The sequence below is a fragment of the Magnetospirillum sp. UT-4 genome, from assembly GCF_902729435.1.
GTDB lineage: Bacteria > Pseudomonadota > Alphaproteobacteria > Rhodospirillales > Magnetospirillaceae > Magnetospirillum.
The window spans coordinates 1-56,436 of the sequence record NZ_CACVCG010000041.1; the positions used below are offsets into that span (position 1 = coordinate 1).

Below are 56,436 nucleotides of genomic sequence, written 5' to 3' on the forward strand. Positions count from 1 at the left end.
TAGGACGGGTTAGTCCAGAAGCGTGTTCTCAGCCTGATCAACGGCTTTGAAGATGCGGAATGGCGCTACCCCAAATTCCAAAGCTATCTGTGGGATAACATCGCCCAGACCGCGCTGTCGGAGAGAGAGCGAGCAGCACTTGTCGACCAGAACCACAGCAGTCTCATTGCGGCGGCTCAAAACCTCAGGCTCACGGATAAAGATGAAATCGGCCAGGGCAGTGAGATCGCCGAGGTCTTTCTCTACGGCTTGATGCGACATCATTTCGGCGCACTTCCAGTCGTTCCAAAGATTTTCTACAAGCAGAATGTCCAAGACAACGCCAAGGGCGCGGACAGCGTTCATATTGTCGCCGATGGCGAAGACTTTACGCTGTGGTTCGGTGAAGCCAAATTCTACAACTCCATTGCCGATGCTCGTCTCGATGCCGTCGTGACCTCGGTGATAAATTCACTATCGACAGACAAACTCAAAAAGGAAAACGCCATCATTACAAGCGTTTCCGATCTTGATGATTTGCCCATCGCAACGGAGCTCCGCACCAAGATCAAGGCCGCCTTGGACAACAGGGAATCCATCGACAATCTGAAACCCAAGATTCACATACCCATTCTAATCTTGCATGAGTGCGCCACCACATCGGGGACGAAGGATCTCACTGACGCATATAAGGCCGAGATAATCGCCTTTCACAAGGAGCGCGCCGAAGCCTATTATCTAAAACAGATCGCCAAATCTGGCGGCATACACAAATACAGCGACATAACTTTTCACATCATTCTCTTTCCTGTGCCCAGCAAGACCAAGATTGTTGATGCCTTTGTACAGGTCGTCGCTTTCTACAAGGGTCAGCTGTGATGGATGTATTTGAGACGTGCCACGAAATCAATCATTTTCTTTCGGTCAAGAACGAGGTGGCGGCTAGAAATCTGCTGATCCGCCTCCTTGCTGATCTCGACAGCACAAAGACAGCCTATCCGCAGGTTGTGAATCAGATGATCCGCGCCACCGGGTTATTTCCTTACCTGCAACTCTCGAATGCATCGTGGGATCAGAAGTTTGTGCATTACGCATTCGAGGTCGATGTCGGTCGGCGTATCGCGACCTTGCACCGTGAACAGTCGAGCGTTCTCTCCAAACTACTGGACGGGAAAAGCATCGCGGTGAGCGCCCCGACCAGCTTCGGGAAGAGCTTCATCATCGACGCCTTCATCGCCGCCAAGCAACCGGACAATGTGGTGATCATCGTCCCGACGATCGCGCTGATGGATGAAACGCGGCGTCGGTTGTTCAAGAAATTCTCCGATCAGTACACCATCGTTACCGCGCCAGACACGCGTCTCGGCCCGAAGAATATCCTCATCTTCCCGCAGGAGCGGGCGTTCGGATACCTCGCCGCGCTAGAAACTATCGATCTATTGGTGGTCGATGAATTCTATAAGGCGAGCCAGACGCACGACCGCGCTCGCGCTCCATCGCTCATCAAGGCGATCTTGAAGCTTTCTAAGAAAGCAAAACAGCGGTACTACCTAGCTCCAAACATCAAAAAGCTCAATGACAACGCCTTTACACGCGACATGGAGTTCTTAGAGCTCCTTGACTTCAACACCGTATACCTGGATATCAAGGAGATCTACAAGGAAATCGGCAACGATGAGATAAAGAAGGGACAGAAACTTATTGAGCTAATCTCGCCGGGCGGCCAGAAGTCCCTAATATATGCGGGCACCTACTCCGAAATCACGAAGATCGCCGAGCTCGCGATTGCTGCAATTCCTCCCGTCGACCGCATCTACACCACATCATTCTCTAAATGGCTGCGGCAAAACTACAAGTCAGACTGGGTATTGGCCGACTTGGTCGACCGTGCCATCGGCGTCCACAACGGCAGCATGCACAGATGCCTCAGCCAGCTTCAGATACGCCTTTTCGAGTATACAGATGGATTTGACAGCATCGTCTCCACCTCCTCAATTATCGAGGGGGTGAACACGTCCGCGCAGAACGTAATCGTATGGAAAAGTAAGTTAGGAAGCGCCAGCCTAAAAGACTTTACATACAAGAACATCATCGGACGCGGCGGCAGAATGTTCAAATATTTCGTGGGCAACATATTTTTGCTCGACGCCCCTCCGAAATCTGAAGACACCCAGCTGGTGATCGAGTTCCCTGAAAAAATCCTGGGCACGCTGGATGAAGACCAGGACGCGGATTCGCTCACGGATCGGCAGGTCGAGCGCATCATCGAATATAGAACCCAGATGTCATCGATCATCGGTGTAGAGAACTTTGAGCGCGTAAGGCGGGAGAATCTGCTCCAAGATAGCGACGCGGATTTCTTGCTTCGCCTTGCGATAGACATGAAAGACAACCCTAACGAATGGCGCGGATTTGGGTATCTGAATGCGAACAATCCCGATCAATGGGATACGATGCTTTACAAGATCCTTCGCCTTAAGCCGGGAAACTGGGAGACCCAGCACCGCAAGGTAGTGGTGACCACAAAGGCAATCGCGTACAATTGGGATCGGGATCTACCTACTCTCCTTTCATCGCTCAAAAGGGATGGGATTGATATCGAAGAATTTTTTAAGCTCGAGCGGACAATCACGTTCAAATTTTCAGCTCTTCTAAGTGACGCGAACGAACTCCACAGGATGATCGTCAACTCGTCAGTCGATATTTCGGCCTTCATCGGGCGCATGAGTCGGGCGTTCTTGCCGAGCGCAGTCTACCACCTCGAAGAGTACGGGCTTCCGCGCATGATATCGAAAAAAATTCACGCGTCTGGCCTCATCAACTTTCTCGACCCAGAAATGGACCTATTGGCAGCACTCGAGCGGTTTAATTCCCTCGGACTAGAGACGGTGCTAGCTATCAGGTCGCTCGGGCCGTTCGACCGTTACGTCGTCAAGTTCTTCTTCGACGGGATCACACCCGATGACGCCATTGAGATCAAGGACGTAGAATAAGTGTTCAATTTAGAATTACGGTGCCAGTGCACTTAACTTCCCAGCGAGCCTTCCCGCCCCCAGGCGGATGTCCTCACAACCCGGGCAAGTCCGGTACATCCATCTGCGTTCATCTGTGTTGCATGAATCGCCACCAGCCACCCGGCCCGCCGGGTGGTGCGCATGGCTGCCATGGATCGCCGGGTCGAGCCCGGCGATGACGTATGGGGGGAATTGCCCTTGGCCGCTCGCGGGGAGGGTGAGGGCCGGGGCGCCGGCCATGGGACCCCCAACCGGCCGGCACATGCAGACGCAGGCCCTCTCCCGCTCGGCTGCGCCTCGCACCCTCGCCCGCTTGCGGGAGCTTTGCGAAATTGCCTTTCTGGGCTCCCTCCCCCCCTGTGGGGGAGGGCTGGGGTGGGGGGTGCGCGCGTCAGCGCGCTACATGAAGTGTTTGATGACGTTAAATATTTTTCCGCGCTCGCCGCGCGTAAGCCCCCCTACCCGGCGGCTGCGCCGCCACCCTCCCCCACCAGTGGGGAGGGTTTCGCAAAGGTCCCGCAAGCGGGCGAGGGTGGGGGAGGCGTGTCCCCGCCGATCCGCCATCCGCCAAACAAAAAGGGCCGCGTCGCCGCGGCCCTTTCCGGTTTTCACAAGGACGAAAACCTAGTCCTCGTCGCGGTGCTTGCGCTTGTCCTTGCGCTCGGCCTCGACCTGGGCGGTGATGTCCTCACCGGTTTCCTGGTCGACGCACTTCATGGACAGCTTGACCTTGCCGCGGTCGTCGAAGCCCAGGACCTTGACCTTGACCTGCTGGCCCACCTGCAGCACGTCCGAGGTCTTGGCGACCCGCTCGCGGCTGATTTCCGAGATGTGGACCAGGCCGTCGCGGGAGCCGAGGAGTTACGGTGCCAGTGCACTTAACTTCCGGATCTGCTGTTATGCACCGGAGCCGACCCTCGGGACGGGCGCCATGGGCGCCGATCCGTCAATCCGGCGACCCTTCCCGCCCCCTGCCGGATGTCCTCACGATCCGGGCACGTGCGGTACATCCATCTGCGTTCATCTGTGTCTATCTGCGTTCATCCGTGTTGCCTGACCCCGCGCCCGCCGCCCGGCCCGCCGGGTGGTGCGCATGGCTGCTATGGATCGCCGGGTCGGGCCCGGCGATGACGTATGGGGGGAACGGGCCTTGCCCGTTTGCCGGGAGGGGGAGGGCCGGGGCGCCGGCCATGGGACCCCACGGGCGGGCACATGCGGACGCAGGCCCTCTCCCGCAAGCGGGGCCTTTGCGCAACCCTCCCCGCAGGCGGGCGAGGGTGGGCGGGGCGTGTCCCCGCCGTTCCTTCATCCGCCAAACAAAAAGGGCCGCGTTGCCGCGGCCCTTTCCGGTTTTCACAAGGACGAAAGTCTAGTCCTCGTCGCGGTGCTTGCGCTTGTCCTTGCGCTCGGCCTCGACCTGGGCGGTGATGTCCTCACCGGTTTCCTGGTCGACGCACTTCATGGACAGCTTGACCTTGCCGCGGTCGTCGAAGCCCAGGACCTTGACCTTGACCTGCTGGCCCACCTGCAGCACGTCCGAGGTCTTGGCGACCCGCTCGCGGCTGATTTCCGAGATGTGGACCAGGCCGTCGCGGGAGCCCAGGAGTTACGGTGCCAGTGCACTTAACTTCCGGATCTGCTGTTATGCACCGGAGCCGACCCTCGGGACGGGCGCCATGGGCGCCGATCCGTCAATCCGGCGACCCTTCCCGCCCCCTGCCGGATGTCCTCACGATCCGGGCACGTGCGGTACATCCATCTGCGTTCATCTGTGTCTATCTGCGTTCATCCGTGTTGCCTGACCCCGCGCCCGCCGCCCGGCCCGCCGGGTGGTGCGCATGGCTGCTATGGATCGCCGGGTCGGGCCCGGCGATGACGTATGGGGGGAACGGGCCTTGCCCGTTTGCCGGGAGGGGGAGGGCCGGGGCGCCGGCCATGGGACCCCACGGGCGGGCACATGCGGACGCAGGCCCTCTCCCGCTCGGCTGCGCCTCGCACCCTCTCCCGCAGGCGGGCGAGGGTGGGCGGGGCGTGTCCCCGCCGTTCCTTCATCCGCCAAACAAAAAGGGCCGCGTTGCCGCGGCCCTTTCCGGTTTTCACAAGGACGAAAGTCTAGTCCTCGTCGCGGTGCTTGCGCTTGTCCTTGCGCTCGGCCTCGACCTGGGCGGTGATGTCCTCACCGGTTTCCTGGTCGACGCACTTCATGGACAGCTTGACCTTGCCGCGGTCGTCGAAGCCCAGGACCTTGACCTTGACCTGCTGGCCCACCTGCAGCACGTCCGAGGTCTTGGCGACCCGCTCGCGGCTGATTTCCGAGATGTGGACCAGGCCGTCGCGGGAGCCCAGGAAGTTCACGAAGGCGCCGAAATCGACCACCTTCACCACCTTGCCCACGTAGATGACGCCCAGCTCGGGCTCGGCGACGATGCCGCGGATCCAGTCGATGGCCTGCTGCGCCTTGTCGATGTCGGTCGAGGCGACCTTGATGGTGCCGTCGTCCTCGATGTCGACCTTGGCGCCGGTGACCTCGCAGATTTCGCGGATGACCTTGCCGCCGGTGCCGATGACTTCGCGGATCTTTTCCTTCGGGATGTTGAAGGTGGTGATGCGCGGAGCGTTGCCCGACACTTCGTTGCGGGCATGGTCGATGCCCTTGGCCATCTCGCCCAGGATGTGCAGGCGGCCGTCCTTGGCCTGGGCCAGGGCGATCTTCATGATCTCCTCGGTGATCGAGGTGATCTTGATGTCCATCTGCAGGGCGGTGACGCCCTTCTCGGTGCCGGCGACCTTGAAGTCCATGTCGCCCAGGTGATCCTCGTCACCCAGGATGTCGGTCAGCACCGCGAAATCGGCGCCTTCCTTGATCAGGCCCATGGCGATGCCGGCCACCGGGCGCGGCATCGGCACGCCGGCATCCATCAGCGCCAGCGAGCTGCCGCAGACGGTGGCCATGGAGGAGGAGCCGTTGGACTCGGTGATTTCCGAGACCACGCGCAGGGTGTAGGGGAAGGCCTCCTTGGCCGGCAGGCACGGGCGCACGGCGCGCCAGGCCAGCTTGCCGTGGCCGATCTCGCGACGACCGGGCGAGCCCATGCGGCCGCACTCGCCCACCGAATAGGGCGGGAAGTTGTAGTGCAGCATGAAGTGCTCGCGATACTCTCCGGACAGGGCGTCGATGATCTGCTCGTCCTGGCCGGTGCCCAGGGTGGCGACCACCAGGCCCTGGGTTTCGCCGCGGGTGAACAGCGCCGAGCCGTGGGCGCGGGGCAGCACGCCGACCTCGACCTCGATGGGGCGCACGGTCTTGGTGTCGCGGCCGTCGATGCGAACGCCGGTCTTCAGGATGTTGCCGCGCACCACCTCGGATTCGAGATCCTTGAGGATGCCGTAGGCCACCGCCTTCTCGGAATCGACGTCGAGGGAGGCCATGGCCTTGTCCTTGACGGCGCCGACGGCGGCGTAGCGGTCCTGCTTCTTGACGATCTTGTAGGCCTCGGCCAGCTCGGCGACGATGCCGGCGGCCTCGAACTTGGCGCGCACGGCGGCCACTTCCGGNGGGCGAGCCCATGCGACCGCACTCGCCCACCGAATAGGGCGGGAAGTTGTAGTGCAGCATGAAGTGCTCGCGATACTCTCCGGACAGGGCGTCGATGATCTGCTCGTCCTGGCCGGTGCCCAGGGTGGCGACCACCAGGCCCTGGGTTTCGCCGCGGGTGAACAGCGCCGAGCCGTGGGCGCGGGGCAGCACGCCGACCTCGACCTCGATGGGGCGCACGGTCTTGGTGTCGCGGCCGTCGATGCGAACGCCGGTCTTCAGGATGTTGCCGCGCACCACCTCGGATTCGAGATCCTTGAGGATGCCGTAGGCCACCGCCTTCTCGGAATCGACGTCGAGGGAGGCCATGGCCTTGTCCTTGACGGCGCCGACGGCGGCGTAGCGGTCCTGCTTCTTGACGATCTTGTAGGCCTCGGCCAGCTCGGCGACGATGCCGGCGGCCTCGAACTTGGCGCGCACGGCAGCCACTTCCGGCACCGGCGGCGCCATGTCCCACGGCTCCTTGGCGCAGGATTCGGCCATCTCGACGATGGCCTGGATCACCGGCTGGAACGCCTTGTGGCCGAAGGTGACGGCACCCAGCATGACCTCTTCGGACAGCTCCTTGGCTTCCGATTCGACCATCAGCACGCCTTCGGTGGTGCCGGCCAGAACCAGCTCCAGCTCGGAGGTTTTGATCTGGTCGGCGGTCGGGTTCAGCACGTACTGGCCGTCGATGTAGGCGACGCGGGCGGCGCCCACCGGGCCCATGAAGGGAACGCCGGAAATGGTCAGGGCGGCGGAGGTGCCGACCATGGCGACGATGTCGGGATCGTTTTCCAGGTCATGGGACAGCACGGTGCAGACCACCTGCACCTCGTTGCGGAAGCCATCGACGAACAGCGGCCGGATGGGGCGGTCGATCAGGCGGGAAACCAGGGTTTCCTTCTCGCTCGGGCGGCCTTCACGCTTGAAGAAGCCGCCGGGGATCTTGCCCGCGGCGAAGGCCTTCTCCTGGTAGTGCACGGTCAGCGGGAAGAAATCCACGCCCGGCTTGGGCGTCTTCATGGCGACCACGGTGCACAGAACGGTGGTGTCGCCATAGGTGGCGAGCACGGCGCCGTCGGCCTGGCGGGCGATCTTGCCGGTTTCCAGCACCAGCTTGCGCCCACCCCACATGATCTCCTTGCGGGTGACATTGAACATCGACATTAGGTGTCATTCCTTATCCATGCACGGCGCCGCCGGATTGCGGCCCCGCGGGGCGTCCCGTTCCGTACAAACACGGCCGCCCGCGCGAGGACCACCCCCACGCGGGCACCTTCCGACGCGACGCCCGAAACGTCGATCGAAACGAAAAACAATTACTTACGCAGACCCAGGCGACCGATCAACGACTCGTAGCGAGACGTGTCGACGCTCTTCAGGTAATCCAGCATGCGGCGGCGCTGGCCGACCATGATCAGCAGGCCGCGGCGGGAATGGAAATCCTTCTTGTGTTCCTTGAGGTGCTCGGTCAGGTTGCGGATGCGCTCCGACAGAATGGCCACCTGGACTTCCGGCGAACCGGTATCGCCTTCCTTGGTGGCGTATTCCTGAACCAGCTCCTGCTTACGCACGGGCGTAATCGACATCGTCTTCTCCTGATGAAGAGGGTTGGAGAATCACGCGCACCGGGCGAAGGGTTCCGCCGTCGATGCGCGCCAGCGCCACCAGCCTTGCCCCCTGCATGGCCCGTACATTCGTGCCGGGCGGCGGGGTTGGGGCCTCGCGTCCGGCCAGTCCCGCCAGGGGAAGGGCCTGCCCGCTCATGAGGCGCCGGGCCTCCGCTTCCGTCAGGGCCAGGGCCGGGATGTCGTCCAGCGCGGTCTCGATCGGAAGCAGATGGGTCCGAAGCGCGGGACCTTGCCCGAGCTCCTGCAACTTGTCCAGGGAAATCGCCGACGACTCGTCGAACGGGCCGCAGGCGGTGCGGCGCAGGGCCGCCACATGGCCGACCGTGCCCAAGGCGACGGCGAGGTCGCGGGCCAGCGAGCGGATATAGGTGCCCTTGCCGCATTCCACCTCGAACTCGGCATGGTCGGCATCGGGCATGGCCAGCAAGGCGATGCGGTCGATGCGCACCAAGCGCGGCGCCAGCTCCACCGCCGCGCCGGCGCGGGCCAGGTCGTAGGCCCGCTCGCCCGCCACCTTGATGGCCGAGAAGGCCGGCGGCACCTGCAGGATGTCGCCGGTGAAGGCGGGCAACGCGGCCGATATGGCGTCGCGGTCGGGGCGCACCGGACTGGTGGCGATGACCTCGCCCTCGCGGTCCTCGGTGCTGCGGGCTTCGCCCCAGGCCACCACCACGCGGTAGGTCTTGGCCCCGTCCATGACGTAGGACACCGTCTTGGTCGCCTCGCCCAGGGCGATGGGCAGGATGCCCGAGGCCAGCGGGTCGAGCGTGCCGCCATGGCCGATCTTGGCGGCGTTGGTCAGGCGGCGGAGGATGGAGACCACGGTGGTCGAGCCGATCCCCACCGGCTTGTCCACCGCCAGCCAGCCGTCGATGGGGATGCCTTTGCGCTTACGGGGCATGGGGAAGCGTCCGGCGGTGGAAAAACCACAGAGACACAGAGACACAGAGAAGGCACAGAGAAATCGTTTTTCCTCTGTGTTTCCTCTGTGTCTCTGTGTCTCTGTGGTTCATATACCGCGTCCGCAAACGGCTGTTCGCCGCTTTGCGCTATTCCCCGTCATCTTCGCCGTCGATGGAGTCGGGGTCGAAGCGGCGGCCGAATTCGGAATCGCCGCTCCCGGGGACCGACAGGTCGCGGCGGACCTGGGGGCTGTTCAGCAGGGCCTCGATGCGGCCGGCCTCGTCGAAGCTGGTGTCGGGTTCGAAGCTGAGATTGGGGACGCTGCGCAGATCGACCATGCGGGCGATCTCGTGGCGCAGGAACGGGCGCGCCCGCTTCAGCCCGGCCAGCAGCGGGGCGACGTCGCCGCCGCCCAGCGGCACCACGAACACGGTGGCGTTCCTGAGATCGGGACTGACGCGGACCTCGGTGACGGTGATGGCGCGCCCGGCCAGGTCGGGATCGCGGATGTCGCCGCGCTCGATGATGGTGGCGATGACGTGGCGCAATTCCTCGCCGACGCGCAATTGGCGTTGCGATGGGGGCTTGTGTCCGCGCGGCATGGGCGCCCTCGGCTCAGCTCGGACGGGCGGCGGCTACAGGGTAGCCGCCACCTCCTCGACCTCGAAGCACTCGATCACGTCGCCCTGGCGGATATCCTCGTAATTGGTGAAGGACATGCCGCATTCGTACCCCTCGCGCACTTCCTTGACGTCGTCCTTGAAGCGCTTGAGCTGGCCCAGCTCGCCCTGGTGGATGACCACGTTGTCGCGCAGCAGGCGCACGCCGGCGCCGCGCTTGACGATGCCTTCGGTGATCATGCAGCCGGCGACCTTGCCGACCTTGGTGATGTTGAACACCTCGCGGATCGAGGCGTAGCCGATCAGGTGTTCCTTCAGGGTCGGCGCCAGCATGCCCGACAGCATGGTCTTCATGTCGTCGGTGACGTCGTAGATGATGGAATAGTAGCGGATGTCGACGCCGTCGCGCCGCGCCATGTCGCGCGCCTGCGGGTTGGCGCGGACGTTGAAGCCGATGATGATGCCGCCGCTGGCCTTGGCCAGGGTGATGTCGGATTCGTTGACCGGGCCGACGGCGGCGTGCAGCACGCGCATCTTGACGTTCTCGTTGCCGATCTTTTCCAGGGTGCCGGTGATGGCTTCCACCGAGCCCTGCACGTCGCCCTTGATGACCACCGGCAGTTCCTTGGCCTCGCCGGCCTTGATGGCCGAGAACATCTGCTCGAGGGTGCCGCGGGCGGCCAGCTTGGCCTTGGCCTCGCGGTCCTGGCGCTGGCGGTAGCCGGCGATCTCGCGGGCCCGGGCCTCGTCCTCGACGGCGATGAAGTCGTCGCCGGCGGCGGGAACGCCGTCCAGGCCCAGCACCTCGACCGGCGTGGACGGGCCGGCCGATTCGACGCGGTTGCCCTTGTCGTCGACCAGCGCCCGCACCTTGCCCCATTCGGAGCCGACGACGAAGACGTCGCCGACCTTCAGGGTGCCCTTCTGCACCAGCACCGTGGCCACCGGGCCGCGACCCTTTTCCATCTTGGCCTCGACCACCGTTCCCTGGGCGGCGCGCTCGGGATTGGCCTTGAGGTCGAGAATCTCGGATTGCAGCAGGATGGTTTCCTCCAGCCGCTCCAGGTTCATGCGCTTCTTGGCCGAGACTTCGACGGTCAGCACGTCGCCGCCCAGATCCTCGGTCACCAGGTCGTGCTGGAGCAGTTCCTGGCGGACCCGGCCGGGATTGGCGTCGGGCTTGTCGATCTTGTTGATGGCGACGATGATCGGCACGCCGGCCGCCTTGGCGTGGCGGATGGCTTCCACGGTCTGCGGCATGATGCCGTCATCGGCGGCGACCACCAGCACCACGATGTCGGTGACCTTGGCGCCGCGGGCACGCATGGCGGTGAAGGCCTCGTGGCCGGGGGTGTCGATGAAGGTGATCCTGCCGCCCGAGCTCAGGGTCACCTGGTAGGCGCCGATGTGCTGGGTGATGCCGCCGGCTTCGCCCGAGACCACGTCGGTCTCGCGCAGGGCGTCAAGCAGCGAGGTCTTGCCGTGATCGACGTGGCCCATGATGGTGACCACCGGCGGCCGCGGCAGCAGCTCGCCCTCGGCATCCTGCGCGCCTTCCAGGCCGACCAGGACGTCGGCGTCGGACACGCGGGTGAAGCGGTGGCCGAACTCCGCCACCACCAGCTCGGCGGTGTCGGCGTCGATGGACTGGTTGATGGTGGCCATGACGCCCATGCGCATCAGGGTCTTGATGACGTCGCCGCCGCGCTCGGCCATGCGGTTGGCGAGATCCTGGACGGTCAGCGATTCGGGAACCACGACGTCGCGGATGACCTTCTCCGATCCCTTCTGGAGGTGCTTCAGGCGCTCGCGTTCGCGGGCCCGCTTGACGGCGGCCAGCGAGCGGCCGCGCTCGCCGCGGTCGTCGTCGGTCAGCGCGTCGGTGATGGTCAGCTTGCCGGTGCGCCGGCGCGGCTCGGTGCGCTTGACCGGAGCCGGCTTGTGGGCGGCGGCCTTCTTGCGCGCGCGCTCCTCCTCGTCCTCTTCCTCCTCGCCGGGGCGGCGCACGCCGGGCACCGCCGGGGCGCCGGGCGGGCGCGGCGGCGGCGGTGCGGTCATGCGCGGGCCGGGGCGGGCTTCGGCCGGCGGCTGCGCCGGAGCAGCAGCAGCGCCAGCGCCAGCGGCGGCGGCGGGCTCGGCGGCGGCGGGCTGGGCCTCGGCCACCGGCTCGGGTGCCGGGGCGGCTTCCTCGGCGGCGACCGGAGCGGCCTCCTCAAGCTCTTCGGGTGGCGGTTCGAGGGCGAGGCGCTCGGCCTCCTCGGCCCGCAGGCGGGCCTCCTCCTCGGCGCGGATGCGCGCCTCCTCGGCGGCCTTCATGGCGGCTTCCAGCGCCCGGGCGCGAGCCACCTTCTCGTGATTGGTGAGATCGTGGGCGGCGACCGCCTGCTGCAGCGCCTCGACATTGGCGACCGCCTTGGCCAGTTCGGCCTCGGCGCCGGAATGATCCTCGCGGATCACATGCATGGCACCGCCGGCGCCGGGGGCGAAACGGCGGGTCTGCTTCTTCTCGACGGTCACCACCTTGGAGCGCCCGTGCGAGAAGCTTTGGCGGACCTGGCCGGACTCCACGGTCTTCTTCAGCTCCAGCTTGCCCGGCGAGGACAGCTTCAGCGGGGTCTTGCGCTCTTGGTTTTCCGAATCGCTCATGTAATCACTTGCTCTTTCAGGCTAGATACGGCCCGGCGGCCGTCCGTCAACCAACATCGCCGGCAATCGGGGAGCGAAAGCCGGCCAGCGGCGCGGCTTCCGCCAGCAGCCGTCGGGCCAGGCCCCCCGGCGCCACACCCACATGCACCGCGTGGTCGCGGCCGAACACCGCTCCCAGTTCGGCGGCGCCGAACACTTCCACCACCGGCAGGCCGGTCGCCAGCGTCTTCATCCGTTCGCTTCCCGAGGCGGCCTCGGCCGCCTCGACCAGCACCGCCACCCGGCCGGCCTTCAACTCGGCGCGGACTTTCTCGTACCCGCACACCGCCTCGCCGGCGCGACGCGCCAGGCCCAGGGTGGCGAGACAGCGCCGGACCAGCAGATGCTCCACCAGGTCGGCCAGCCCCTCGGGCACCGTCACCGCCTGGCGGGCGGCCCTGGCGAACAGCCGCTTGGTCACGGCCGTATTTACCATATCCCGGCGGGGGCTCAACCAGATTCCCCGGCCGGGAAGCCGCTGCTCGACGTCGGGCACCACCGTGCCGTCGGGCGAGACCACGAAGCGCAGCAGCTCCACCTTGGGCCGGCGCTCGCCGCTGGCGATGCAGCGCCGCTCCGGCCCGCTGTCCTCGTCCTCTTCGGCGGCCGCCACCGGGCCACTCTCCCTAGGCGGCGCCGCCGTCTTCGAACCAATGGGCACGGGCGGCCATGATCACCGCGTTGGCCTGATCCTCGCCCATGTCGTCCTTGCCGACCACGTCGATCAGCTCATCCGAGGCGAGGTCGCCCAAATCGTCCAGGGTCTTGATCCCCTTGTGCCCCAATTTCACCAGCATCAGCGGGGACAGCCCGTCGATGGCAGCCAGATCGTCGGAAACCCCCAGGTCGCGGCGCATGGCGTCGTAGCGCTCGTCCTGCTCGGCCAGGAAGGCCTTGGCGCGGTTCTGCAGCTCGGCGGCCACGTCCTCGTCGAACCCCTCGATGCCGGTCAGGTCCTCGGGCGGCACGAACGCCACCTCCTCGACGGTGGAGAAACCCTCGGTGACCAGCAGATGGGCAATGACGTCGTCGACGTCCAGGGCGTCGATGAACATTTTCGAGCGGGTCCGGAACTCCTCGTTGCGGCGCTCGGATTCCTCGGCCTCGGTCATGATGTCGATGGACCAGCCGGTGAGCTGGCTGGCCAGACGCACGTTCTGGCCGCGCCGGCCGATGGCGAGGCTCAGCTGATCGTCGGGGACCACCACTTCCATGGCGTGGTTCTCGTCGTCCAGCACCACCTTGGTCACCTCGGCCGGAGCCAGGGCGTTGACCACGAAGGTGGCGTATTCGCCCGACCACGGGATGATGTCGATCTTCTCGCCCTGCAGCTCGGCCACCACCGCCTGCACGCGCGAGCCGCGCATGCCGACGCAGGCGCCGACCGGGTCGATGGAGGAATCGTGGCTGATCACCGCGATCTTGGCGCGGCTGCCGGGATCGCGGGCGACCGCCCGGATCTCGATGATGCCGTCGTAGATCTCCGGCACTTCCTGGGCGAACAGCTTGGACATGAAGGTGGGGTGGGTGCGCGACAGGAAGATCTGCGGTCCCCGGGGCTCCTGGCGGACGTCGTAGATGTAGGCGCGCACGCGGTCGCCGGTGCGGAAGGTCTCGCGCGGGATCAGCTCGTCGCGGCGCAGCAGCGCCTCGGCGCGGCCCAGATCGACGATGACGTTGCCGAACTCGACGCGCTTGACCAGGCCGTTGCTGATCTCGCCGACGCGGTCCTTGTACTCGTTGTACTGGCGGGTGCGCTCGGCGTCGCGCACCTTCTGCACGATCACCTGCTTGGCGGTCTGGGCGGCGATGCGGCCGAAATCGATGGGCGGCAGCGGATCGACCAGGAAGTCGCCGACCTTGGCCTCGGGCGACTTCTTCAGGGCGCGCGACAGGGCGACCTGGGTGGCCTCGTTCTCGACCGTCTCCACCACCTCGATGTAGCGGGCCAGCTGGATCTCGCCCGACTTGCGGTCGATGTGGGCGCGGATGTCGTGCTCGTGCCCGTACTTGGAGCGGCCGGCCTTCTGGATGGCCTGCTCCATCGCCTCCAGCACCTCGTCGCGGTCGATGCCCTTGTCGCGGGCGACGGCGTCGGCCACCTGCAGCAGTTCGGGGCGGGGAAGCGCAGCGATTCGTTCCATGGTCCTCTTATCCCTGTCCGTCCTGTCCCTTGGTCACGGCGGCGATCAGCTCGTCGGTGAGCACCAGCTTGGCGCTCTTGAGATCGGCCAGCGGCACATGTGCCGGACCGGTCTCGGTCTCGATGGCGACCGCCCCGCCGGCTTCGTCGAAGCCCAGCAGGCGGCCGCGGAAGCGCTTGCGTCCATCGACGGCCACCAGCGATTCCAGCTTGGCCTCGAACCCCGCCCAGACCGAGAAGTCCTTGGGCCGGGTCAGCGGCCGGTCGATGCCCGGCGAGCTGACCTCCAGCACGTAACCGCCCTGGATGGGGTCCTCGACGTCGAGGAGGGCCGAGAGCGACCGGCTGATTTCGGCGCAATCGTCCACCGTCATCGCCCGGCCGTCCTTGCGCTCGGCCATCACCTGGAGCGTCGGGCGGCTCCGGCCCTGGAACATCACCCTGACCAGCTCGTAGCCCTGGGACTCGAGCGGGCCGGCGACGATGGTTTCCAAGCGCTGCTGAAGGTCCATGTGCCCAATGCCGCGTTGCGACCAGATAGGTCCACAAAAAACAAAAAAAGTGGGCCGATGGCCCACCCTTACAACCCCTTCCTCCTGCCTGGAACAGCATCTCGGTCGGGAAGCAAGAATGTGTCTGGAGCGTGAATATAACGGAATCGGCGCCCCATGCAAGGACAGAGTCGCCCGCTCCGGCGGCTATTTCAGCGCTTCCAGCTGCCTTTTGATCTCGGTCCGGTCCTCCCCTTCGGGCAGCACCGCCACCAGACGGGACCAGTAGTCGCGCGCCTTGGCGGCGTTGCCGGTCTGGGCCTCGGACAGGCCGAGGAAATAAAGGGCATCGACGTTGCGGGGATCGACCGCCGCCACTTCGCGCATCACGCCGACGAATTCCGGCGGCAGCATGGCCCCCTGGGGCACGTCGTCGAGCAGCATGGAGGCGTATTCCAGGCGCACCCCGGTATCGCCGGGCATCAGCCGGGCGGCGCGGCGATAGGCCTCGCGCGCCTTGTCGGCCTGGCCGGTGACCCGCAGCGAGCGGCCCAGCATGGCCCAGCCCTTGCCGTCATTGGGGTTCTTCTCGAGCTTGGCGGCCAGCGAGGCGATCATGGTCTCGATCAGCTTGGCCTGGTCCTGCATCTCGGCGATGCCGGCGGCACGGCCGGAATAGGGCTGGTCGGGCAGCATGGGCGAGCCGAGCGACAGGTAGATGCCGAAGCCGGCGGCCGGCACCAGCACCGCCACCGCCGCCGCCAGCGGCGCGCGGCGGCCGGCGCGGGACTGGACCCCCTGCCCCTTGTCGGCGGCGGCGAGAATGCGGCGCTGCACCTCGGTGCGGGCGGCCTCGGCCTGGTCGGGCGACAAGGTGCCGCGGGCCAGCTCGCGATCGACCTCGGCCAGCTGGTCGCGGTAGACGGTGAGGTCGTATTCGGCGCGGGTGGCGGCCTCGGGGCGGCGGCGCAGCAGCGGCAGCAGCACCATGGCCAGGGTGGCCGCCGTCAGCAGGGCGAAGATGATCCAGATCATGACGGCGGATGGTCCTTGAGCAGTGCCTCGAGGCGACGTTTCTCCTCGGCCGAGAGCGGCGGCGGCGGCGGCGCGGCGTTGGTGCGGCGGCGGTAGAAGGCGGCGGCCGCCGCCAGGCCGGCCAGCAGCAGCGCGAAGGGCCCCACCCACAGCACCAGGGTGCTTGCCTTGAACGGCGGCCGCAGCAGCACGTAATCGCCGTAGCGGTCGACCACGTATTGCATCACCTGGTCGTCGCTTTCGCCCGACTGGATGCGCTCGCGCACGATGACGCGCAGGTCGCGGGCGAGATCGGCGTTGGAATCCTCGATGGATTCCGACTGGCAGACCAGGCAGCGCAGCTCCTTGCCCAGGTGCTGGGCACGGCTTTCCAGCGCCGGGTCCTTCAGCATTTCCGACGGGTCGGCGGCGATGGCGGGGCCGGCGAAGGCGGTCAGGCAGGCGAGGATGAGCAGCAGGCGCCTCATTTGGTCTCCAGCTCCCGGATGATCGGCAGCAGGGTCTTGTCCCACGCCTCGCGGGTGACCGGGCCGATGTGCTTGTAGCGGATGATGCCGGCCTTATCGACGATGAAGGTCTCGGGCGCGCCGGTGACGCCGAAATCGATGGCGGCGCGACCGGGGGCCGGGTCGGCGCCCACCCGCTCATAGGGATCGCCGTTCTTCTTCAGCCACTTGGCGCCCTCGGCCGGGTCGTCGCGCCAGTCGATGCCGTGGATCGGCACCGCGCCCGACTGCTTGATGCGCATCAGGAAAGGATGCTCCTGCACGCAGGCGATGCACCACGAGCCGAAGATGTTGACCAGCGACACCCGCCCCTTGAGATCGGCGGTGGCCAGCCCGGTATCGGGTCCGCGGCCGGGCAGCGGCGGCAGCGCCATTTCGGGCACCGGCCGGTCGATCAGCACCGACGGCAGGTCGCGCGGATTCAGCGACAGGCCGCGCAGGAAGAACAGCGCCAGCACCGCGAACACCGCGACCGGCAGCAGATAGAGCAGGCGCCTCATGGTTCGGTCCTCACGCCTTGGCCGCCTGGGCCGCGGCGGCGCGGGCCCGGGTCGGGGCGCCGATGCGGTGGCGGCGGTCGGACAGCGACACCAGGCCGCCCGCCACCATGATCAGGCAGCCCACCCACATCCACGGCACCAGCGGGTTGAAGTAGAGCCGGGTCACCCAGCCGCCCTCGGGCACCGCATCGCCGATGACGGCGTAGACGTCGCCCAGGAAGGTTCCGACGATGGCCGCCTCGGTGGTCGGGCGCGGCGGCTGGCGATAGGTTCGCTTCTCCGGGGTCACGAGGGCGAACACCTTGCCGTCCTTGGCCACCTCGAAGGTGCCCTCGGTGGCCAGGTAGTTGGGACCATCGACGTCGCGCACCGCCTTCAGGGTGAAGGCGTAGCCGGCCACCGTGACGGTTTCGCCGATGGTCATGGTCTGCACCGATTCGGCCTTCCACGCCGACGAGGCGGTCATGCCGGCGATCAGCACCGCCAGCCCGCCATGGGCCAGGGTCATGCCCCAGGCGGCGCGCGGCAGGTTGGCGGCACGGCGCATGCTGTCCCCCAGCGGGGCGCGGAACAGGCGCACCCGCTCGGCGATTTCGGTCAGGGTGCCGAGCAGCAGCCAGACCGCCAGCCCGATGCCGCCGGCCGCCCACCACGGGCCGGCCGAGCCGCCCTGCATCACCCAGGTGGCGATGGCGGCGGCAAGCGCCGCGGCCATGGCCAGCTTGACCCGGGCCAGCGCGCCGGCCAGGTCGCCGCGCTTCCACGACACCAGCGGTCCCATCCCCATGGCCAGCACCATGGGCACCATCAGCGGCACGAAGACCGAGTTGAAGAACGGCGGCCCCACCGAGACCTTGCCCAGCGACAGGGCGTCGGCGAACAGCGGATAGAGGGTGCCCAGCAGCACCGTGCCGGCGCCGGTGGCCATCAGCACGTTGTTGAGCAGCAGCGCGCCTTCGCGGCTGATGGGGGCGAACAGGCCGCCGGTCTTCAGCGCCGGGGCGCGCACCGCGTAGAGCATGAACGAGCCGCCGATGGCCACCACCAGCAGCATCAGGATGAAGACGCCGCGGGTCGGGTCCGAGGCGAAGGCATGCACCGAGGTGATGACCCCCGAACGCACCAGGAAGGTGCCCAGCAGCGACAGGCCGAAGGTGACGATGGCGAGGAGAATGGTCCAGCTCTTCAGCGCGTCGCGCTTTTCCACCACCACCGCCGAATGCAGCAGCGCGGTGCCGGCCAGCCACGGCATGAACGAGGCGTTCTCCACCGGGTCCCAGTACCACCAGCCGCCCCAGCCCAGCTCGTAATAGGCCCACCACGAGCCCAGCGCGATGCCCAGGGTGAGGAACACCCAGGCGGCCAGGGTCCAGGGCCGCACCCAGCGCGCCCAGGCGGCATCCACCTTGCCCTCGATCAGGGCGGCGATGGCGAACGAGAAGGCCATGGAGAAGCCGACGTAGCCCAGGTACAGGAACGGCGGATGGAAGGCCAGGCCGGGATCCTGCAGCAGCGGGTTGAGGCCGGAGCCGTTCATGGGCGGCGGGTCGAGCCGCTCGAAGGGATTGGAGGTGAACAGGATGAAGGCGAGGAAGCCCACCGTGATCAGCGCCTGCACCGCCAGCGCGCGCGCCTTCAGGGTCGGCGGCAGATTGCCGCCGAAGGCGGTCACCGCGGCGCCGAACAGCGCCAGGATGGTGATCCACAGCAGCAGCGAGCCCTCGTGGTTGCCCCACACGCCCGAGACCTTGTACAGCATCGGCTTGTCGGTGTGGCTGTTCTGGGCGACGTTGAGCAGCGAGAAGTCCGAGGTGACGTAGGCGTGGGTCAGCGCCGCGAAGGCGATGCCCACCAGCACCAGCTGCGCCACCGCGGCGGGACCGGCCAGGTCCATCCAGGCCCGCTCGCCCCTTTCGGCGCCGACCAGGGGCACCACCGCCTGCACGCAGGCCACGGCGAGGGCGAGGACGAGGGCGAAATGTCCGATCTCGGCGATCACTTGGCGGCCTCCGGGGTCTTGCCGCCGTCGCCCTGCCACTGGCCGGACTTCTTGAGCGAATCGGCCACTTCCTTGGGCATGTAGTTCTCGTCGTGCTTGGCCAGCACCTCGGCGGCCTGGAAGGTCCCCTTGTCCATGCGGCCCTCGGTGACCACCCCCTGGCCCTCGCGGAACAGGTCGGGCAGGATGCCGGCATAGATCACCGGCACGGCATGGGCGCCGTCGGTGACGGTGAAGCGCACGCTGGCCCCCTCCTTCACCACGCTGCCGGTTTCCACCAGCCCGCCCAGGCGGATGCGGCGGCCCTCGGTGGGCACCTTGGCCTCGACGATCTCGGTGGGGCTGAAGAAGAAGACGATGTCCTCCTTGAGCGCGGTCAGCACCAGCGCGGCGGCGGCGCCGACGGCCAGCAGACCGAGGACGACGAAATACAGGCGGCGTTGCTTGCGGGTCACGTCTGTTCGGGCTCCGGATTGGCGTCGCGGCGGCGCTGGCGGCCGGGACGCAGCTTCTGCACCGCCTCGAGCTCCGCCTCGCGGGCGCGGACGGCGCGGATCGAGGCGGCAAGGACGGCGATCATCACCACCGCCGCCAGGACATAGGACGGCCAGACGAAGGCGCCGTAGCCGCCCATGGCGAAGAACTCGGTCACGGCGTCACGATCCTCCCTGCTCCGCCCGGGGCTGTTCAAGCTGGCCGGCGGCATGAATCTGGGCCATGCGCAGGGTGCGCAGCTTGGCCCCGGCGATCTCGGCCCGGGCGCGCAGGATCAGCACCACCACCCAATAGGCCTTGAACCCCACCGCCATCAGGATCAGCGGCACCATCATGGCGGCGTCGATGGCCGGGCCGCCCATCTTCACCACGCTGGCCGGCTGGTGCAGGGTGTTCCACCAATCCACCGACCACTTGATGATCGGCACGTTGACCACGCCGACCAGGGCCAGGATGGCGGCCGCCTTCTGGCCGCGCTCGGGATCGTCGAAGGCGTCGGCCAGGGCCATGTAGCCCAGATACAGGAACAGCAGCAGCAGCATGCTGGTCAGCCGCGCGTCCCACACCCACCAGGTGCCCCACATGGGCTTGCCCCACAAGGCCCCGGTGACCAGGCAGACGAAGGTGAAGGCGGCGCCCACGGGGGCGGTGGCGCGGGCCAGCAGATCGGCCAGCGGATGCTTCCAGATCAGCGCCATCGCCGAGAACACCGCCATGGCGGTGTAGCAGAACATCCCCATCCAGGCCGACGGCACGTGGATGTACATGATCCGCACCGTCTCGCCCTGCTGGTAGTCGGCGGGCGAGGCGAACAGCGAGAACCACAGCCCGGCACCCAGTGCCAGGACGGCGACGGCGACGGACCACGGCTGAATCAATGCGGCGATGCGCAGGAAACGGGCGGGATTGGCGAAGCGATGCATGCGCTCTCTCTTAACGTCCTTCCGCACTCAATTCCAGCGGAGTCCGAACACGCCAAGGGATATGGCGCGCGCGGGGAAAGATTCCATGGCCGGGTCCGCCGTGGAATGACTTTCGTCAGCCCGACCGGCGGTTCCGCTCCGACGCATGGCAGACCCCGGGCCGGCGCACGTTGATAATCCTCAATTCGGGAGTCAATATTCGCCGAGCCCGCCTGCCAAAGGTATGGGTGCAATGTATCTTCGGGGGAGGATGCGATGAAAAGCCTGGTAGGACTGAGTCTGGCGGCCGCCCTGGTCGCCCTGGGTGCCTGCGCCGGCGCCGACGAAGCGGCGTTCGAGAAATATCCCGACATCGTCGACAACGCCTTCGTGCGCGAGGTGGCGCTGATCCCGCCCCGCGCCGACGCGAAAGTGATCGATTCGCGCCCGGCCCGCGCCCGCTATGATCCCGGCCACATCCCGGGGGCCATCAACATCTCGGACACGGTGTTCGACAAGTCGGTCAGCCTGCTGCCCGCCAACAAGACCACCCTGCTGCTGTTCTATTGCGGCGGGCTGGAATGCCCCTTGAGCCACAAATCGGCGTTCAAGGCCCGCGAGCTGGGCTACACCAACGTCAAGGTCTATGCCGACGGCATGCCCGACTGGGAGGCCAAGGGCGGGCTGGTGGCGGTGTCGACCGCCTACGTCAAGGGCCTGGTCGACAAGCCCGACGGCACCGTGCTGATCGATTCGCGGCCGAAGAAGCGCTTCGACGAGGGCTCCGTCCCGGGGGCCATCAACATTCCCGACACCTTCTTCGACAAAAGCGCCAATCTGCTGCCGGCCGACCGCAAGACGCCGCTGATCTTCTTCTGCGGCGGGCTGCAATGCGACCTCAGCTCGAAATCGGCGGTCAAGGCCAAGGCGCTGGGCTACACCAACGTCCGCGTCTACCCCGAGGGCGAGCCGGGCTGGACCGCCGCCTACGGGTCGGCGGCCAAGGCAGCGGCGCCCGCGCCCATGGCGGTCACCGGCGACACGGTGGACGTGGATTCGTTCCTCGCCACCCTGAAGTCCAATCCCGGCAGCCTCACCGTCATCGACGTGCGCGACGCCAAGGACTATCAGCGCGGCCACTTCCCCACCGCCTCCAATCTGCCCATCGGCAAGCTGGAGGCCGAGGTGGACAAGCTGGCGGCCGACAAGCCCATCGTCTTCGTCTGCGCCACCGGTGCCCGCAGCAGCGAGGCCTTCGACATGGCCAAGCTGCTCCGCCCCACCCTCAAGGTCCACTACCTGGACGCCGAGGTGAGCTACGGCACCGACAACAGCTATACGGTCAAGTCGCGGAAGAAGTAGGGGGACCTGCTGCGCTCCCCTCCCCTTGATGGGGAGGGGTTGGGGGCGGGGTGGAGTCGCGAACGACCACGTCCGACGCAATTCTTTCCCCCCCCCACCCCAACCCTCCCCCGCAAGGGGGGAGGGAGAGGGGGAGGGAGAGGGAGGCTACAGCAGCGTGAACTTCTCGGTGCTCTCGTTGTAGCGGACCAGGCCGTACCACAGGGCCAGCACGGCGCCGGCGGCCAGCAGGGCCCAGCCCCAGCCGTCGAAGGCGACCGGCAGGAACACCTGCAGCCCCAGGGCCGATTCCTCGACCAGATCCAGGTTCATCTCGGACGCCGTGAGGCCGGTCTTCTTGAACACGGCGTTGGCGAGCGAGCCGCTCCAGGCGAAGAAGAACGCCGCCACCCACAGCTTGAGATGACCCTCGCCCAGGCGCCACAGGGTGCCCGAGGCGCAGCCGCCGGCGAAGATCATGCCGAAGCCGAACAGCAGGCCACCGATCAGCGAGCCCTTCCAGAACACCGGCGGGATGGCCAGGTAGGGGTCGATCAGCTTGGCCTGGAACAGCAGCCCGGCCAGCGGGATGCCGACCACCAGGCCGAGGATGACCGCCTTGGTCATGTCGCCCTCGCCGGTCATGAACGGCTCGCGGAAGGCGCGTGCGAAGCACAGCCGCGAGCGGTGCATGATGAAGCCCATGGCGAAACCGGCGGGGATGATGATGGCGCGGGCCACCAGCCGTTCGTTGTCCGAGGCCCACCATTCGGCCGACCACGCCGCCACCAGCACCAGCACGCTGGCGCCCAGCCAGGGATAGAGCGCCGGCAGCCACGACGGCAGCGGGAGCGGCGGCGGCGGGGTGGTGCCCCAGGTGACGTTTTCCAGGGTCCACAGCAGCGCCTTGAGGCCGATGGCGGCGCCCGTCACCAGACCCAGCCACATGGCCCAGCCGGCCGGCGAGGAATGCAGCGCCGGGGTGAAGAAGCCGCCGGTGGTGCAGCCCCCCGCCAGGGCGGCGCCGGTGCCCATCAGCGAGCCGCCCATGGCCGCCCACAGATATTCCAGCCGGGGCGCCCGGTTGGGCTTGAACTGCCCGGACAGCAGGGCCGCGGTGAAGGCGCCGATGATGGTCAGCAGGTTCATCAGCGACATGCGGTGGTTCAGCACCCCGTCCAGGGTCTCGGGCAGGCCGAGCAGCGGACCCAGGCCGATCAGGGCGTTGAACTTGTCGCCCCACAGCTTGAGCCCGCCGAAGATGCCCCAGAACAGGCCGTTGACCATCAGGGCCAGGATGGTCAGCACGATCAGGATGATGCCGAGATAGGGCGACCATTCCTGGACGAAGATGCGGCGATAGTCGGCCGCGAAGCCGGACCGCCAGGACGATCCCTGCATGATGTCCCCCTTTCCTGCCTGCGGTGGCGACCGGCCTAGTTGCAGCTGGCCGGGCTGTCGCCGTCCTTGGCGCCCTTGGCGACAAAGGCCTTGAGGTCGGCCATCAGCTCGGCATCCGGCACGTCGGCGAACTTCTCGGCCACCTTGTTGCTGCCCTTGATGCCGGCACGGTAGGCCTTGCCCACGTACTGGCTGACGCTGTCCTTGCCCTTGGCGTGCTTGTCGGCCTGCAGATAGGCCGCCCACTGCGCCTGGGTCATGGTGCTGGGCGCGATGGTCTCGCCCATCTGCGAGGTATGGCAGGCGGTGCAGATGCCGCGGTAATAGACGCGGCCGCGCTTCCAGTCGCCGTCATAGGCGGCGGCGGTGGAGGCGCTGCCTGCGACACAGGCCAGGACGGCGGCGGCGAACAGGGCGGTGCGCTTCATGGTCTTTCCCTCTCTTCTTGTCGGGTCAATGGGTCTCTTCCCAGCCGGTGACCATCGCCTTGAAATGCGAGGTCGCGGTATGGCCGGTGGTGGCGAGGTAGATATGCGCGATCAGGAAGATCAGCATCAGGTAGGCGCCGAAGGTGTGGGCGACGGCGACCCACTGCAGCTGCAGCGCGGCCAGGCCCCAGGCGGCCCACTGGTCGTAGAACAGGTAAAGCCAGCCGGTCATCCAGACCAGCGGCATGACCAGCGCCAGGATGGCCAGATAGGACAGACGCTGCAACGGGTTGTGCTTCTTCAGCGTGGTCTGGCGGAACGGATGCGGCGCGTCGGTGAAGATGCCGAAGGCATAGTATTTCAGCATCGCGCCCACCTTCTCGGTGGTCGGCACGTACTGCTTCCATTCGCCGGTGGTGAAGTGCCAGAAGATGGCGAAGACCCACAGGCCGACCAGGGTCCAGGCGGCGGTGGTGTGGTACCCCACCGCGGTGGCGAAGCCGAACACCTTATAGATGCCGTGGATCTCGAACCCGGTCAGCATCAGGAAGATGATCAGGCCGGCCTGGGACCAGTGCCAGAACCGTTCGAACCGCTTGAAGACATAGATGCGTTCGCTCATGGCGGTTCTCCTAATCCTGTCCGCGCCAGTGGGTAAGGATGCGCAAGCCGCCATGGACCATGACGCCCAGCAGGGTCAGCAGCGCGCCCAGCCCCATGGCGATGTCCATCAGGGTGAAGCGGTCGCGGCCGGGCAGGTAGACGCCCTCGATGCCATCCAGCCTGCCGCCCTCGCGCACGTGGCACTCGGTGCAGGCCAGGGCCTTGTCCTTGGGCGCCACCATGTGGGTGATCGGCCAGGCCATGGTGGTCTCGACGAAATCCACCTTGCCCGAGAACGGCCGACCGGCGCTGGCCATGCCGGTGGCGGCCGCCTTCTCCCAGCCGAAATTGGTCCAGTACGCGGTGTCGTCGTTGCCGGCGGTATGCGGCTTGACCAGGGTCTTGTTCTCCGGGTCGTAGGGCTGCTTGCCCTGGAACACCTTCATCGGCCAGATCATGGACTTGCCGTCGTTCGGCGCGCCGCCGATGCGGTTGATGCCGACCGGACCGCCCGAGGGATCGATCTTGTCGTCCAGCAGGGTGAAGGTCACCTTGCCGTCGAACCAGGCATAGGTCGGCTTGACGAACTCGCCGAAGGTGAAGTCGCCCTTGCGCGAATCATAGGTGACGTGGCCCTTGGGGTCCTTCACCAGCAGCGGCTTGCCTTCCGGCGACAGCTTGCCCGAGGTCGACCAGTCCCAGCTCATCTTGGTGGCGACGCCGCCGCGGGCGAAGCTGGGGATGTGGCAGGTCTGGCAGGCGATCTTCTCGGCGTGGTGGTTGAGCCGGGCCTCGGCCTTGTGCGGGCCATTACCGTGGCAGGCGACGCAGGTGGCCGGGCTCGACTTCTCGGCCTTGCCGCGGATGTGGGCGCCGCCCTTGTCGGCCGCCACCGGCGTGTAGCGGCTGCCGGCGATGTCGTGGGCCGCCGCCTTGTGGCAGGTGCCGCAGCTGAAATCCAGCCCGGCCGCGTCCATGTGGACGTCCAACTCGGCCTCGGGCGCCGCCAGCGAGCTGTCCATGTCGCCGTGCTTCACGCCGTCGCCGCCGCCGCCGTAGAAGTGGCAGGCGCCGCAGGTGTCGCGGCTGGTCTTGCCCACCTTCTGGGCCACCTTGGCGAGATCGGGGGCGCGCTGGATCTTGCCCGAGCCGGGCGGCAGCTCGGTGTCCTTATATAGGGGATGGCCGGCGAAGCCGGGCCACTTCTTGTAATTGCCGGTGGTGTCGTGGCAGCTCAGGCAGTCCACGTTGTCCTGCGCCGCGAAGTCGAACTCCGCGTCCTTCCAGCCGTAGCCGACGTGGCAGCTGGTGCAGTACGGCAGGTTGGATTCCACCGAGATGCAGAAATTGTTGATGACGTTCTTCTTGCCCAGGCGCTGGTCGCTGTCGGGATTGAGGAACTCCCAGGTCCAGTGCTTGGTGCGCTGGACCTGACCCGCCGCCTCGGTGTGGCAGGCGAGGCAGGCCTTGGTCACCTCCGGCCCGGAGGCGAAGGGTCCCTGCAGTTCCTTGAACTTGGTGTGGTCGGCGGTGGAGGTGAGTTTCACCGCCGGCGCATCGGCCAAGGCCGACGGCATCGCCAGCGCCAACATCAGCGCCGCCGCGCGTAATACCCTGTACACGTTCATCGGCTACCCCCCTGGTTCGTGCGTCCAGGATGCCACATTAACTTATACGAATGAACTAATCTAACGAAGAAGCGGAATGGCACGCATTCACTTTGGTCTTAACTTGCACGATTGCGCATTCCGGTTGACCCCCGGGTAGGGTACCATCCCCGCCGGCGGGGGTAGCGCCGCGGACATATTGGCGAAAGGGTGTGGGCAGTGGCTGGTACGGAAACCGAAATCGCGGCCTTCGAAGCGATGGTCGACCGGCTGATGGCCGGCGAATACCTGTCAATCGACGACCGGGCCGGCGGCCTGACGGTCAAGCTGCGCGGCCTCGCCGACAAGCTGGAGGAACGCTCGCGCACCATCCTGCACCAGTCGGTGGCCATGTCGGTCTATCTCAACGGCACCGTCACCCAGGCGGTGCAGACCCTGCGCAGCATCCGCGAGATGAGCCAGCGCATGGCCACCATCTCGGCCTCCACCGACGAGATGGTGGCGACGGTGCAGGCCATCGCCCGCACCTCGGAACTGGCGGCCGCCAACGCCCGCTCGGTGCAGGAGGCCTCGGACGAGGGCGCCGCCAGCACCGAGGCGGTGATCTCCACCATGCACTCCATCGTCGATACGGTGGGCGAGACCGCCGAGCGGATCAGCCGCCTGTCCGACGCCTCGTTCAGCATCGGCGCCACCGTCAAGCAGATCGAGCAGATCGCCCGCCAGACCAACATCCTGGCCCTCAACGCCACCATCGAGGCGGCCCGCGCCGGCGCCGCCGGCAAGGGCTTCGCGGTGGTCGCCAACGAGGTCAAGAACCTGGCCAACCAGACCGCCCAGGCGACGCTGGACATCCGCAGCCGCATCGACATGCTGCGCGAGGAGACGGCGGCGATCATGGCCGGCATGACCCGCGGCGCCGACGTGGTCCGCGACGGCGAGCAGATCGTGCTGGGGTCGGTCAACAAGATGCGCTCGGTCAGCGAGGAGATCCGCGACGTCACCACCCTGATGCAGGAAATCGCCGACCATCTGAGCCAGCAGCGCATCGCCGCCCAGGAGATCGCCGGCAATCTCGAGGCCGCCGCCGCCCGCTCGGCCGACGACACCAAGGCGACCAACACCGTCATCGACATCTCGACCCAGGCCAGCACCAGCCTGGTGGACCTGCTGACCGAGGTGAACAAGGTGCAGATCCGCAACGCGGTGGTCCACCTGGCCAAGTCCGACCACATGATCTGGCGCCGCCGCCTGGCCGAGATGCTGGCCGGCCGCACCACCCTCAACCCGGACGAGCTGGCCAACCACAAGAGCTGCCGCCTGGGCAAGTGGTACTACGCGGTCGAGGACCAGGCCATCCGCAACCACCCCGCCTTCAAGGCGCTGGAGGCCCCGCACGAGCGGGTCCACCATTTCGGCATCGATGCCGCCCGCAAGTTCCGCGACGGCGATTTCGACGGCGCGGTCGATGCCGTGGCGGCCATCGAGGAACCGTCGCAGGAGGTCCAGCGCCTGCTCGACGAACTGGCGGCCGCCTTCGGCTAAATCAGCGGCCGGCGGACACAGACCAGGGTGAGGTCGTCGGCCAGCGGGCCTTCCTGGCGCTCGTGGAAGCGTTCCAGCACCGCGGCGCTGACGCAGAAGCCCGGTTCCACCGCCGCCACCCAGGCCAGCAGCGTGTCCTCGTCGCAGATGGGGGCGCCGGCGGCCTCGGATTCCAGCAGCGCGTCGCTGTAGGCCAGCAAAGCCGCCCCGGGCGGCATCGCCACCACGTGTTCGTCGAATTCGGCCTCGTCGAAGGCGCCCAGCGGCGGGCCCGCGGCGTTCAGGTAGCGGGTCTCGCCGCCGCCATGCAGAACGGGCGGCAACGCCCCGGCGGAGGCATAGGTCAGGGTGCCCTCGTCGACATCGACGATGCCGCAGAACACCGCCGCGAACTGGCCGGGCGGCAGCACCCGGCGCAATTCGGCGTTGAGCTGGCCGAGCAGCTCGCTCAGGCCCGGCGTGCGGCGCGGCAGGCGGCTGAGCAGCAGATGCAGGCGGAAGACGTTGACGGCGGCGGCCATGCCGTGGCCCGTGAAGTCGGCGACCAGCACGCCGAGCTTGCGCGGGCCGGCCCCGAACACCGTCCAGAAATCGCCGCCCAGCTCGGACGAGGTTTCCATCCAGCCCTCGATCAGCAGCCCGGTGCGGCGGCTCAGCGCGCTCAGCTCGGCGGCGGTGGGGACCAGCGACAGCTGGGCATCGCGGGCGCTGGCGAGCTCGCCGCGCACCCGCTCGCGATAGGCCTTGAGCTCGCTCAGCACCTGGCGGTGGTGCAGATGCACGCCGACCCGGGCCTGCACCTCGGGCACGCTGATCGGCTTCGAGACCATGTCGTTGCCGCCGGCGGCAAAGCATTGCGAGCGGTCGGCGGGCTCGGTGCGGGCGGTGATGAAGATCACCGGCAGGTCGGTCAGGGAATAGGTGCGGCGCAGCTGGCGGCACATTTCGTAGCCGTCCAGGTTGGGCATCATGACGTCGAGCATCACCAGGTCCGGCTTGGTCCGCTCGATGGCCGCCAGCCCCTGCAGCCCGTCCTCGGCCAGTTCGATGCGCCCGACCCCCATGTTGGTGAGCAGGGCCTGCAGCAGGGTGCGGTTGGCGCGATGATCGTCCACCACCAGGACATGCGCCCCGGACAGGTCCATGGCCGGGCCGGCGGATGGCTCGGCCGCCATGGCGACCACCGCCCGCCGCCCGCCGCGCTCGACCCTCAGCCCGGCGGTCAGGGTCGAGACCAGGGCCAGCCCGTGGACCCGGCGGGCATCGTCCTGGCGGCCGTTGACGGCGGCCCGGTCGTAGCCGCCGCCGTCATCCTCGACCGCCACTTCCAGCCCGCCCGCCACCGGGATCGCCGACAGCTGCACCCGCCGCGCCGCCCGGCAGGGGTCGGCCAGCGCCGCCTCGACCGCGCCGCCGAACTGCAGGAAGGGGTCGGCACCCCCCTCCCAGCCGCCGTCGACGCCCAGATTGCCGTGCACGGTGGCGTTGACCACCAGTTCGTGGACGATCAGCTCGAGATGATCGAAATCCATGTGCACAAGGCCGAAACGCTGGCGCAGGGCGGCGACGAAGATTGCCGCCACCGGCCAGCGATAGGCGGTGTCGGTGCGCAGGCACAGGCCGATGCCGCCGTCGCGCAGATGGCGCAGCAGATAGGCCCCCAGCCGCGGCGGCGGCACCTCGACGGCCTCCACCAGGCCCGACCACGGCGCCAGCAGATCCTCCGCCTGCGGCCCCGCCGCCAGCGCGCCGACCAGCCGCACCGCCGGTCGCACCGCCGCCGGGGCGGCCGCCAGGTCCCACCCCTGGCCGCGGGCAAACGCGTCGGCGGTTTCGCCCCGGACACCGTCGGGGACGGCGATCACGCTCAATGGGCTTTGCGCAGGCGATGGATTCGGGCACTCTGTGGTCACGGGAGAAACCCCAAGGTCGCAGCGGCGACCTGCCAGTGTGGAGAAAGCGACGATGGAATATTCATGCGCAAGCCATGACGGTGGGCTTGCCGTCCACATCAAGGGCCGCATGACCCATGCCGATTATAAGAAGTTTCGGGAAATCCTCCAGCGCATCAACGACGATTCGCCGCAGCGCATCATCTTTGATCTGGCCGGAGTGGATTTCGTCGATTCCTCGGCGCTCGGCATGCTGCTGATCGTGCGTGACGCCGCCGTCCAGCAAAGCCGCACGGTGGTGCTGAAGGGCGGCACCGGCCAGGTCGCCAAGCTCATCAACATCAGCAAGCTGCACAAATATTTCGAGATCGAGTAGGGCCGGCGATTATCGTCGGCGAGGCGGGAAGAAGGCGTCGCGCACGCTCCAGATCGATTCCATGGTGACCTTGCTGCCTTTGAAGACGATCTGGCGGCTGGCCTTGTCCGCCCGCTGCTTGAGCGCCTTCGTCAGGTTCATCCAGCGGATCGCCTGCTCGCCGCTTCGTTCATCCGTCTGCCGGATCACGAGGTAGACGTCAACCGGCTGTGAGACCCAGTACTCCAGGTGCCTTTCGTTACGGACGTCGAAAACCTCGCAACCATCATGGCGGCGGGTACGGAGGTGGGAATCGCCGCTTTTTAGTTGGACGTAGATTTTCCTACCGCTGGCGTTGCCGGCATCGTCCTTGAACTCGATCTCGCCATCAATGCCGTAATCGAACATGGTGACCGGGCGGAATATCTGGTTAGCCTCGCCGCAGACGGCCATCATGTGGCCGATGAGGATCTGCTCCAGTGCCTGGGTATCGATCTGGCGCTTCGCCGCCGCTTCCATCTCCAGGATCTTGTGGGCAACCGGGTCACTCTTAAGGCGTTGTTCGATCAGGTCGACCAACGGCACCGGCACGTCGCAACTCTGGCAGGTGATGAAGTCCTTCCCCGCAGCCAACCGCGCCCGCACTGCCTCCAGGTCGGTCACCCGCTTGCCGCAGGACGGACAACTGTAGCGCCGGTCCCGCACCACGTCACGGCCATGCTTCAAGAGGTGGCGGTGCAGATATTCGATGAAGATGACCTTGACTTCATCGGGCGTCCCGTCGTCGATGAACAGACGAATTGTCGCCTCGCCCTCGCCCGCGCGGGGTTCGACCTTCATGCCCAGCACCTGTCCACGACTGGTGATGAATTCGACCGCGTTGCGCCAGAGTTCCTTGTGTTCGAACGTTTCGCTGTACCAGAGCCGTACCACCAGTGTGGTCCAGATGGTCTGCCATTCGCCGGTGAAGGTGTAGGAGACGAAGGTCTCGGGCTCGGTGGGGATGTCCCTCTCGCGCCGGTACTGAGACGGAAAGACCAAGACCCGCCCCCCCGGCGGGTCCTCGGCGATGCACAGCGCGTTGTCGATCAGGGTCTGCACCATGGCCCGGAGCAGAAGCACCTCGTCGGGACGGCTAGCCAAGCGGTCGACCCCGGTGAAATCGAAGTCGGGATCGTAGATGGCCTTCTCTGCGACACAGCCGATCTCGTCGTGGTGGGTGCGGGCAGCGCGGATGATTGCACCGGCATAACCGTTGAGCAGGTCGGGACGCAGCAGCACCAGGTCACCGAAGTCGAGCGGCCGGGCCAGGCCATGATTGGCCAGCAGGGTGATGGCGGTGCGGACGTCCGATTCCCCGAAGCTCTCGCTTGGCAGCGCCTGTTTCAGGCGCTGCTCGAGTTCGCCGAAGCGCAGCAGGCGGATGTCTGCCTGGTCGCGCATCGACATCACCGCATGCTTCAGGGCGGCCAAAAGGCGTGGTGTCGACGTCCACGGCAGGGTATCCCAGGGAATGGCGGCAGCGATGGCCTGTTTCAGCTTCGACGGGGTGCCACCCGCGAGCCGGTCGGAGCAGTTCTGGCCGCTCTTGGCGCTGGTGGGAAGCCAGTCGTCGAAGCTGTTTTCGTCGCAGAACCGCTCGATCTTGGCGTCACTCACCTTCATCCCGCCGACGTCGGTCTGCGAAAAGACCAGCAGCCGGCCCGGCGTCCGGTTGGCCTTGCAGGCAACCATGGCGGCATCCAAAGCCTTCAGCCAGTCCCTTGCCTCGGCGAAGGGGTCGCTCTTCTGCGGATTGACCAGCAGCAGCGCCAGCGCCGTCTGATCGAGGAACAGGGTATGGATCAGCCGGTAATCCTCCTGCCCGGCCAGGTCCCACAGCAGCGCCTCGCGTTCGACTGCCAAATCGGGGGCCAGCCCTAGGTCGAGCGGCCACACATTCATGCCATGGGTGCGGTCGCGGACCACGTATTCGTCGTCGATCAGGCGATGCGCCAGTGACGTCTTGCCCACCGTCCCCTCGCCAATCAGGACTACCTTGGCGTTGACGTAGCGCTGGCTAGGCGCGGCGGTGGGACGGGCACCGGTCAGGCGGTAGATATGGATACTGCCTTTGGTCGTGCCGACGATCAGGCGGGTGCCCGCTGGATCAAAAGCGAGGGAATGTACAGAAGCTGGTAGCTTGATACTTTGCAGGCAGCTCCCCGACCGCCAGTCCCACAGCCGAATTGTATGGTCGCTAAAACCCGAGGACGCGACCAGACTTCCATCGGGGGACACATCGACTGAAACGCATTGACCTCCATGCCCCTCAAGAATGGCGACGCAGGTCTTGGACTGAAGATCCCAGACCCGCAGCGTCTGGTCGTCGGACGCCGAGACCGCGAACCGGCTACCCGGCACCACCCGGATGACGTTGATGATCCTGCCATGGCCCTCAAGCACGCCCAGGCACTCCCCGGACTCAAGGGACCAGAGGCGCAGCCGTCCGTCCCTGTGGCCGGACAAGGCCGCAGTCCCGTCCTCGGTCGCGGCACAGCAGAAGATCTCATCGGAGCTGTCAGGTCCAGCCGAGATGGTCCTGAGGCAGGCACCCGATCCCAGGTCCCACAAACGCAGTGTCCGGTCCCACCCTCCCGAAAGGCAACGCAGGCCATCCCGCAGAACTGCCAGACCCCAGACTCTTTGTGCGTGCCCCCTCAACGAGAAAAGGAAGCGGCCGCTGACCGCATCCGTAATCCCGATGGAGAAGTCCGCCGCGGCGGAAAGAATCCGATCGCCGCCGATAGTGATAGCAAGCCCTTTGGTCGTATCGGACACAGAATCGCCGATAGGCCTTAAATTACCGGATTCCAGGTTGATGACGGCTACGGCTCTCCCTGATCGAATAGTACCCCACTCAGAGAGCAACACCGCCACCCATGTCCCATCTGGCGCGCATACCAGTTGCCATATCCATTTCGAACTCAGATCCAGCGTCTTCTCGAAAACGGCAAGCGGTTCCTCTCCGTCAGGCGGCTGCGACAGTTCGGCGACAACCATCTTGGGGCGTGGACGCCGCTTCTTCCCATGTGGAACGGACGGCTCGGCCGGCCGGCATGCTTCCAACAGCTCCTCGAAGGCGGCCGGCGTCTCGGCCTGATAGTCCACATGCCGGTAGCGGCGGATTGTGTCCGGCAGTTCGCATCCTTCGAACAGCAGCGGGATGAAGCGGCGGCCGGAATTGGTCGGGTCGCGGAACAGCACCGTGCTGCGTTCCAGCGCCACCCAGTCCGATCCCAGGGCAGCCTGCGACAGGCACAGCACCTGGACCCGGGCCGCTTCGAGGCCCCGTTCGATGGCCAGATAGATATCGTCGCCCGGGCGGATCACCCACTCGTCGAACCAGATCTTCAGACCGGCATCGCGCAGCCGCTCGGCGAGGCGGCGGGCCTTGGCCTTGTCCTTCGAGTTATGGCTCAGAAAGACGTCGTACTGGAATTCGCGATCGACCACCCCACCCCCACGAAAACGGAGCGCATGCCGATATAATATATATCTTTCGGGGAATAGGCGACCGGAATTGGCCGGCCGAAAACGGCGAAGGCCACCACGGCTGTCCGTGGTAGCCTTCAATGGCGCGCCCGGAAGGACTCGAACCTCCAGCCCTCAGATTCGTAGTCTGATGCTCTATCCAATTGAGCTACGGGCGCAACGCCTGGCCGTTGCCGGCCGGCGAGGGTGCGGACCTTACACAAACCCCGACTCCGATGCAAGTCCGTATTCCTGAACCGACGACATCTTGTCCTCGGGTCGACACCCCAGCCCTATTGGTGAGAATACGGCTTGTAGCGACCTTGCCGTTTGCGTAAAATCCGCGACGATTGCGGGGGGCAACACATAGTTTTCAGTACAGTTTCAGTTCTTGCTGACCCGGCGGGTACCCACCCGAGAGGCAACGGTAAAGGTATAAAGTCGCAATGGCCCTGAAGACGACCCATGCCGCGGCCCTGTGCGCGGTTCTCCTGGCAGGCGGATGCTCGTTCGCCGAGGAAGCGCTGTTCCCCTCCACCGGTACGGTGGAGACGGCTGCAGCAGCCCCCGCCGGAGCGCCGCCCGCGCTCGGCACCAGCAACTTCGAGCCGCCGGGCGTGACCGCCGGAGCGCCGACCGGCACCTTCGTGGGCCAGAAGGTGTCGACGTTGCGCGGCGACCTCGGCCAGCTGCAGGGGATGCTGGGGCGCCACAACCAGGGGCTCCAGATGATCCGCACCGACACGGTGCAGGATTCCCAGCGCTACCACGGCACCGTCGCCGCCATCAACGCCCGCCTGCAGGTCGGCACCACCCCCGGCAACCCGATCCTCAATCAGCAGTGGAACGCCGCCCAGGGCGAGCTGGACCGCATCAACGAGGACGTGCTGAAGATGACCCGTCTGGCCAACGAGGTCACCAACTCGTCGGCCCTGGCCGCCTATCTGCTGGAATCGGTGCGCGCCGCCCGCCAGCTGTCGGGCGCCGTCGATGAGGATCACCGCCAGCTGCGCATCCTCGAGGACGAGACCAACCGCACCGTGGTGCTGGTCGAGCGCCTGCTCACCGAGCTGTCCGAGGACATCAACCGCCAGCAATCCTATGTCGCCAACGAGCGCCAGAACCTCAACACCCTGGCGCTGGCCATCAAGAACGGCCAGCTCTACGGCTCGTCCTTCAGCGGCGCCCGTGCGCCGATGATGGCGCCCTCGTCGTTCGATGCCCAGCCCATGGGCGGCATGGGCCTTTCCCCGGTCGCCGCCGACGCGCCGCTGGTCACCATCCGCTTCGACAAGCCCAACGTGTCCTATGAAAGCGCGCTGTACGCCGCCGTGAAGAGCGCGCTGGACCGCCGTCCCGCCGCCGCCTTCGACGTCATCGCGGTGTCGCCCACCGGCTCCACCCCGGGCGCCCAGGCGCTGGGCGCCAGCAACGTCCGGCGCAATGCCGAGCAGGTGGTGCGCTCGCTCACCAACATGGGCCTGCCGGCCAACCGCATCCGCGTCAGCCAGACCACCTCGGGCATGACCCGCAGCGGCGAGGTTCAGGTCTTCGTGCGCTGAAGCTGATTTTCCAGTTCAAACCCCGCAGCCGGTGATGCGCCGGCTGCGGGGTTTGTTTTTTTCACCACGAAGACACGAAGGACGGAAGGAGCACGAAGGGATAATTCTCCTTCGTGCCTCTTCGTGTCCTTCGTGCCTTTGTGGTGAAATACCCTTATTCCGGCCATGCAACGATGTGGTGATCGAGCGGGCCGGCGCGGTTTTCCGCCACCGCGCGGCCGCGCACCGAGATGCCGGCCTGGTGCACCGTTTCGGGATCGCCCGACACCAGCGGGTGCCACCATGGCAGGGCGCGGCCTTCGGTCAGCAGACGGTAGGCGCAGGTGCCGGGCAGCCAGCCCAGGGTCTTCACGCTGTCGGGGGTAAGCTGCACGCAATCGGGGACGTGGCGGCGGCGCCCGGCATAGTCGCGGCAACCGCATGTGCCGAGGTCGAGCAGGCGGCAGGCCACGTTGGTGTAGTGGATGCGCCCGGTATCCTCGTCCTCAAGCTTATGCAGGCAGCATTTGCCGCAGCGGTCACACAGGCTCTCCCACTCCGCTGCGGTCATGGAGCCCATGGGCTTGGTCCGCCAGAACGGTGAGCTTGTCGTGGGTGCGGATGAAGTCCCGGACATGGGGATAGATTTCCTCGCGCCAGCGCCGGCCGTTGAACACGCCATAATGGCCGACCTTGGGCTGCAGATGGTGCCTGCGCATGGTCCCGGGAAGGCCGGAGCACAGCCGGTGCGCCGCCTCGGTCTGGCCGGTGCCGGTAATATCGTCCTTTTCACCCTCGACCGTCATCAGCGCAGTGTGGCGGATCAGCGAACAATCCACCACGCGGCCGCGGCTGGTCATGCGCCCCTCGGGCAGCAGGTGCTCCTGGAACACGGTGCGGATGGTGTCCAGGTAGTATTCCGCCGGCAGGTCCATCACCGCCAGGTATTCGTCGTAGAACTCGCGGTGCTTCTCGGCCGAATCGCCGTCGCCGCGCACCATGTTGTGGAACAGCTTGAGGTGCTCGCCCACATGGCGCTCGGGGTTCAGGCTCATGAAGCCCTGCAGCTGCAGGAAGCCGGGATAGACCCGCCGGCCGCGGCCGGTGTGGACGAACGGCACGCTCTGGATCACCGACGCCTCGAACCACGACAGCGGCTTGGCGGTGCCGACCTCGTTGACCTTGGTGGGATTGATGCGGGTGTCGATGGGGCCGCCCATCAGCACCATCGAGCTGGGCTGGCGCGGATCGTTGTCGGCGGCCATCAGCGCCACCGCCGCCAGCACCGGCACCGAGGGCTGGCACACCGCCAGGACGTGGGTGTCGGCACCGAGGAAATGCAGGAACTCGCGCACGTAGTCGATGTAGTCGTCCAGCGAGAACGACCCGGCGCCGAGCGGCACGTCGCGGGCGTCGGTCCAGTCGGTGATGTAGACGTCGTGGTCGGGCAGCAACGTCTCGACGGTGCCGCGCAGCAGGGTGGCGTAATGGCCGGACATGGGCGCCACCACCAGCACGCGGGGATCGCGGCGGTCGGTCTGGCGCTGGAAGTGCAGCAGCGAGCCGAACGGCTTGTCGTAGACCACCAGCCCGCGCACCGGCACCTCGGCCCCGTCGATGACGGTGGAGTGCAGGCCGAATTCCGGCTTGGGATAGCGCCGCGTGGTGCGTTCCACCAGCTCGGCGCCCGCCGCCATGGCGCGGCCGAAGCTGGTATAGGCGACCGGGACCCAGGGATGGGAATAGACCGTCTGCATCGCCTCGGCGAACAGGCGGACCGGGGTCAGGGCGGCGTGCTGGAATTCATGGAGGTGATAAAGCATCGATCCGACCCGATCTGACTGGAACCATTCGATACTTTTATTACCCAAAAGTGACAGGACTCGACAACAAAATTATTTTCGCACTGCAGTATCGCCGCCCTTGACTCGGAAGATGTCACAGCCTGTCCATCAGATGGACGAACGACCCGGCCACCGATCCCGCCCGCAGGCCGGCGGAACCCAGGTCGGCGCCGCCGGCATCGGCGATGCGGAACAGGGGCTCGCCCGCCTCGGCGGTGACGGTGGCGTAATGGAATTCATGGCCGCGGAACCCCGAACCCGCTGCCCCCAGCGGGCCGGAACCGGCAAGCCGCGCGGTGCGGTATCCCAGCTGCAGCCGCCGCACCGCGAAACTGGTCTCGAGGGCCAGCAGCCCGGCCATCCGGTGGCGGGTTCCGTCGCCGTCCACCAGACCCTCGCCCAGCACCATGTAGCCGCCGCATTCGCCGAACACCGGCTTCCCGGCCGCCGCCGCCGCTCGCAGCCCGTCGAGGAAGCGGGTGTTGCCGGCCAGGCGGCCGGCATGCAGCTCGGGGTAGCCGCCGGGCAAATAGACGCAATCGCCGTCGGGCGCCTGGTCGGCCAGCGGCGAGAAGAAGGACAGCTCGGCCCCGGCCCGCCGCCAGCCCTCGAGCAGTGCCGGATAGGCGAAGGCGAAGGCGGCGTCGCGGGCCACCGCCATGCGGCCGCCCAGGGGGGCCAGCGGCACCGCCGGCGCCGCCGTCAGGCCGGCGGGCCGGGCCAGGGCGAGCAGCCGGTCGATCGCCACATGGGCTTTTACCGCCGCGGCGGCGGCGGCGAGGAAACCGTCCAGGTCGGGATGCTCCGCCGCCTGGACCAGGCCGAGATGGCGGCTGGGCACCGCCAACTCGGGCAGCGGCGGCAGGAAGCCCAGGATCTCGACGCCGGGGCAGGCGCCGGCGCAGGCGGCGGCGATCATGCGGCGGTGGCGCTCGCCCGCCACCCGGTTGAAGATCACCGCCGTCACCCCGGGGCCGGGGCGGTGATTGGCGAATCCGGCCACCACCGCGGCGGCCGAGGCGGCCATGCCGCGGGCATCGACCACCAGCACCACCGGCCAGCCGGTCAGCTGCGCCACCTCGGCGGTGGCGCCGGTGGCGCTGCCGGGCGGCGCGTCGGCGCCGTCGAACAGGCCCATCACCCCTTCGCACACCACCACCTCGGCGGCCGCTCCCAGTTCGCCCGCCAGCCCGGCCAGGGTACCTGGCCGCAGCGCCCAGGAATCCAGGTTCAGGCACGGCCGGCCGGTGGCGGCGGCGTGAAAGGCGGGATCGATGTAGTCGGGTCCGACCTTGGCCGAGGCGACCGCCACGCCGGTGGCCCGCAGATGGGCCAGCAGACCCAGGGTCAGCAGCGTCTTGCCGCTGCCCGAGGCGGGGGCGGCGATGACGACGCCGGGAGCCGGCATCTAGTTCAACCGCTTCTTCAGCCCGGCCGCCAGCTCGTCGGCGGTGGTGCCGTGGGGGAAGTGCTGGGCGAAGCGGCCGTCGGGCTGCATCAGATAGAGGATCGAGGAATGATCCACGGTGTACGAGGCGGGATCGTCCGACCCGGCCGCCTTGGCGGCGTAGACCTTGTACGCCTTCATGGCCGCCGCCACCTGCTCGGGACTGCCCGACAGGCCGACCATGCCGGGGGCGAAGGCGGCGACGTAGTCCTTCATCACCGCCGGGGTGTCGCGGGCGGGATCGACGGTGACGAACACCGGCACCAGCTTCGCCCGCTCGTCCGCCGCCAGCTTGTCCAGCGCGCCGGACACCACGCCCAGCGCGGTCGGGCAGACATCGGGACAGAAGGTATAGCCGAAATAGACCAGCATCCAGCGGCCGCGGAAATCCTGGTCGGTGACGGTGCGGCCATCCTGGTTCACCAGGGTGAAGGGGCCGCCGATGGCGCCGCCGCCGCCATGGTCGCTTCCCGACCACACCGCCAGCCGCGCCCCCAGGGCGACGGCGACGACGACGACCACGGCGACGACGGCGATGATGGTGGTGCGCGCGTTCTTCAACCAACCCTCCGTTTCGATCAAGCGGCCATTTGCCACGCCATGAAGCCCAGCATGCCGGCATTGGCCACCAGCAGCAGCGGCGCCCATCGCAACATCGGCGCCCGCCAGCGCGCCGCCGCCGCCTGGCCGGCGATTCCCACCGCCAGCAGCGCCGGCACGGTGCCGGCGGCGAAGGCCAGCATGCCCAGCGCCCCGGCCACCGGATCGCCGCTGGCGGCGGCGGCGGCCAGGGCGGCATAGAGCAGGCCGCAGGGGATGAAGCCCAGCATCACCCCCAGCAGCCAGCCCTTGAGCCCGAAGGGGGCGGCGAACAGCGGCCGCGCCCAGCCCGAGACCGTGCGGCTCCACCAGGTCTCGCCGGCGGCGCCGCCGCGCAGCCTCGGCACCGCCATGGCCACCAGAAGCAGGGCGGCCAGCCCCAGCAGCACGGCGGCCAGCGGCCGCAGCGCGGCGAGATCGCCGACCGCGCCGGCCGCCGCCGCGCCGAGGGCGCCGAGGGCGCCGTAGGTGGTGGCGCGGCCGACATGATAGGGCAGCAGCACCGCCCCCGACACCCGGGTCCATTCGCTCATGCGGGCCAGCGGCACCGCCTCGAGCCGGGCGGCGGCCTGGGACAGCACGAACGGGCCGCACATGCCGACGCAATGGGTGGCGCTGCCGATCAGCCCGGTCAGCGCCAGGCTGCCGATCAGGCCGCCATTCTCGGCGACGGCGACGCGGCAGACCGAGGCCCCGGCCGCCAGCAGCGCGAAGGGATCGCTCATGCCGGGCTCCACCAGTCGAGCTGACGGCGCAGCCCGGCGACGCCGCCCACCACCAGCAGCGCCGGCGGATCGACGGGATGGGCGGCGAGGTCCTCGACCAGCCGGCCCAGGGTGGTCTCGAGCACCGATTGCTGCGGGGTGGCGGCCTTCGACACCACCGCCGCCGGCTCGTCCGCCGGGCGGCCGGCGGCCAGCAGCCTCTCCACCACCCGGTCGAGCTGGCGCAGCGCCATGTAGAACACCAGGACCTGGGCGCCGCGCGCCAGCCCGTCCCAGTCGAAGCCGTCGGGAACGTCGCCGTCCTGGCCATGGCCGGTGACGAAGGCCAGCGACGAATTGCAGTCGCGCGCCGTCGCCGGGATGCCGGCATAGGCCAGCCCGCCGATGCCGGCGGTCACCCCCGGCACCACCCGGAAGCGGATGTCGGCCTCGGCCAGGGCCAGCGCCTCCTCGGCGCCGCGGCCGAACACGAAGGGATCGCCGCCCTTCAGGCGCAGCACCCGCTTGCCGGCGCGGGCCAGCTCGATCAGGCGGGCGTTGATGGCGCCCTGGCGCGGGCTGGCATGGCCGCCGCGCTTGCCCATGGATTCGATCACCGCGCCGGGATGCGCCATGGCGACGATGCGGGAATCCACCAGGGCGTCGTGGACCACGTGGTCGGCGTGCTCCAGGGCATGCACCGCCAGCAGGCTGACCAGGCCGGGATCGCCGGGACCGGCGCCGACCAGCCACACGGTACCCGGCTCGAAGGGGGGGAAGTCGAGAGCCATGGCCGGAGTATAGGAAAAATCGCCGGCGGGGCGTAGCCCTGTTTCCGGCCTTGAACCGGCGCCATCCAGTCCGCACCATGCAAGGATGAACGATGCACCCCTCCGCAAAGGCTGGACCACCGGCGCCTGCGCCGCCGCCGCGGCGCGGGCCGCCTTCGTGGCGCTGCACGGCGGCGGCTTTCCCGATCCGGTGACCATCCGCCTGCCCGGCGGGCTGGCGCCCTCCTTCGCCCTGGCCCGTGCCGAACGGGGCGACGGCAGCGCCACCGCCGGGGTTCTCAAGGATGCCGGCGACGATCCCGACGTCACCCACGGCGCCCTGATCCTGGCCACCGTCGCCGCCGCGCCGGCCGGTGGCGGGGTGCTGTTCCGGGCCGGCGAGGGTGTCGGCACCGTCACCCTGCCCGGCCTGCCGCTGGCGGTGGGCGAGCCGGCCATCAATCCCGGCCCGCGCGCCCAGATCGCCGACAATCTGGCCGAGGCGGCGGCGGCGCTGGGGGTGGCGGCGGACGCGGTGGTGACCATCGCCATTCCCGGCGGCACCGCGCTGGCCGGGCGCACCCTCAACGCCCGCCTGGGAATCCGTGGCGGGCTGTCGATCCTGGGCACCACCGGGGTGGTGCGGCCCTATTCCTGCGCCGCCTGGGTCCATTCCATCCATCGCGGCATCGACGTCGCCCGGGCGCTCGGCCTGTGCCACCTGGGCGCCGCCACCGGCAAGACCTCCGAGGCCTGGCTGCGCCACCAGCTCGGCCTGCCCGAGCAGGCGCTGATCGACATGGGCGACATGGCCGGGGCGGTGCTGAAATATGTGCGCGCCCATCCGGTGCGCCGGCTCACCCTGGCCGGCGGCTTCGCCAAGCTGGCCAAGCTGGCGGCCGGCGCGATGGATTTGCATTCCCGCGCCAGCACGGTGGACACCGCATTCCTGGCCCGCCTGCTGGGCGAGCTGGGCGGCGACGCGGACGCGGCGGCGCGGTGCGCCAGCGCCGCCCAGATCCTCGCCCTGGCCGAGCCGCTGCCGCTGGGCGACGTGGTGGCGGCCCGCGCCCGCGAGACCGCGATGGCGGTGCTGGCCGGCGGCACCGAGGTGGCGGTGGTGGCGCTGGACCGGGCGGGGGCGGTAGTGGGGAGGAGCGGCGGGTGAGTATTCAAGGCAACACGGATGAACGCCGATGGGCGCGGATGAACACAGATAGCCAAATCCAAATCTGCGTCTATCCGTGTTCATCCGTGTTCATCCGTGTTGCCAAGCCTTGGCGGCAGCGGTGATGAAGATCCTCATCCTCGGCGGCACGGCGGAGGCGGCGGAGCTGGCGGAGAGTCTGGTCGCCGCCGGGCACGCGGTGACCACCTCGCTGGCCGGGCGGACCGCCTCGCCCCGGCCGCTGGCCGGGCAGGTGCGGGTGGGCGGCTTCGGCGGCGCGGCGGGGCTCGAAGCCCATCTGCGGGCCGAGGGTTACCAGCGGGTGATCGACGCCACTCATCCCTTCGCCGCCCGCATCGCCGCCCATGCCGAGGCGGCCTGCGGCGCCGCTTCGGTGCCCCGCGTCAAGCTGCTGCGGCCCATGTGGGAGCACCGGCCCGAGGACACCTGGATCGAGGTCCACAGCATGGACATGGCGGCGGCATTGCTGCCGTCCCTCGGCCGGCGCGCCTTCCTGACCATCGGCGTCAACGAGGTGGCGGTCTTCGCCGGCTGCGGCGACGTCTTCTTCCTGGTGCGGCTGCTGGCCCCGGCGCCGCTGCCGCTGCCCGACCACGCCCTGATCATCGGCCGCCCGCCCTTCGAAGCCGCCGACGAGGAGGTGCTGATGCGCGCCCACGGCATCGACGTGGTGGTCACCAAGGCGGCCGGCGGGGCGGCGACGGAGGGCAAGATCGCCGCCGCCCGCGCCCTGCGCCTGCCGGTGCTGATGATCCGCCGCCCCACCCCGCCGCCCGGCCCGCTGGCCGCATCGGTCGAGGCGGTGCTCGCCTGGATCACGTCTTCGGACGCGACGAGCCCGGACGCGACGAGTGGGTATGGTCCGGAGCGTAGAGACGGGATTCGCTGAAATCCGCACCGCCGAGCACGCGCCCGACCAGGATCAGGGCGGTGCGCACCAGTCCGGCCGCCTTCACCTTGTCGCGGATGTCGGCCAGGGTGCCGGAGATGAAGGACTGGTCCGGCCAGCTGACGCGCGAGGCCACCACCACCGGGCAATCGGCACCGTAGAGGGGGGTGAGCTCGGCCACCACATGGGCGAGGTTGGCCACCGACAGGTGGATGGCCAGGGTGGCGCCGCTTCGCCCCAGGGTGGCGAGATCCTCGCCGCCGGGCATCTTCGACGAGCGCACGGCGGTGCGGGTCAGGATCACCGTCTGGCTGATGTCGGGCAACGTCAGCTCGGTGGCCAGGGCGGCGGCGGCGGCGGCGAAGGCCGGCACGCCGGGGGTGACGTCGTAGGGAATTCCCAGTCCGTCCAGGCGCCGCATCTGCTCGGCGATGGCGCCGTAGAGCGAGGGATCGCCCGAATGCACCCGCGCCACCTCCAGCCCGGCGGCGTGGGCGGCTTCCATCTCGGCGACGATCTGGTCCAGGTGCAGCGGCGCGGTATCGACCACCCGCGCCCCGGGCGGCGCCTCGGCCACCACCTCGGCCGGCACCAGCGAGCCGGCATAAAGGCAGACCGGGCAGCGGCGGATGAGGCCGAGGCCGCGCACGGTGATCAAATCGGGGGCGCCGGGACCGGCGCCGATGAAGTGGACTGTCATGGCGATCTTCGCGAGGGACGGGGGCGGCAAGGATAGCGGCGCCATGGCCTGATGGCTAGGGATGCCTCCCCCTAGCCGTTTGATGCGGGAACACCGGCCCGGCCACCCGCATTAGCCATCAAGACGCATCATCCCGCGAGGCCACCATGATCGCTTCCACCCTGCGGGCCGCCGTGACGGCCACCATGCTGGCCTTCGCCCTGCCCTTCGCCCTGCCAATCCTCGTCCCGCCGGCCGCCGCCGACTCCCCTTCGACGGGCGCCGCCGCCGTCGAGGATTCCGAGCTGTCCGAGTTCGTCGCCGCCTTCATCCGTCTGATCGGCCTGCAGCACGGCTACATGATGATGATGCAGCAGGAGGAGGATCCGACGCGCCTCGAGCACCTGCAGCAGAGCGCGGTGGCCGACATGACCGCGGCGGTGCAGCAGGACGGCATGTCGGTCGACCGCTACAACGAGATCGCCATCCTGGTGCGCGACGACCCGGCGCTGCAGGGCCGGGTCGAGGCCATCCTGCAGCAGCTGGCCGCCAGCCCCGAGGACGGCGCCAACCCCGAGGACGGCGCCAACCCCGAGGACGGCGAATGAATACCGTCACCGAGGCCGATCTGCTCGCCCTGGTCGATGGACGGCTGGACGCGCCACGACGCCGGGAAGTGGAGCTGCATCTGACCCGCTGCCCGCGCGACGCCGCCCGGGTGGCGGCGGACGTGGCGCTGCTGGCCGGATTGCGGCTTCTGTTCGGCCGCCCGGCGGTGACGCCGCGGCGACCGAAGAAGGCGTCGGCGCCGCCGCCCCGCCGCTACACCAGCTTCCTGGCGTAGCCGCGCGGCGTGTAGACCCACTCGCGTCCGCCCACCGCCAGGCGCCGGGTCTCGCTGGAGCCGACCACCACCATGGTCAGCATGTCGGCATGGTCGGGGGTGAGTTCGCCCAGGGACACCACCCGCACCTCTTCCTCGGGGCGACCGAGCTGGCGGGCCAGGATCACCGGGGTCTGCGGCGGCCGGCCCGACAGCAGGATGTCGCGGGCCCGGGCCAATTGATCCCGCCGCCGCTTCGACACCGGGTTGTAGAAACAGACCACGAAATCGGCCTCGGCGGCGGCCTTCAGGCGCTTCTCGATGGTCTCCCACGGGGTCAGCAGGTCGGACAGCGAGATGGTGCAGAAATCATGGTTGACCGGCGCCCCGGCGCGGGCCGCCGCCACCTGCAGCGCCGAGACGCCGGGCAGGACGGCGATCTCGGCGCGCCGCCATTCCGGCTTGCCCTCGCGGTCAAGCAGCTCGAACACCAGGGTGGCCAGGGCGTAGATGCCGGCATCGCCGGAGCAGACCAGGCAGACGCTGCCGCCGGCGCCGGCCAGGTCGAGGGCCTTGCGGGCGCGTTCGGCCTCGGATCCCAGATCGCTTTCATGCCGCGCCTTGCCGGCGGCGGCCTCGCCCAGCAGGTCGAGATACAGGCCGTAGCCGACCAGATCGGTGGCGGCGGCGATGGCGGCCGACACCTCGGGCGTGCGGACCGCGGCGGCGCCGGGGCCGATGCCCACCACCCACAGCCTGCCGCGCGGCCGGCCCACCGCCTCCGGCGCGATGGCGGGGCCGCGGGCGATGGCCACGGTGGCGCGGGCCGATTTGCGCTTGGGCACCACCAATGCGCCCCGGGGTCCGGCGGCGGCCAGGGCGGCACCCTCGGCGACGCCGGGGCAGCCGGTCTCGCGCAGGACCACCTCGGACGGATTGAGCAGGCGCGGCGCCTCGGCGTTCAGGTCCTCGGCGGTGAGGAAGCGGGCCGGAACCCCCAGCCGGGCGGCCAGGGCATGCACCGCCGCCTCGTCGGCCTTGAGGTCGATGGAGGCGACGCAGGCCACCGAGGCGGCGGCCAGGCCTTCCTCGTCCAGCGCCGCCAGGGCCAGCTCGGCCAGTTGGTCGGGCGGGCAGCCGCGATCGCAGCCCACCCCGAGGGCGAGGGTGGGCGGATGCAGCACCAGTTCGCCGTCCTCGGGGGCGACGGCGTGGTCGGTGATCCGCACCGCCAGATCGGCCTCGGCGGCGAAGGACACGCCGTCCAGCCAACCGGCCTCGCCGGCCTCGACCTCCAGCCGCACCGGCTCTCCCGCCAGCAGGGCGGCGGCCACCGGCTTGGCGCCATCTGGATTGGCGACCCGCCAGCCCACGGGCGGCTCGTCCAGCGCCACCCCGAGGGCGAGGTCGCCGGCGGTGGTGACGGCGGCGGCGGCGCCCAGCCCGGCGGCCATGGTGCGGGCCAGGGCATTGGCGCCGTGATGGCCGCCCAGCAGCGGCACCACCGCCGAGGCGTCGGGGGCCACCGCCAGCAGCGGCGGCTCGGCCCGCTTGTCGGCCAGCAGCGGCGCCACCGCGCGGATCAGGATGCCGGCGGCGCACAGGCCGATCACGGTGTGCCCGGCCGCGAACAGCCCGCGGATATGCGCCGTGGCGTCGGCGAAGACCAGCTCGGCGCCGTCGATCCGTCCGGCCAGGCCGTGCAGCTCGGCCCCCGGCAGCAGCGCCTTGAGGCGACGGGCGGTTTCCAGGGCGGCGGGGGTGAGGCAGACCAGGACAATCATCGGCGCACCAGGATCAGCGAGAAATAGGAGGCCTCGGACAGGCCGGAGAGCGGCGAGATCCGCTGGTCGGGGAAGGTGGCGCGCTCGACAACCACCGCCGCCTCGGCCAGACCCAGCCCGGCCAGCAGGGCTTTCAGGCGCGGCAGGTGGCGGCCCACCTTCATGATGACGGCGGTGTCCGAGGCCAGCAGCGCCGCCTCGATCTCGGCATCGGCGCGGGTGGCCGGAACCACCGCCAGCCGCTCGTCGAGAATCGCCAGGGGCCGCGCCAGGGCGGCCGAGGCGGCCATGGGCGAACTGATGCCCGGCACCAACGCCACCGGGAAGCGGCCGGCCAGCACGGCGGCGAGGTGGATGAACGAGCCGAAGAACAGGGGATCGCCCTCGCACAGCACGCCGACGTCGCGTCCCGCCGCCAGATGGGCGGCGACCGCCTCGGCAGCGGCGCCGTAGGCGGCCTCGGTGTCGTCACGCTCCGGGCGGAAGGACAGGCGGATGGGGATCTCGGTCCTGGCGGCGGGGATGTAGGGGGCGGCGATGGTGCGCGCCATGCCCTCGCCCTCCAGCGGCGCCGGCCAGGCCAGCACCGGCAGCGCCCCCAGCAGGCGGATGGCCTTGGCGGTCAGCAGCTCGGGGTCGCCCGGCCCGACCCCGATACCCCACAATGTCCCGGTCATGTCTTGCGCCCCCGGTACTGGGTCACCGGCATGGCCGGGTGCCAGGTGTGGAAGCCGCCCACCGGGGCCAGCTGCGAGACCGCCAGCCGCACCAGCTCGCCGCCATGGGCGCTGCGGAAGCCCAGCAGGGCGGCCTCGCCCTCGGCGGTCACCGCATTGGCGACCAGCCGGCCGCCGGGCCTGAGGGCGGCGCGGCAGGCCTCGAGCAGGCCGGGCTCGGAGACGCCGCCGCCGACGAACACCGCGTCGGGGTCGGAATAGGGCAGCGCCCCCGGGGCGGCGCCCTGCACCACCTCCAGCCCAGGCACCCCCAAGGCGAGGGCGTTGCGGCCGATGCGGGCGGCGCGCTCGGGCTTGGGCTCGATGGCGACGGCGCGGCCGCCCGCCCGCATCCACTCGATGCCCACCGAGCCGGACCCGGCGCCGACGTCCCACAGCAACTCGCCGGGCAGCGGCGCCAGCGCCGCCAGGGTGATCGCCCGCACCTCGCGCTTGGTCAGCTGCCCGTCATGCTCGAAGCAATCATCGGGCAGGCCGGGAACCAGCGACGGCGGCACCCGCCCCGGTTCGGCGGCGCACTCCACCGCCAGGGTCGTCAGGTCGGCGGTGTCGCCCTGCCAGGATTCCGCATGGGCGCGGCGGAGGCGTTCATCGGGTCCGCCCAGACTCTCCAGCGCCGCCAGCAGCGACGGGCCGAACCCGGCCTCGACCAGCAGGCGGGCCAGGGCCGGGGCGGTGCGGCCGTCCTCGGCCAGCACCAGCAGGCGGCGGCCGGGGGCGAGGTGCAGGCGCAGGGCCTCCAGCGGGCGGCCGTGGACGGTCAGGCAGAGACACTCCTGCAGCGGCCATTTCAGCCGCGCGGCGGCCAGCGAAAAGGCGCCGGGATGGGGAATGACCGCCAGCTCGGCGGGATCGAACCAGCCGGCCAGGGTGGCGCCGATGCCGAACCACATGGGATCGCCCGAGGCCAGCACCGCCACCCGCCGCCCGCGATGCGAGTCGAGCAAGGCCCGCGCGCCCGAAAACGGGCGCGGCCAGGGATGCTTTTCCGCCGCCGCCACCATGGCCAGGTGGCGTTCGCCGCCCACCACCATTTCGGCGCCGGCCAGCACCGCCCGCGCCGCCGGAGCCAGCCCGTCAAGGCCGTCGGCGCCGATGCCGATGATGGTCAGCCAGGGAGTCATGGGAACCTTCCGTAACCCCCTCCCCCCTCGTGGGGGAGGGTTGGGGTAGGGGGGCGAACCGCGTCGGCGTCGGAGTGTGCGATTTCACCCCACCCCCAACCCCTCCCCTTCAAGGGGAGGGGGGCAGTAAAGGACAGACCCCTCCCCTTCAAGGGGAGGGAGTATCCGCATGTCCGGCTCATTCCAACCCCCCCGCCAGGGCGTTCACCGCCGCCGCCGCCATGGCCGAGCCGCCGCGGCGGCCGCGAATGGCGATGTGGGGCAGGCCGGAGGCGATCAGCGCGTCCTTGGATTCCACCGCGCCGACGAAGCCGACGGCGAAGCCCAGCACCAGGGCCGGGCGCGGCCCGCCTTCCGCCACCATGTCGAGCAGGCGGAACAGCGCCGTCGGCGCGTTGCCCACCGCCACCACCGCGCCCTCCAGCCAGGGGCGCCACAATTCCACCGCCATGGCCGAGCGGGTGGTGCCGATCTCGCGGGCGGCCACCTCCACCGCCGCGTCGTTGAGGGTGCAGATCACCGCGTTGTCGGCGGGCAGGCGGCGGCGGATGATGCCGTGGGCGACCATCTCGGCATCCACCAGGATCGGCGCCCCGGCGGCCAAAGCGGCGCGGCCGGCGGCGGCGGCCCCCGGGCTGGCGGCGAGGTCGCCGACCACATCGGGCATGCCGCAGGCATGGATCACCCGCACCGCCACCTCGCGCAGATTCTCGGGCAGGGTCTCCAGCGGCGCCTCGGCGCGGATGGCGGCGAAGGAGCGGCGGTAGATCTCGGCCGGGTCGCGGATCCAGCTATCGGTGGTCACCTCCGTCTCCGCTCAGTCGTGGTGGTGATGGTGGCCGTGGTGATGGTGATGATGGTGGCCATGATCGTGGTCATGGCCGTGGTCATGATGGTCGCCATCGGTGCCGATGCCGCGCACGTGATGGTGATGTCCGGCCTGGGTGGCGCCGACCTGGCCCTCGTAGCCGACCACCTGCTCACGATACTTGCACAAGGTGCAGTTCATGTGGGTGCGGCCCTCGACGATCTCGGCGATGCGCTCGACGAAGCTGTCGATGACCAGGGGGTGGTCGTTGAGATAGGGCGCCTTCAGGATCTCGATGCCGGGATGGGCCGCCGCCGCCTGGTCGGCCCAGTCGTAGATGCGCTTGACCAGGATGCCGGTGAACAGGAAGTAGGGGAACACGACGATGCGGGAATAGCCCAGGCGGACGGCCCGCTCCAGCGCCTGGTCGACCAGCGGATAGGCGACGCCGGAATAGGCGGTCTCGGCCCAGCCGAAGCCCATGCCCTCCCACAGCATGCGGGCGACCTTGGCGACGTTGGAATTGGCGTCGGGATCGTTGGTGCCGCGCCCGACCACCAGCAGCAGGGTGTCCTTGCGCGCCATTCCGGCCTTGCCCTGGGCCTCGCCCTCCTCGATGCGGGCGGCCGCCGCCTGCAGCAGCTTGGGATCGACCGCCAGCTCGCGGCCGAACTCGATCCTCAGCTCCGGGTTGGCGGCGGCGAAGGAGTTGATCTCCCACGGCAAATCGTTCTTGACGTGGCCGGCGGCGAACAGCATGCCGGGCACCGCCAGGATGCGGGTGACGCCCTTGGCCTTCAGCGCCTCCAGCCCGTCCTTGATGATCGGGCGGGCGAATTCCAGATAGCCGCTCTCCACCGCGTAATCGGGCAGGCGGGCCGAGAGATGGCGGGAGAGGGACTCGAATTCGCGGGTGGCCTCGACGTCGCGGCTGCCGTGGCCGCAGATCATCACCCCGAGCTTTTCCGTCATGTGCGCGTGGTCCTTGCCTTCGTGCGTTGACCGGCTGGTCCATGCCTCCGGCCGGAAAGGCGCCGACTATAGGCGGTGTCGCGGTGATTTGTAAGTCCCCCGAAACGCGGCTAATCTCCCGCCATGCTTCCCTTCGGCACCCAGTTCGGCCACGCCCCCGACGCCCTGTTCATGCTGTTCCTCGCCCTCGGCCTCGATGCCGTGGCCGGCGAGATGGGCTGGCTGTTCCGCCGCCTGCCGCACCCGGTGGTGGTGATCGGCAACGCCATCGCCTGGCTGGAAAAGCGCCTCAACCGCCCGGAACGGAGCGAGGCGGCCCGGCGCCGCCGCGGCCTGCTGACGGTGGCGGTGATGGTGACGGGAGCCGCCGCCATCGGCTTCGGTCTGGCCTTCCTCGCCCGCGCCTTTCCCCATGCCTGGCTGCTCGAGGTGTTCGTCGCCGCCACCCTGGTGGCGCAGAAGGGGCTGTTCGAGCATGTGGACGACGTCGCCCGGGCGCTTCAGGGCAACGGACTGGAGGCCGGCCGCTACGCCGTCTCGCGCATCGTCGGCCGCGACCCGCAAAGCCTGGACGAGCATGGGGTGGCCCGCGCCGCCATCGAAAGCCTGGCCGAGAACTTCGCCGACGCGGTGGTGGCCCCGGTGTTCTGGTACCTGCTGTTCGGGCTGCCCGGCATGCTGGTCTACAAGACGGTCAACACCCTGGACAGCATGATCGGCCACCGCAACGACCGCTACCGCGCCTTCGGCATGGTGGCGGCGCGGCTGGACGACGGGATGAACCTGGTGCCGGCGCGGCTGGCCGGGCTGATCATCGTGCTGGCCTCGCTGTTCGCCGCCAAGGGCAATCCGTGGCGGTCGCTGGTGACCATGATCCGCGATGCCGGCAACCACCGCTCGCCCAATTCAGGCTGGCCCGAAGCGGCCATGGCCGGGGCGCTCGGGCTCGCCCTGGCGGGACCGCGCAAATATCCCGGCCTGACCGTCGACGAGAAATGGATCGGCTCGGGCCGGGCGCGGGCCAATGTGGCCGACATCGACCGCGCGCTCCACCTGTTCGTCGCCGCCTGCCTGCTCGACATCGGCCTGGTGGCGCTGGCGCTGTGGCTGCGGGTGGTGCTGTAAAAGTTAGCTCAACAGCTCCGCAATCACTCGGTTGAGCAGCAGCATGCCGGCCGGGGTGGCGCGAAGGCCGACTTTGGTGCGTTCCACCAGCCCGGCTTCGGCCAGCCGCTCCACCGCTTGCGCATTCACCACCGAAGCCAGCGGCAATTCGGCGGCCGCTTCGAACGTCGCGGCGTCGATGCCGGCGGTCAGGCGCAGGCCCATCATCACCAGTTCCTCGGCCCGCGTCTCCGGGTCCAGCGCCTCGCGCGCCCTGGTGGCGTGGCCGTCGCGCTCGACCCCGTTCAGCCACGCCTCGGGGGCGCGGTGCTGGCGCAAGGCCTGGCGGTTCAGGCGGCCATGGGCGCCGGGGCCGATGCCGACATAGTCGCCGCCGCGCCAATAGGTCAGGTTGTGGCGGCTTTCGCCGCCCGGCCGGGCGTGGTTGGAGACCTCGTAGGCGGGCAGGCCGGCGGCGGCGCACATGCGCTGGGTCAGCTCGAACAGCCCGGCGGCGGTATCCTCGTCGGGCAGCACCAGCGCGCCGCGGGCCTGCAGGGGGAAGAAGGCGGTGCCTTCCTCGATGGTCAGCTGGTACAGCGACAGATGGTCGCCGGCCAGCGCCAGGGCGCGGCCCAGCTCGGCTTCCCACGCCGTCACGGTCTGGCCGGGGCGGGCATAGATGAGGTCGAAGCTGAAGCGGCCGAAGGTGCCGGCGGCCAGGTCAAGGGCGGCCAGCGCCTCGGCCAGGTCGTGGCGGCGACCCAGCGCCCGCAGCGCCGAATCGTCCAGCGCCTGCACCCCCAGCGACAGGCGATTGACGCCCGCCGCCCGGAAATCGCGGAAGCGCCCGGCCTCGGCGGCGCCGGGATTGGCTTCCAGGGTGATTTCGAGGTCGTCGGCCAGCTTCCAATGCCCGGCCACCGCGTCGAGGAGGGCGGCCACCGTGGCCGGCTCCATCAGGCTGGGGGTGCCGCCGCCGAAGAACACCGAGGTGACGGTCGCGCCCGGCTTCAGCGCCGCGAACCACGCCAGTTCCCGCAGCAGCGCGGCGCGCCAGCGGGGATGGTCGACGGACTCGGCGACGTGGCTGTTGAAGTCGCAATAGGGGCACTTGGACAGGCAGAACGGCCAGTGGACGTAGATGCCGAACATCGGATCAATTCACCACAAAGACACAAAGGGCACAAAGCTTAGTGGCTCTTCGTGTCCTTTGTGTCTTTGTGGTGCTCCTATTTGAAGCACCCCGCCACCAGCTTGGCGAAAGCATCGGCCCGGTGGCTGATGGCGTGCTTTTCCGCGGGCTCTTTCTCGGCGAAGGTGATGGACTCGCCCTTGGCCTGGAAGATGGGGTCGTAGCCGAAGCCCTTCGAGCCCCGGGGCGGCCACACGATGTCGCCTTCCACTGTGCCCTCGAATGTTTCGCAATGGCCGTCGGGCCAGGCCAAGGCGAGGGCGCAGACGAAGCGGGCGGTGCGGTCGGGGGCGGCGCCCATCCGCTCGTGCACCAACGCCATGGCGGCGGCGAAATCCTTGGCCGGGCCGGCCCAGCGGGCCGAATAGATGCCGGGATCGCCGCTTAAGGAATCCACCGCCAGCCCGGAATCGTCGGCCAGGGCAGGCAGGTTGGCGGCGGTCGCGGCGGCGCGGGCCTTCAGCTCGGCATTGGCGACGAAGGTGGTGCCGGTCTCCTCCGGCTCGTCCAGACCCAGCGCACCGGCCGAGACCACCTCGACCCCGAACGGGGCCAGCAGCTCGCCGATCTCGCGCACCTTGCCGGCATTGTGGCTGGCGATGACCAGCCTGCCGCCGTCGAACTTCCGGCTCATGCCAGCCCCAGCGCCTTCTTCTGATGGGCCACCAGCTCGGCCACGCCCTTTTCCGCCAGCGCCATCAGGGCGGAGAACTGGTCGCGGCTGAACGGGCGGTCCTCGGCGGTGCCCTGGACCTCGACGATGCCACCCGCGCCGGTCAGCACGAAATTGGCGTCGGCCTGGGCGGTGGAATCCTCGGCATAATCCAGATCGGCCACCGCCACGCCCTCGTACAGGCCGCACGAGATGGCGGCGACCTGATCGACCAGCGGCACCGCGGCGAGCTTGCCCATGCCCACCAGCTTCTGGAAGGCCAGGTGCAGCGCCACATAGGCACCGGTGATGGAGGCGGTGCGGGTGCCGCCATCGGCCTGCAGCACGTCGCAGTCGATCTTGACCTGCATTTCGCCCATGGCCACCAGATCGGTGACGGCGCGCATGGAGCGCCCGATGAGGCGCTGGATCTCGTGGGTGCGGCCCGATTGCTTGCCCTTGGCGGCCTCGCGATCGGTGCGCGAATGGGTCGAGCGCGGCAGCATGCCGTATTCGGCGGTGACCCAGCCCTTGCCGGTATTGCGCAGGAAGGGCGGCACCCGTTCCTCCACCGAGGCGGTGCACAGGACGTGGGTATCGCCGAACCTGGCCAGGCACGATCCCTCGGCGTGCTTGGAAAAGCCCGGTTCGAGGATGATGGTGCGGAGCTGGTCGGGAGCGCGGCCGGAGGGTCTCATGGCGAGGGATGGTCCTTGGGTGGGGTGACTGTGGAGGGAAACTAGCGGCACCATGGGGCCAGGGGAACCCCCCAAGTTGACGGCCCCCCGGTTGCTCACTAGATTCCGGGCGGCATTCAAGGGTTTGAACCATGATCCGCGGCGCAGGCCCCGTCATCACCGAGCTGAACGAACGCTCGCGCGAGATATTCCGCCATATCGTCGAGGCCTATGTGCACACCGGCGAGCCCATCGGCTCGCGCACGCTGTCGCGCCGGCTGCCGGTCGCGCTGTCGCCCGCCACCATCCGCAACGTCATGGCCGATCTCGAGGATCTCGGACTGCTCTACGCCCCCCACACCTCGGCCGGGCGGCTGCCGACCCAGGCCGGCATGCGGATGTTCGTCAACGGCCTGCTGGAAATCGGCGGCCTGCCCGAGGACGAGCGTTCGGCCATCGACGCCCAGTGCCGGGCGGCCGGCAAGAGCATCGAGCAGGTGCTGGGCGAGGCCATCGGCACCCTGTCGGGCCTGTCGCGTTGCGCCGGCGTGGTGGCGGCGCCGAAGACCCAACGCTCGCTGAAGCACATCGAATTCGTCTGGCTGGGCCATGGCCGCTGCCTGGTGGTGCTGGTCACCGAGGGCGGGCTGGTGGAGAACCGCATCCTCGACCTGCCCGACGGGGTCGAGCCCTCGGCCCTGGTCGAGGCCACCAACTACCTCAACCACCGCCTGGCCGGGCGCTCCCTGGACGAGGTCCGCGAGGAGGTCCTGGGCGAGCTGGAGCTGCAGCGCCACCAGCTCGACGAGCTGACCCAGCGGGTGATCGAGGCCGGGCTGGCGACCTGGAGCGGCGACGGCGCCCGCTCGGCGCTGATCGTGCGCGGCCAGTCCCACCTGCTCGACGACATCACCGCGGTCGAGGACCTGGAACGCATCCGCGGCCTGTTCGAGGCGCTGGAAACCTCGGAGCGGTTCCTGCGCCTGCTCGACCTCACCGGCACCGCCGAGGGCGTGCAGATCTTCATCGGCTCGGAGAACGAGCTGTTCGGCGTCACCGGCTGTTCCATGATCGTCGCCCCCTATCACGACGCCCGCGAACGCATCATCGGCGCCATCGGCGTCATCGGCCCGCAGCGCCTCAACTTCGCCCGCATCATCCCGATGGTGGACTACACCGCCAAGGTGGTCGGGCGCCTGATCGGCTAACCAGAGAAGAGAGACCATGACCCAGGAGCATCCCGTCACCCCCGAGGCGCAGCCCGAGACCCAGCCCGAACCGGCAGCCCAGCCCGAGGCCGCGCCCGAGGCGCCGCCGGCTGCGGCCGCCGCGCCGGGCATCGCCGAGCTGGAGGCCGAGATCGCCCGCCTGAAGAACGAGGTGCTGTACGCCCGCGCCGAGACCGAGAACGTGCGCCGCCGCCTGGAGACCCAGGCCGAGGATCGCGGCCGGTTCGCCGTCGCCCAGTTCGCCAAGGACGTGCTGACGGTGGCCGACAATCTGCGCCGCGCCCTGGACGCGGTGCCGCCGGCGGCGCGCGAGGGCAACGACATCGCCAACACCCTGACCGTCGGCATCGAGATGACCGAGCGCGAGACCCTGGCCACCCTGGAGCGCTACGGCATCAAGCCGGTGCCGGCCATGGGCGCCCGCTTCGACCCCAACGTCCACCAGGCCATGATGGAGGTCGAGGATGCCAGCCAGCCGGAAGGCACGGTGGTGATGGTGATGCAGGCCGGCTACCTGATCCACGAACGCCTGCTGCGCCCGGCCCTGGTCGGCGTCTCGCGAGGTGGCCCGAAGTCGCCCCCGGGCGAGCAGGTGGATACCAGCGTGTAGAAAAGTAATTTCACCACGAAGGCACAAAGGGCACGAAGGAAGGGGAAGGAAATTTCTTCGTGGTCCTTCGTGTCCTTTGTGCCTTTGTGGTTCACTGAATGGACGTTCGGTCGCGAGGTGCCCCATGCGTCGGCTGCTGGCTGTTGTGCTGCTGATGTCCGTTCCGGCGCTGGCCGCCGATCCTGCGCCGGGGACCCGCTTCCGCGTCGATCCGGCGGCACTGCCGGCACCCCATGCCACCCCATCGGCGGCCAATCCCGCCGATATCGTGCCGCGCCCGCCCGGGGCCGCGCTGAGGGTCCCGGCCGGCTGGCGCGCCAGCCTGTTCGCCGAGGGCCTCGATCATCCGCGCAACCTGATGGTCCTGCCCGATGGCGCCGTCCTGGTCGCCGAGCAGCATGCCGACAAGCTGACCCGGCTGGAGGATGCGGACGGCGACGGCCGGGCCGAGCGGCGCGACACCTTCGCCACCGGACTGGCCGGGCCGTTCGGGCTGGCCTTGCACGACGGCGCGGTGTGGGTCGCCGACACCAAGGCGGTGTGGCGCATGGCCTGGCGGCCGGGCCTGACCCGGGCCGAGGGGCGCACGCGGGTCACCCCGGAGGGCGCGCTGGGCGACGATCGCGGCCATTCCACCCGGTCGCTGGCCATCGCCCCCGACGGGCGGCGCCTGTATGTGGGCATCGGCTCGCGCGGCAATGTGGGCGTCGAGGCCGAACCGCGCGCCACGGTCCGGGAATTCGCCCCGGACGGGTCGGGCGGGCGCACCTTCGCCGCCGGCCTGCGCAATCCCGTCGGCATCGCCTTTCGCCCCGGCTCGGCCGAGCTGTGGACGGTGGTCAACGAGCGCGACGGGCTGGGCGACGAGCTGGTGCCCGACTACCTGACCCGGGTGGTCGAGGGCGGCTTCTACGGCTGGCCTTATTCCTATATCGGCAGCCATCCCCAGCCGGACCTGGCCGCCAAGGCGCCGGACAAGGTGGCGGCGGCGCGGGTGCCCGATTTGCTGTTCCGCTCCCATTCGGCGCCGCTGGGGCTGGCCTTCCTGGGCGGCGACGCCTATGTCGGGTTGCACGGCTCGTGGAATCGCTCGGAACCCATCGGCTATTTCGTCGCCCGGGTGCCGTTCTCGGGCAACCGCCCGGTGGGCCATTACGAGGTGTTCGCCTCGGGCTTCATGGTCTCGGATCATGCGGTGTGGGGCCGCCCGGTGGGCATCGCCGCCGCTTCCGGTCGGGTTCTTTACATCGCCGACGATGCCGGCCGCACGGTGTGGCGGATCGAACGGGAGTGAGCAGGGGTCACAGGTCGATGTCGACCAGCACCGGCACGTGGTCCGAGGGCTGCGGCCACGACCGGCATTCCCGCGCCACCAGGGCCGAGCGCAGGCCGCCCGCCAAAGCCGGGGTGACCCAGACGTGGTCGAGGCGCCGGCCGCGGTCGTTGACGCTCCAGTCGGGCGAGCGGTAGCTCCACCAGGTGTAGAGCCGCTCGCCGGGCGGCACGAAGTGACGCACCGCATCGACCCAGCCCAGCGAGTCCCGCAGCCCGGCCAGCGCCTCCACTTCGACCGGGGTGTGGCTGACCACGCCCAGCAGCTGCTTGTGCGACCAGACATCGGTTTCCAGCGGCGCGATGTTGAGGTCGCCGGCCAGGATGACCCGGTCGCCGGGCTTGTAGGTGCCGGCGTACCAGGCGGTGACCTGCTTCAGGAAATCGAGCTTGTGGGCGAATTTCGGGTTGGCATCCACGTTGGGGACGTCGCCGCCGGCGGGGACATAAAGGCAATGCACTTCGGCGCCCGCGATGCGCGCCACCAGGTGGCGGCAATCGGTGCGGTCGCACCAGCCCGGTGTGGCGGTGTCCTCGATGGGCAGCTTGGACAGGATG

General features: G+C 68.5%; 51 protein-coding genes, 1 tRNA gene and 3 pseudogenes (1 of these 55 only partly in view). 14 read left to right on the forward strand and 41 right to left on the reverse strand.

All coding sequences use genetic code 11. The features are described from left to right. The first annotated feature begins 114 nt into the window (after positions 1-114). On the forward strand, positions 115-858 hold the full coding sequence (locus tag MTBUT4_RS04940; protein ID WP_254434746.1) for a DUF1837 domain-containing protein: 744 nt from the start codon (positions 115-117) through the stop codon (positions 856-858). Further along, entirely contained in the window at positions 858-2,972 is a 2,115-nt protein-coding gene (locus tag MTBUT4_RS04945; RefSeq protein WP_173978557.1) for a DEAD/DEAH box helicase, read from the forward strand. The genes MTBUT4_RS04940 and MTBUT4_RS04945 overlap by 1 nt, the downstream gene beginning before the upstream one ends. Before the next feature lie 645 nt (positions 2,973-3,617). Here MTBUT4_RS04945 and MTBUT4_RS04950 read toward each other — a convergent pair. From MTBUT4_RS04950 to MTBUT4_RS05035, 18 genes and pseudogenes are all read right to left on the reverse strand, one after another. Beyond that, a pseudogene (locus MTBUT4_RS04950) lies at positions 3,618-3,851 on the reverse strand (S1 RNA-binding domain-containing protein); the annotation flags it as partial. A 511-nt stretch (positions 3,852-4,362) separates the two neighbouring features. Next, entirely contained in the window at positions 4,363-4,596 is a 234-nt protein-coding gene (locus MTBUT4_RS04955; RefSeq protein ID WP_371737575.1) for a S1 RNA-binding domain-containing protein, read from the reverse strand. Between the two features lie 509 nt (positions 4,597-5,105). Further along, a pseudogene (gene pnp / locus MTBUT4_RS04960) lies at positions 5,106-6,545 on the reverse strand (polyribonucleotide nucleotidyltransferase); the annotation flags it as partial. Between the two features lie 22 nt (positions 6,546-6,567). Continuing rightward, positions 6,568-7,740: pseudogene (gene pnp, locus MTBUT4_RS04965) on the reverse strand (polyribonucleotide nucleotidyltransferase); the annotation flags it as partial. Between the two features lie 152 nt (positions 7,741-7,892). After that, positions 7,893-8,162 (reverse strand): 30S ribosomal protein S15, encoded by a 270-nt coding sequence (gene rpsO, locus MTBUT4_RS04970; protein WP_173978559.1) that lies wholly within the window; start codon positions 8,160-8,162, stop codon positions 7,893-7,895. Then, entirely contained in the window at positions 8,140-9,105 is a 966-nt protein-coding gene (gene truB, locus MTBUT4_RS04975; protein ID WP_173978560.1) for a tRNA pseudouridine(55) synthase TruB, read from the reverse strand. The genes rpsO and truB overlap by 23 nt, the downstream gene beginning before the upstream one ends. 148 nt (positions 9,106-9,253) lie before the next feature. After that, positions 9,254-9,709, reverse strand: a complete 456-nt coding sequence (gene rbfA, locus MTBUT4_RS04980; protein ID WP_173978561.1) for a 30S ribosome-binding factor RbfA — start codon at positions 9,707-9,709, stop codon at positions 9,254-9,256. A gap of 33 nt (positions 9,710-9,742) precedes the next feature. Beyond that, positions 9,743-12,373 carry a translation initiation factor IF-2 gene (infB, locus tag MTBUT4_RS04985; RefSeq protein WP_173978562.1) on the reverse strand — a complete coding sequence of 877 codons (2,631 nt, stop codon included), beginning with the start codon at positions 12,371-12,373 and terminating at the stop codon, positions 9,743-9,745. 46 nt (positions 12,374-12,419) lie between these two features. Continuing rightward, positions 12,420-13,025, reverse strand: a complete 606-nt coding sequence (locus tag MTBUT4_RS04990; RefSeq protein WP_173978563.1) for an RNA-binding protein — start codon at positions 13,023-13,025, stop codon at positions 12,420-12,422. 13 nt (positions 13,026-13,038) lie between these two features. Further along, positions 13,039-14,556: a transcription termination factor NusA gene (nusA, locus tag MTBUT4_RS04995; protein WP_173978564.1), complete on the reverse strand. Its 1,518-nt coding sequence runs from the start codon at positions 14,554-14,556 to the stop codon at positions 13,039-13,041. Positions 14,557-14,563: 7 nt separating this feature from the next. Further along, complete coding sequence (rimP, locus tag MTBUT4_RS05000; protein WP_173978565.1) at positions 14,564-15,067, reverse strand: ribosome maturation factor RimP; 504 nt, start codon at positions 15,065-15,067, stop codon at positions 14,564-14,566. Positions 15,068-15,253: 186 nt separating this feature from the next. Next, positions 15,254-16,081, reverse strand: coding sequence for a c-type cytochrome biogenesis protein CcmI (ccmI, locus tag MTBUT4_RS05005; RefSeq protein WP_173978566.1), 828 nt, complete (start codon positions 16,079-16,081; stop codon positions 15,254-15,256). Further along, the gene (locus MTBUT4_RS05010; RefSeq protein WP_173978567.1) at positions 16,078-16,548 is read right to left on the reverse strand and encodes a cytochrome c-type biogenesis protein; all 471 of its coding nucleotides are present in this window, start codon (positions 16,546-16,548) and stop codon (positions 16,078-16,080) included. Before MTBUT4_RS05010 ends, ccmI begins: the two co-directional genes overlap by 4 nt. Further along, a complete protein-coding gene (locus MTBUT4_RS05015; RefSeq protein WP_173978568.1) occupies positions 16,545-17,087 on the reverse strand; it encodes a DsbE family thiol:disulfide interchange protein in 543 nt (180 codons plus the stop codon). The genes MTBUT4_RS05010 and MTBUT4_RS05015 overlap by 4 nt, the downstream gene beginning before the upstream one ends. 10 nt (positions 17,088-17,097) lie before the next feature. Beyond that, complete coding sequence (locus tag MTBUT4_RS05020) at positions 17,098-19,086, reverse strand: heme lyase CcmF/NrfE family subunit (protein ID WP_173978569.1); 1,989 nt, start codon at positions 19,084-19,086, stop codon at positions 17,098-17,100. Next, positions 19,083-19,541 carry a cytochrome c maturation protein CcmE gene (gene ccmE, locus MTBUT4_RS05025; protein WP_173978570.1) on the reverse strand — a complete coding sequence of 153 codons (459 nt, stop codon included), beginning with the start codon at positions 19,539-19,541 and terminating at the stop codon, positions 19,083-19,085. The genes MTBUT4_RS05020 and ccmE overlap by 4 nt, the downstream gene beginning before the upstream one ends. Beyond that, positions 19,538-19,738, reverse strand: coding sequence for a heme exporter protein CcmD (ccmD, locus tag MTBUT4_RS05030; RefSeq protein WP_173978571.1), 201 nt, complete (start codon positions 19,736-19,738; stop codon positions 19,538-19,540). The genes ccmE and ccmD overlap by 4 nt, the downstream gene beginning before the upstream one ends. Positions 19,739-19,742: 4 nt before the next feature. Beyond that, a complete protein-coding gene (locus tag MTBUT4_RS05035; RefSeq protein WP_173978572.1) occupies positions 19,743-20,504 on the reverse strand; it encodes a heme ABC transporter permease in 762 nt (253 codons plus the stop codon). Positions 20,505-20,759: 255 nt separating this feature from the next. Between MTBUT4_RS05035 and MTBUT4_RS05040 the strand changes: the two genes are divergently transcribed. Then, complete coding sequence (locus MTBUT4_RS05040) at positions 20,760-21,845, forward strand: rhodanese-like domain-containing protein (protein ID WP_173978573.1); 1,086 nt, start codon at positions 20,760-20,762, stop codon at positions 21,843-21,845. Between the two features lie 147 nt (positions 21,846-21,992). Here the strand turns inward: MTBUT4_RS05040 and MTBUT4_RS05045 are convergent, their stop codons facing one another. From MTBUT4_RS05045 to MTBUT4_RS05060, 4 genes are read right to left on the reverse strand one after another with little or no spacing between them, the layout of a single operon-like run. Further along, entirely contained in the window at positions 21,993-23,225 is a 1,233-nt protein-coding gene (locus MTBUT4_RS05045; protein ID WP_173978574.1) for a YeeE/YedE thiosulfate transporter family protein, read from the reverse strand. Between the two features lie 35 nt (positions 23,226-23,260). Then, on the reverse strand, positions 23,261-23,653 hold the full coding sequence (locus MTBUT4_RS05050) for a hypothetical protein (RefSeq protein ID WP_173978575.1): 393 nt from the start codon (positions 23,651-23,653) through the stop codon (positions 23,261-23,263). Positions 23,654-23,678: 25 nt separating this feature from the next. Beyond that, positions 23,679-24,275 carry a cytochrome b/b6 domain-containing protein gene (locus tag MTBUT4_RS05055; RefSeq protein ID WP_173978576.1) on the reverse strand — a complete coding sequence of 199 codons (597 nt, stop codon included), beginning with the start codon at positions 24,273-24,275 and terminating at the stop codon, positions 23,679-23,681. 10 nt (positions 24,276-24,285) lie between these two features. Continuing rightward, positions 24,286-25,884, reverse strand: coding sequence for a tetrathionate reductase family octaheme c-type cytochrome (locus MTBUT4_RS05060; RefSeq protein WP_173978577.1), 1,599 nt, complete (start codon positions 25,882-25,884; stop codon positions 24,286-24,288). 198 nt (positions 25,885-26,082) lie between these two features. On the opposite strand from MTBUT4_RS05060, the gene MTBUT4_RS05065 reads away from it, so the two are divergent. Beyond that, positions 26,083-27,408, forward strand: a complete 1,326-nt coding sequence (locus tag MTBUT4_RS05065) for a methyl-accepting chemotaxis protein (RefSeq protein WP_254434743.1) — start codon at positions 26,083-26,085, stop codon at positions 27,406-27,408. Here MTBUT4_RS05065 and MTBUT4_RS05070 read toward each other — a convergent pair. Then, the gene (locus MTBUT4_RS05070; RefSeq protein WP_254434747.1) at positions 27,405-29,273 is read right to left on the reverse strand and encodes a SpoIIE family protein phosphatase; all 1,869 of its coding nucleotides are present in this window, start codon (positions 29,271-29,273) and stop codon (positions 27,405-27,407) included. The genes MTBUT4_RS05065 and MTBUT4_RS05070 overlap by 4 nt on opposite strands. A 100-nt stretch (positions 29,274-29,373) precedes the next feature. Here MTBUT4_RS05070 and MTBUT4_RS05075 point away from each other — a divergent pair, with 100 nt between their 5' ends. After that, the gene (locus MTBUT4_RS05075) at positions 29,374-29,676 is read left to right on the forward strand and encodes an STAS domain-containing protein (RefSeq protein WP_173978579.1); all 303 of its coding nucleotides are present in this window, start codon (positions 29,374-29,376) and stop codon (positions 29,674-29,676) included. A gap of 9 nt (positions 29,677-29,685) precedes the next feature. On the opposite strand, the gene MTBUT4_RS05080 is transcribed toward MTBUT4_RS05075, so the two are convergent. Further along, a complete protein-coding gene (locus MTBUT4_RS05080) occupies positions 29,686-33,150 on the reverse strand; it encodes a TIR domain-containing protein (RefSeq protein ID WP_173978580.1) in 3,465 nt (1,154 codons plus the stop codon). Between the two features lie 120 nt (positions 33,151-33,270). After that, a tRNA-Arg gene (locus MTBUT4_RS05085) sits at positions 33,271-33,347 on the reverse strand. Positions 33,348-33,614: 267 nt separating this feature from the next. Here MTBUT4_RS05085 and MTBUT4_RS05090 point away from each other — a divergent pair. Continuing rightward, complete coding sequence (locus MTBUT4_RS05090; RefSeq protein WP_173978581.1) at positions 33,615-34,730, forward strand: hypothetical protein; 1,116 nt, start codon at positions 33,615-33,617, stop codon at positions 34,728-34,730. Between the two features lie 154 nt (positions 34,731-34,884). On the opposite strand, the gene MTBUT4_RS05095 is transcribed toward MTBUT4_RS05090, so the two are convergent. The 6 genes from MTBUT4_RS05095 to cobA all read right to left on the reverse strand — a co-directional run bounded on the left by MTBUT4_RS05095 (position 34,885) and on the right by cobA (position 40,095). Further along, positions 34,885-35,346, reverse strand: a complete 462-nt coding sequence (locus MTBUT4_RS05095) for a YcgN family cysteine cluster protein (RefSeq protein ID WP_173978582.1) — start codon at positions 35,344-35,346, stop codon at positions 34,885-34,887. After that, a complete protein-coding gene (locus MTBUT4_RS05100; RefSeq protein WP_173978583.1) occupies positions 35,249-36,532 on the reverse strand; it encodes a polyhydroxyalkanoate depolymerase in 1,284 nt (427 codons plus the stop codon). Before MTBUT4_RS05100 ends, MTBUT4_RS05095 begins: the two co-directional genes overlap by 98 nt. A 115-nt stretch (positions 36,533-36,647) precedes the next feature. Then, entirely contained in the window at positions 36,648-37,961 is a 1,314-nt protein-coding gene (locus MTBUT4_RS05105) for a cobyrinate a,c-diamide synthase (protein WP_173978584.1), read from the reverse strand. Beyond that, complete coding sequence (locus tag MTBUT4_RS05110) at positions 37,962-38,561, reverse strand: SCO family protein (RefSeq protein ID WP_254434744.1); 600 nt, start codon at positions 38,559-38,561, stop codon at positions 37,962-37,964. A 17-nt stretch (positions 38,562-38,578) separates the two neighbouring features. Continuing rightward, complete coding sequence (locus MTBUT4_RS05115; protein WP_173978586.1) at positions 38,579-39,325, reverse strand: sulfite exporter TauE/SafE family protein; 747 nt, start codon at positions 39,323-39,325, stop codon at positions 38,579-38,581. Beyond that, positions 39,322-40,095 carry a uroporphyrinogen-III C-methyltransferase gene (gene cobA / locus MTBUT4_RS05120; RefSeq protein WP_173978587.1) on the reverse strand — a complete coding sequence of 258 codons (774 nt, stop codon included), beginning with the start codon at positions 40,093-40,095 and terminating at the stop codon, positions 39,322-39,324. The genes MTBUT4_RS05115 and cobA overlap by 4 nt, the downstream gene beginning before the upstream one ends. Before the next feature lie 85 nt (positions 40,096-40,180). Here cobA and MTBUT4_RS05125 point away from each other — a divergent pair, with 85 nt between their 5' ends. Further along, a complete protein-coding gene (locus MTBUT4_RS05125) occupies positions 40,181-41,242 on the forward strand; it encodes a cobalt-precorrin-5B (C(1))-methyltransferase (RefSeq protein WP_173978588.1) in 1,062 nt (353 codons plus the stop codon). Positions 41,243-41,366: 124 nt separating this feature from the next. Then, entirely contained in the window at positions 41,367-42,152 is a 786-nt protein-coding gene (locus MTBUT4_RS05130) for a cobalt-precorrin-6A reductase (RefSeq protein WP_173978589.1), read from the forward strand. On the opposite strand, the gene cobM is transcribed toward MTBUT4_RS05130, so the two are convergent. After that, positions 42,079-42,852: a precorrin-4 C(11)-methyltransferase gene (cobM, locus tag MTBUT4_RS05135; protein ID WP_173978590.1), complete on the reverse strand. Its 774-nt coding sequence runs from the start codon at positions 42,850-42,852 to the stop codon at positions 42,079-42,081. The genes MTBUT4_RS05130 and cobM overlap by 74 nt on opposite strands. Before the next feature lie 146 nt (positions 42,853-42,998). On the opposite strand from cobM, the gene MTBUT4_RS05140 reads away from it, so the two are divergent. After that, positions 42,999-43,439, forward strand: coding sequence for a DUF4168 domain-containing protein (locus tag MTBUT4_RS05140; RefSeq protein ID WP_173978591.1), 441 nt, complete (start codon positions 42,999-43,001; stop codon positions 43,437-43,439). Next, positions 43,436-43,675, forward strand: coding sequence for an anti-sigma factor (locus MTBUT4_RS05145; protein ID WP_173978592.1), 240 nt, complete (start codon positions 43,436-43,438; stop codon positions 43,673-43,675). Before MTBUT4_RS05140 ends, MTBUT4_RS05145 begins: the two co-directional genes overlap by 4 nt. Here MTBUT4_RS05145 and cobJ read toward each other — a convergent pair. The 5 genes from cobJ to MTBUT4_RS05170 all read right to left on the reverse strand — a co-directional run bounded on the left by cobJ (position 43,654) and on the right by MTBUT4_RS05170 (position 49,079). Beyond that, positions 43,654-45,438 (reverse strand): precorrin-3B C(17)-methyltransferase, encoded by a 1,785-nt coding sequence (cobJ, locus tag MTBUT4_RS05150; RefSeq protein WP_173978593.1) that lies wholly within the window; start codon positions 45,436-45,438, stop codon positions 43,654-43,656. The genes MTBUT4_RS05145 and cobJ overlap by 22 nt on opposite strands. After that, positions 45,435-46,115 (reverse strand): precorrin-2 C(20)-methyltransferase, encoded by a 681-nt coding sequence (cobI, locus tag MTBUT4_RS05155; RefSeq protein WP_173978594.1) that lies wholly within the window; start codon positions 46,113-46,115, stop codon positions 45,435-45,437. Before cobI ends, cobJ begins: the two co-directional genes overlap by 4 nt. Next, positions 46,112-47,299 (reverse strand): precorrin-6y C5,15-methyltransferase (decarboxylating) subunit CbiE, encoded by a 1,188-nt coding sequence (cbiE, locus tag MTBUT4_RS05160; protein ID WP_173978595.1) that lies wholly within the window; start codon positions 47,297-47,299, stop codon positions 46,112-46,114. Before cbiE ends, cobI begins: the two co-directional genes overlap by 4 nt. Positions 47,300-47,477: 178 nt before the next feature. Next, a complete protein-coding gene (locus MTBUT4_RS05165) occupies positions 47,478-48,104 on the reverse strand; it encodes a precorrin-8X methylmutase (RefSeq protein WP_173978596.1) in 627 nt (208 codons plus the stop codon). A gap of 12 nt (positions 48,105-48,116) precedes the next feature. Beyond that, positions 48,117-49,079 carry a sirohydrochlorin chelatase gene (locus tag MTBUT4_RS05170; RefSeq protein WP_173978597.1) on the reverse strand — a complete coding sequence of 321 codons (963 nt, stop codon included), beginning with the start codon at positions 49,077-49,079 and terminating at the stop codon, positions 48,117-48,119. Positions 49,080-49,202: 123 nt separating this feature from the next. Between MTBUT4_RS05170 and cbiB the strand changes: the two genes are divergently transcribed. After that, positions 49,203-50,204, forward strand: a complete 1,002-nt coding sequence (cbiB, locus tag MTBUT4_RS05175; protein WP_173978598.1) for an adenosylcobinamide-phosphate synthase CbiB — start codon at positions 49,203-49,205, stop codon at positions 50,202-50,204. 3 nt (positions 50,205-50,207) lie between these two features. On the opposite strand, the gene hemW is transcribed toward cbiB, so the two are convergent. The 3 genes from hemW to rph form a co-directional block, all read right to left on the reverse strand. After that, positions 50,208-51,338 carry a radical SAM family heme chaperone HemW gene (gene hemW / locus MTBUT4_RS05180; RefSeq protein WP_173978599.1) on the reverse strand — a complete coding sequence of 377 codons (1,131 nt, stop codon included), beginning with the start codon at positions 51,336-51,338 and terminating at the stop codon, positions 50,208-50,210. A 77-nt stretch (positions 51,339-51,415) separates the two neighbouring features. Next, complete coding sequence (gene rdgB / locus MTBUT4_RS05185) at positions 51,416-52,012, reverse strand: RdgB/HAM1 family non-canonical purine NTP pyrophosphatase (RefSeq protein WP_173978600.1); 597 nt, start codon at positions 52,010-52,012, stop codon at positions 51,416-51,418. Beyond that, a complete protein-coding gene (gene rph / locus MTBUT4_RS05190; RefSeq protein WP_173978601.1) occupies positions 52,009-52,728 on the reverse strand; it encodes a ribonuclease PH in 720 nt (239 codons plus the stop codon). The genes rdgB and rph overlap by 4 nt, the downstream gene beginning before the upstream one ends. Positions 52,729-52,859: 131 nt before the next feature. Between rph and hrcA the strand changes: the two genes are divergently transcribed. The 3 genes from hrcA (at position 52,860) to MTBUT4_RS05205 (ending at position 55,840) form a co-directional block, all read left to right on the forward strand. Next, positions 52,860-53,915: a heat-inducible transcriptional repressor HrcA gene (gene hrcA, locus MTBUT4_RS05195; RefSeq protein WP_173978602.1), complete on the forward strand. Its 1,056-nt coding sequence runs from the start codon at positions 52,860-52,862 to the stop codon at positions 53,913-53,915. 16 nt (positions 53,916-53,931) lie between these two features. Then, positions 53,932-54,546 (forward strand): nucleotide exchange factor GrpE, encoded by a 615-nt coding sequence (gene grpE, locus MTBUT4_RS05200; RefSeq protein WP_173978603.1) that lies wholly within the window; start codon positions 53,932-53,934, stop codon positions 54,544-54,546. A 124-nt stretch (positions 54,547-54,670) separates the two neighbouring features. Next, positions 54,671-55,840, forward strand: a complete 1,170-nt coding sequence (locus MTBUT4_RS05205) for a sorbosone dehydrogenase family protein (protein ID WP_173978604.1) — start codon at positions 54,671-54,673, stop codon at positions 55,838-55,840. Positions 55,841-55,847: 7 nt separating this feature from the next. Here the strand turns inward: MTBUT4_RS05205 and MTBUT4_RS05210 are convergent, their stop codons facing one another. Beyond that, positions 55,848-56,436: the 3' portion of an exodeoxyribonuclease III gene (locus tag MTBUT4_RS05210; RefSeq protein WP_173978605.1), read on the reverse strand. 200 nt of this gene lie beyond the right edge of the window; 589 of the gene's 789 nt are visible here — the last part of the coding sequence; the start codon falls outside the window, past its right edge; its stop codon occupies positions 55,848-55,850.

Excerpts from the sequence above, each read along its gene's own strand:
- nusA (WP_173978564.1), bottom strand. The coding sequence starts at position 14,556 with ATGGAACGAATCGCTGCGCTTCCCCGCCCCGAACTGCTGCAGGTGGCC.
- MTBUT4_RS05055 (WP_173978576.1), bottom strand. The coding sequence starts at position 24,275 with ATGAGCGAACGCATCTATGTCTTCAAGCGGTTCGAACGGTTCTGGCAC.
- cobA (WP_173978587.1), bottom strand. The coding sequence starts at position 40,095 with ATGGCTCTCGACTTCCCCCCCTTCGAGCCGGGTACCGTGTGGCTGGTC.
- MTBUT4_RS05035 (WP_173978572.1), bottom strand. The coding sequence starts at position 20,504 with ATGCATCGCTTCGCCAATCCCGCCCGTTTCCTGCGCATCGCCGCATTG.
- MTBUT4_RS05095 (WP_173978582.1), bottom strand. The coding sequence starts at position 35,346 with ATGTCCGGGACTTCATCCGCACCCACGACAAGCTCACCGTTCTGGCGG.
- cobM (WP_173978590.1), bottom strand. The coding sequence starts at position 42,852 with ATGACAGTCCACTTCATCGGCGCCGGTCCCGGCGCCCCCGATTTGATC.
- hrcA (WP_173978602.1), top strand. The coding sequence starts at position 52,860 with ATGATCCGCGGCGCAGGCCCCGTCATCACCGAGCTGAACGAACGCTCG.
- MTBUT4_RS05125 (WP_173978588.1), top strand. The coding sequence starts at position 40,181 with ATGAACGATGCACCCCTCCGCAAAGGCTGGACCACCGGCGCCTGCGCC.
- cbiE (WP_173978595.1), bottom strand. The coding sequence starts at position 47,299 with ATGACTCCCTGGCTGACCATCATCGGCATCGGCGCCGACGGCCTTGAC.
- rbfA (WP_173978561.1), bottom strand. The coding sequence starts at position 9,709 with ATGCCGCGCGGACACAAGCCCCCATCGCAACGCCAATTGCGCGTCGGC.
- MTBUT4_RS05050 (WP_173978575.1), bottom strand. The coding sequence starts at position 23,653 with ATGAAGCGCACCGCCCTGTTCGCCGCCGCCGTCCTGGCCTGTGTCGCA.
- MTBUT4_RS05115 (WP_173978586.1), bottom strand. The coding sequence starts at position 39,325 with ATGAGCGATCCCTTCGCGCTGCTGGCGGCCGGGGCCTCGGTCTGCCGC.
- MTBUT4_RS05170 (WP_173978597.1), bottom strand. The coding sequence starts at position 49,079 with ATGACGGAAAAGCTCGGGGTGATGATCTGCGGCCACGGCAGCCGCGAC.
- rph (WP_173978601.1), bottom strand. The coding sequence starts at position 52,728 with ATGAGACCCTCCGGCCGCGCTCCCGACCAGCTCCGCACCATCATCCTC.
- MTBUT4_RS05205 (WP_173978604.1), top strand. The coding sequence starts at position 54,671 with ATGCGTCGGCTGCTGGCTGTTGTGCTGCTGATGTCCGTTCCGGCGCTG.
- infB (WP_173978562.1), bottom strand. The coding sequence starts at position 12,373 with ATGAGCGATTCGGAAAACCAAGAGCGCAAGACCCCGCTGAAGCTGTCC.
- rpsO (WP_173978559.1), bottom strand. The coding sequence starts at position 8,162 with ATGTCGATTACGCCCGTGCGTAAGCAGGAGCTGGTTCAGGAATACGCC.
- MTBUT4_RS05140 (WP_173978591.1), top strand. The coding sequence starts at position 42,999 with ATGATCGCTTCCACCCTGCGGGCCGCCGTGACGGCCACCATGCTGGCC.
- MTBUT4_RS05130 (WP_173978589.1), top strand. The coding sequence starts at position 41,367 with ATGAAGATCCTCATCCTCGGCGGCACGGCGGAGGCGGCGGAGCTGGCG.
- MTBUT4_RS05090 (WP_173978581.1), top strand. The coding sequence starts at position 33,615 with ATGGCCCTGAAGACGACCCATGCCGCGGCCCTGTGCGCGGTTCTCCTG.
- rimP (WP_173978565.1), bottom strand. The coding sequence starts at position 15,067 with ATGGACCTTCAGCAGCGCTTGGAAACCATCGTCGCCGGCCCGCTCGAG.
- MTBUT4_RS04945 (WP_173978557.1), top strand. The coding sequence starts at position 858 with ATGGATGTATTTGAGACGTGCCACGAAATCAATCATTTTCTTTCGGTC.
- ccmI (WP_173978566.1), bottom strand. The coding sequence starts at position 16,081 with ATGATCTGGATCATCTTCGCCCTGCTGACGGCGGCCACCCTGGCCATG.
- MTBUT4_RS05010 (WP_173978567.1), bottom strand. The coding sequence starts at position 16,548 with ATGAGGCGCCTGCTGCTCATCCTCGCCTGCCTGACCGCCTTCGCCGGC.
- MTBUT4_RS05105 (WP_173978584.1), bottom strand. The coding sequence starts at position 37,961 with ATGCCGGCTCCCGGCGTCGTCATCGCCGCCCCCGCCTCGGGCAGCGGC.
- MTBUT4_RS05100 (WP_173978583.1), bottom strand. The coding sequence starts at position 36,532 with ATGCTTTATCACCTCCATGAATTCCAGCACGCCGCCCTGACCCCGGTC.
- MTBUT4_RS05145 (WP_173978592.1), top strand. The coding sequence starts at position 43,436 with ATGAATACCGTCACCGAGGCCGATCTGCTCGCCCTGGTCGATGGACGG.
- MTBUT4_RS05060 (WP_173978577.1), bottom strand. The coding sequence starts at position 25,884 with ATGAACGTGTACAGGGTATTACGCGCGGCGGCGCTGATGTTGGCGCTG.
- cobJ (WP_173978593.1), bottom strand. The coding sequence starts at position 45,438 with ATGATTGTCCTGGTCTGCCTCACCCCCGCCGCCCTGGAAACCGCCCGT.
- truB (WP_173978560.1), bottom strand. The coding sequence starts at position 9,105 with ATGCCCCGTAAGCGCAAAGGCATCCCCATCGACGGCTGGCTGGCGGTG.
- MTBUT4_RS05045 (WP_173978574.1), bottom strand. The coding sequence starts at position 23,225 with ATGCAGGGATCGTCCTGGCGGTCCGGCTTCGCGGCCGACTATCGCCGC.
- MTBUT4_RS05075 (WP_173978579.1), top strand. The coding sequence starts at position 29,374 with ATGGAATATTCATGCGCAAGCCATGACGGTGGGCTTGCCGTCCACATC.
- MTBUT4_RS05015 (WP_173978568.1), bottom strand. The coding sequence starts at position 17,087 with ATGAGGCGCCTGCTCTATCTGCTGCCGGTCGCGGTGTTCGCGGTGCTG.
- grpE (WP_173978603.1), top strand. The coding sequence starts at position 53,932 with ATGACCCAGGAGCATCCCGTCACCCCCGAGGCGCAGCCCGAGACCCAG.
- rdgB (WP_173978600.1), bottom strand. The coding sequence starts at position 52,012 with ATGAGCCGGAAGTTCGACGGCGGCAGGCTGGTCATCGCCAGCCACAAT.
- cbiB (WP_173978598.1), top strand. The coding sequence starts at position 49,203 with ATGCTTCCCTTCGGCACCCAGTTCGGCCACGCCCCCGACGCCCTGTTC.
- cobI (WP_173978594.1), bottom strand. The coding sequence starts at position 46,115 with ATGACCGGGACATTGTGGGGTATCGGGGTCGGGCCGGGCGACCCCGAG.
- hemW (WP_173978599.1), bottom strand. The coding sequence starts at position 51,338 with ATGTTCGGCATCTACGTCCACTGGCCGTTCTGCCTGTCCAAGTGCCCC.
- MTBUT4_RS05040 (WP_173978573.1), top strand. The coding sequence starts at position 20,760 with ATGAAAAGCCTGGTAGGACTGAGTCTGGCGGCCGCCCTGGTCGCCCTG.